Consider the following 57,671-nt stretch of genomic DNA (forward strand, 5'->3'; position numbering starts at 1 on the left):
AAAATTATAATTATTCAGCGACGAGTAAACAGCATACAAACCATCTACCAATAAAATAAATAGAAAAACTGTGACACCCGCAATCGCAGGAATCCAAGTAATTGAAAACCACACGTCTCTCACTTGGGTATGGGTATAATATGATGATTGCAAAATGGGAATATACAATAAGGCATTGCCCACCGTTCCTTGTATATAAACAACAATACTATATTCTCACACAAAAGATCCTTCAACGAAAAGCCAATAATATTCAATTGTCGTGTACCTGATGATCTTCCCTCTTGCCACATACAATAAGACACTTAGCCGTATAAAAATCTAACAATTTTTTTGACATGTATCGTTATAACGGCATAAAAAAATAGCCTGTTCTCTACTAATGTGGAGAACAGGCTATAATTACAAAACATTCTTATTAAAAATATAAATCTCTCCAAGATGACTCTCGGTTCTTTTACCCGTATCAACAAATCCTGCTTTGGAATACAGGGCTTGTGCAGCAAGATTATCATGATTTACTGCCAGAATTATTCTTTCAATACTATAATAATTATCTCTGACAAAATCATTAAGTTCTAATAATGCCACTAAAGCATAACCACGCCTACGAAAATTAACATCAATTGAAAATGCACGGACTAATATATCTGTTTCATAATTACCACCATAAGATAATGGTCCATCTTTAACATGCAGACAAAAGCATCCCACTAATTGATCATCATTTAGAATCATAATGGGTTGCATATTCGAATTGTAATTAGATCTATCAATGATTGAATCTGGACCACCGACATTATCATTCACACTCAAATCATAACCATCCATCATACTTTGTGTGATTATTTTTTTATTGTACTTTTGTAATTTGATACTCATGATCAATCATCTGTTTTTAAATAATTTTTTATTAATTATCGAAAATAATATCTTAAACGGTTTACGTATCCATTCTTTTATTGAATCAGCAAGACCTAGTAAAGCTAATATTATTATGGATATTTTTTCCATTTTAATCTCCCATTATTACATCTTGATAATCTATCAATTTACTCCATTCAAACACATAATCCAAATTTTATGACCTAATATATGGACACATAAATACCAAAAAACACGCTTATTTTGTAGAGAACTGCATATCAAGTTTAAATATCCCATATTTCTTTTGTAAATCTTCTTGAATATTATCTCTTAACTTTGTCGTTTCCTCTACGGTCATTTTATGATTGACCTGAACCACAACTGACAAATAAATATCATTTTCATATTCACGTCCTTGAATTTGTTGAATCTTTTTTATTTTTTTAAATTTACTAATTTCCAGTTTAAAAGTATTTAGTTTTCCCTTATCAAATCCATCTATCAATCTAAATGCACTGCTATCAAAAATCTTATATGCGGTTCGCATCATAAATACACCAATAATTATTGCATTAAGTTTGTCCAGCCATGCAAATCCCAAACTTGAAATAACAATCACTATTCCGGTTGTCACACTGGTAATTGCATCCAGCCTTTGATCATGCGATGATGCAAGTAATGGCTTACTATTGATTCTTGTGGCAATATGTCGATTAATTAGAAACACAATAAAAGTCAATAATCCTATTCCTATACCAACAAACGCTGCTAAAAAATCCGGTCTAGAATCATTTCTGTTTACTAAGGCACAAATCCCCTTATAAATAACCCACATTCCAGTTTCAGAAATCAGTACTGATGTCATTAATGTAGCAAGTGTCTCAGCTTTGGCATACCCAAATTTATGAAACTGATCTACAGGACGTTTAGCAAACATCAATCCTAAAAAGATTATCAAATATGATAACGTATCAGTTGCACCATTGTATCCATCAGCCTTCAAAGCTGTTGAATTAACAAAGTGACCTACAATCAATTTTGTGGCTGAGATTATCAGATAGAAGCAGACATTCGAGATAGCAATTATTTGTGAACTCTTAATTTCATGAAGGGTGTTTTTTTCAAACTCCTCATACTCCAATAGATCACCTTCTTATGAATTAAATATACATTCATAATTTTTGACAGTACTTTATAATCAAATATAAAGATAAACAAGTAAAACGTGTTATTCTAAATACGAATATTAAGCAAGAGGTGATTAGATTGGCAACAGATAATCGATTAGTCAAGATATTTGAGAGTGCATGTATGTTATTTATTAATTCCGGATACCCTGAAACCAAAATGAAAGATATTGCCCAATCAGCTGGAATCTCAGTTGGTTCCCTGTATGATCTTTTTGATAGCAAGAAATCCTTACTTGACTTTATTTTTATCTCAACATTAGACAAAGATAACTTAACCATATCACATGATTTTCCGATACATGAAGTTTCCTCATCGAGTCTAGCAAGTAAAACTAAATCTACATATGAAATTTATACAAAATCATTTGATTCTAAATTATTATCAAATGACAAATCATATTCTTTAAAATCATTAATTTTAGATTTATTTGATATATTTGAAATTTATGGTCGCTACTTCTTAATACTAGAAAAAAATCCAACCATAGATATCACCCTAATAAAACTATATGAAAAATACAGAAAAACTTTGTACAAAAATATTAGTATCTACTTGGACAATAATAATAGTTTACGTAAAACAAGTGATTCTCACTATGACTCAATGATGATAGTCGATCTTGTTTTTTGGTGGTCAACTCATAAGAAATATGATTCCTTCGAAAATTCAAAGAATAAATACAATATGGATACCATGTCTAAAACCATAATTGATGCACTTACTAATGGCTATGCCAAATAATAAGTGCTTTTTATTTGTACAATTAATTGAATGGATATATTCTTAGCCTGATTTTAAATGAACGAACGGTTCATTCATAATAAAAAATCAACCGAGGCGTTTAATATGTTCACATCAGAACTAAGATATATCTTCAAACACGATCACTCATTGATTAGAATTCTACTAGGAATATTATTGATTCCTGCATTCTATGCGGTTATATTCCTATCATCGTTATGGAATCCATATCAAGAAACCAAAAACTTACCTGTTGCAGTAGTAAACACAGATAAGACTATAAACCAAGGAGGAAAAAAATATGACTTCGGTACTCAAATAACTAACTCATTAAAAAGGGATAAATCACTACATTTTGAATTCATCTCATCCACTAAAGCTCACAAATATTTAAATGATGGAAAAATTTACATGATAATTAAAATACCAGAAAATTTCTCAAAACAAGCATCTAATTTAGCTACTCCAAATGCAAAAAGAATCAACTTGAATTATTACACAAGTGCTGGGCACAGCTTTGTGGCAATGAAGATGAGCACAACCGCTATTGAAAAAATTCAAACATCACTAAACAACAAAATATCCAGATTATATTTGAATGATTTCATTGAAAGAACAAATAACTCTGGTCAAATTTTGAAAGGTGCACTGGCATCTGCAACAAGTCCAGAACAGTTAAAATTAATTGCTGGAAAAATTCAGCCTTTAAATTCAGGATTTAAGATTATTGATCCCATCAGATTAGTACACCATGATAATACACACGTAAGAAATAATGGAACTGGAATGGCACCCTACTTAATGTCAGTAGCATTATTTGTTGGATGTATAACATTAAATATTATTTATGATACCTATACACCTCATAAAGAACCAAAAAATGGATTCCATTGGTGGATAGCAAAAATGCCATTTCTTTACGGATTCATTATTGTAGCAGCAACCATTATGTACGCATTGCTTGTCTTCTTCTGTGGACTTGAACCAATTCAAGTTATTAAAACTTATGGATTTGTTTTGTTAACTGGCATAACATTCCTAAGCATAGTAACATTCTTTAATTTATTATTTGGAATGACCGGAGCTTGGTTAATGTTACTGTTCATGATTATTCAATTGGGTGGATCTGCCGGAACATACCCAATCGAATTATCAAATAACTTCTTCAAAGCAATACACCCTTATTTACCAATGACAATATCAGTTAATGCATTCAGGAATACTGTTTCAATTGGAAGTAGTATTTTGTCTGAAACCACCATCTTTTCAATATTGTTTGTTTTATTCAACTTAGCAATTATCTTGTTCTTTCATATTAAGAATAAAAAAACTTTATCCGTCGCAAAATAAGTTTTAAAAAGCTTTAAACAGACAAATAACACCTCTAGAAAATAAATTTCTCTAGCGGTGCTATTTGCTTTTTATCATAAAACCTATACTACAAAAGTGCTATCCAATACTTCAATAAAAATACCATTACGATCCCCAAAGCAATGGTGACTTTAGTGAAGACGTTGGTAAATGACTCTTGCTTACCAATGGCAATCATTTTCCAACCTGTATAAGTAATTAATATCATCAGAAATATCAATAATAAATCAATAAACATATTCACTATTTTCCACTAAAACATTTCTAAAAGTTCAATGCAAAACTTGGTTCTTTAATTGCAATACTTGGAACAGAATCAGAATCACCATATGACATACTTACACCCTGTTCGGCATTTTCACCACTTATCTTAACCCACTCATTACTAGATACTCGACCCCAGTATATATTCTTGCTGTTACCAAATACTTTGCTAACTTTCCAAGATGAACCATTTGGCAATGATCTAGTCATAGAGTTAGTAGATGTGTCATAAACTTTTTGATTCCCTATCAATGTAATAGTAACGGAATTATCAGCTGGCACGTAAGTACGCTTGACCCATTGATTATTGGCAACTCGATAATATCTAAAGCCACCAATAACTTTGATTTGATCAACCTTCCATGATGTTCCAACTGATAGATGATTACCGGTCGCAACACCACTATCGTTCACAATTGCAGTCTCATTAGCTCCAATGGTTACGGTTGTATCAACCTTTGCAACTTCCACATTAGAATTATTGTTTGAATTATCACTTGTTGTTTTGAATGCAACAGCTAAGACATATTCATTAGTAGCAACTTTATAGTAATTATTACCTTGAATACTTACTAACTTACCTAATTGCCATGATGAACCTGCTGGTAATGTAACACCTGTATCATTGCCATTGATATCGACAACTTTAGAATTATATCCAAGTGTCTCTACAGTTTTGTTTTGAGTAGATACGGAAGAATTACTATTATTTGAAGTTGAAGCATCAATTAATGATGAACCTGTTGAAACAATATATTCACTACCACTCACTTGATAGTAAGATTTACCACCAATCACAACATTGGGATTCAACACTTTCCAGGCAGATCCAACAGACAATGTTCTACCAGTAGCGTTACCGTTGATATCATAAACGGTTCCCCCGCCCTGTTGAATAGTAGCAACCGGATTGTCCAATGTTAGTCTGCTATCAGTAGCGACATTATTTTGGACTTTATTATCAGGACCAACAATATCCATACCATCAGCTGCAGCATATTCATTGTTACCAACTTGATAATAAATTACGCCATCTTTGTTAAAAGATGAGCCCAACTTCCAAGAAGTAAAGTTTGACAATGAACTATCAAGAATAGGGTTTCCATTACCATCATAAAGTGTATTCCCGCCACGTCGAATTGTCCCCGTCAATCCGCTCTCAGCCGCATGAACAGATACTGTTGAAGTTGGTATCGAACCAAGTACTGCGGGAGCCATTAAAATGGCAAGTGATGAAGCTAATGCAACTCTTTTTCTATTCATTATATTTTCTCCTCTATCTCAAGACATGAATAACAATTTCAAACACGACCTGTTTATACCTTCAGTATACTATCTGGCATCAAACACTCACAAAGCTTATCTTAATATTTAATAATTTCTTTACGCTGGACTTATCAAGTCTTTTTCCAGAATAAGAATAAATGAATTCATATTAACCAGACCTTCAGTCAGCTCTAAAAGACCTGAAATATATTTGTCGAAAATAATGAGCACCTAACAATTATTCATTCTTTATTGTTTGGTTTGTCTTATCGGTTAAGTTGAGTAGGAAAACAATGATAAAAAGAATAATCGCACAAATAAACACATTGTGGAAAGCTACCAATAAAATTTTGTTTATTGTTGCTGACTGGCTTGTTGAAATTAATTTATGAGTTGAAGCATCAATATATTGGTTGATCTTGGAAATTGAAATACCAGCATTCTTTTGGATCCCAGCATTTAGACTAGTGTTAAATATTAGTCCAAAAATACCAGTCATTAATGTTTGTCCTAGTGTTCTTCCCAGTGTGAGCATGGAAGATGCCACTCCCACGTTTTCTTCAGGCACTTCAACTTGGGCAATGACAGTATTCATAGTAATAATAGTCCCTAATCCGGCACCCGTGATAGCTGCAATAATATAAAACAAAATCATCGGTAGGCTCTTAGTCGCAAAAATTAAAGGAATATAAAAAATTGTCTGTATCACAATAATCGGTAAAGCAATATGTTTGGGTGAAAAGCGTTTAATTAATGGGCCAACGCTAAATGAAAAGATTAACCAAAAAATTGGACTTGGAGTGATTGCAAACCCAGCGACAGATGCCGGCACGCCATAAATGGATTGCAACCATTGAGGAAAATAGATCTGAAAACCTATTTGTACACCGCTAAGAAGAAGAGCCGTGAATATTTGAGTCGAAAATGTTCTATTTCTAAAAAGTTTCAATGGAATTACTGGATTCACACTTCGATTTTCCTGTTTTAAGAAAATAACAAAAGACACAAAACTGACAATTAAGAGAAATATGGCTGATATTTTTGATGATTCTTTATTACCAAGAAACTGAAGAGCCAACAATAATGTAATCAGAAATACGGAAAGGGCAGCTGATCCAATGTAATCAATTGGAAGGGACGCGGATTCTGGCCTTTTTTCCTTGTAGCCAAACAATATCAAGATAAAAACTAAAATGCCAAGAGGAGCATTAATAAAGAAAACCCAATGCCAGTTTAGCTGATCCACAATGAAACCACCTAATAACGGTCCAAATAGAGCAGAAATTCCCCATGCAGTGTTATTCAGTGCCATTATTCCGGCACGTTTATCGACTGGGAATACATCCGCAATAATTGTAAAAATAACGGGCATTACAGCACCTGCACCCATTCCTTGTATTGCTCGTGAAAAAATCAAAAATACGATATTTGGAGCAAATCCACACATTGAAGATCCTAACACGAATAGAAATAGTCCAATCAAGAATACTGGTTTACGCCCAACCTGATCACTAAATTTCCCGTAGATCGGTGTAGAAATTGCAGTAGTAAGTAGATACATAGAAAAAACCCAATTTTGCATAGATATTCCATGTAAGTCACTAGTAATAGTTGGTAGTGCAGTGGTAACAATTGTCGTCTCAACAGAAGTCATAAATGTTGCAATGAAAATAGAACTAAGAATCAACATTAAATGTTTATTTTTCATAAGATTTAGCTCCAATCTTAGAATTAGAATCAACTTTGCTCAAAGTTCTACATTTTAAATTCTTAGAAAGCACTTTGATATTGCAATTGAGCAAACTGAAAAAACTAAGTTGTTTATCATATCAACTGTTAATAATAATTAATTTCACCTACTTAGAATATTTCCGAATCATCGGTGGAACATAACCGTCCATGAATTGATAAATATCATCTAATGAATCAGAGAAAAACAACTTTTCTCTATCAGCTTCCGTCAAGAATCCTTTATCTACCATACTGTCGAACATCAACTTCAACGGATCAAAATATCCATCAACATTGTACAGAACACACGGATTATCATTATCGCCTAATCGTGCCCAAGAAAATGCTTCGATGATTTCCTCCAAAGTACCAGGACCACCTGGTAGCGCGATACAGCCATCAGATAGTTCTAACATTCGTTGCTTACGGATCGACATATTGGATACTACCTTTAAGTCAGTTAATCCTTCGAACGCTGCTCCACGGTCAACTAATTCTTGCGGCATAATTCCATATACCTCGCCATTTTTAGAGAGAACTTCTTGCGCTAGAGTCCCCATCAATCCGACTCCACCACCGCCATATACCAAATCAAGATTGTTTTCTACCAACCAATCAGCTAATTTAACAGCCGCCTTCTTGTAAATATCATCATTCCCAATTGACGCTCCGCAATACACTGCAATCCGTTTCATTATTATCTCCTTATTCGTTTAAAAATAACTTTAACATATTTGTATAGCTTAAAATTACGAGCTTTTTTGTATTAAATATTAATCAAATTATTTTTAAACTGAAGTGAAAAAATAACACCCAAGACAGAAATCATACCCGCTCCAAACATTGCTGCACGAAAGCCGTTCGTAAATAGTTCAGCGTTCGAAACTCCACCAAACTTGTAAAAAATAACAACTGAAATAGTTGCCCCTACTGCACCACCAAGCAATCGAAAAACATTATAAATTCCGGAGGCCTTACCGATAGCTGATTTATCAACCGATCCTAAAACAGCTTTTTGTAACGCTGGACCAGCCATAGATAAACCTATTCCTTCGATGATATGTGCGACTACCAAAATCGTAATATTATTCGACAAAGCACAGAAAATTGAACCTAAAGTAAAAATGAAAATACCCCAATTATAAACTTTCCTTCTTCCAATCCGTTCGCCCAATGAAACTCCAACTAACAGTACAGCCGCAATCGTAATATTGTATGAATTCATTGCCCACTGCAAAGCATTCACTGAAATATTCAGATCTGTTCTGATGGCCGTCGATGCAGTGGTTACAATCATGGAATCCATCATCGACATAAAGAAGCCTAATGATGTTAGAACCAAAATCCAGGTTGAATTAACTTGTTCATCCTTCATTTATAATTTCCTCATTCATTGTTTTTTATTCAAAAATGGTTCAAATGTTTTTGAACTATTTAAAATTAACATTCTAAAAAATATATGACAAGAAAAATGGCAAACAAAAAGAGAGCATAAATATACGCTCTCAAATATTTTTATAATATTTAGTAATAAATTTATCAAACGTGGCCGGATTTAAGCTAACATATTTTTCTCGAGCTTCTTTTCTGGCGTTTATCAAACCAGCCTCTTGTAATAACTTAAAATGGTAAGATCCTGAGGTTTTACTGATGTTAAGAGCTTTCCCCACTTCACCACAAGAAACCTCATGCTCAGTATGCTTCAAATATTTAATTATCTCCAATCGGACCGGATCAGACAATGCTTTAAAAATTGCTATTTGATTTGCATCTTTTGTATTCATCATACTGTGTATTTTACTAAACTTTTGTTGAACACTTCAAGACGAAGCACTCACATAAAATTTTATTTTCTAAAATATTTTTTATAAAGAAAAGACTGACTGTAGATAGTTCAGGTACAATTATAGGTGTAATTATTTACTGGGGGGAACATCAAAATGAACAAATATCGTTGGCAAGCTAGTGCCTTAGTCCTAGCATCGTTTATGCTGGGTTGTAATGAATTTATGGTCGTTGGGGTTATTTCAGATATTGCGAAATCTTTGCGAGTTACAGTTGCGGATGCCGGTTATTTAGTAACCATCTTTGCCGTTGTCTACGCAATCAGTACGCCACTAGTCACTCTTTTTTCCAATAAATTCAATCGTTTCAGGGCGTTAATGGTTCTCATGATTATCTTCTTTATTGGTAATACTGCCAGTGGATTTGCTACTACTTATAGTACCTTTCTAGTTTCACGATTATTAACTGCCGTTGTGGCCGGCACGATTGAATCTTTGATCATCGTCTTTGCCAATAATTTAGCTCCACACGACAAACGTGCCATCTTAATTTCTTGGATAGCAGCCGGTTTTAGTATTGCATCAGTCATTGGATTGCCCATCGGAACAGCTATTAGTACCGCAACTAGTTGGCATGTCGCCTTTCATCTCATATCAGTTTTGAGTTTTTTCACTTGTATTGTTTTGGCATTTATTTTACCACGTCATTTGGCTCAAGCACCGGAAAGCAGCCTAAAAGGGCAATTGGTCTTACTAACTGATCGTAGAATCTACCTCGGCGCAACTCTAATCCTTTTTTCTGCAGCAGCTGAATATGCCTACTACACTTATATCAGGCCGTTGATTACAACTGCTATGGGATTCAGTACAACAGCCCTAAACTGGCTACTGTTTATACTTGGAATTATGAGTATCTTGGGTAATCGCCTTTCGGGCACGGTGGCAGAACGAAGTGGTCTATCAACTTTGCCACGGTTCTACATAGCCAACTTTATTCTTCTAATGATCTTGCCGTCAGCATTGAACAATCAATTCACGGGTGTTGGAGTGCTCATGATTCTAACTCTTATTATCCTTGTATTGAATTCACCGATTCAGATTCACTTTTTGGATGTAGCTGAGGCTGATTATCCACAAGCAACCTTACTTGCATCATCCTTAATGCTATTTTCTTTAACATCGGAATTTCATTGGGATCAGCTACGGCGGCCGGTGTCTTGGCACATGGTGGCTTATTACGTCTAGGTTACGGTGGAGCTGCTTTTTCTATTTTTGCATTAATAACAGCACTGATGTTAAATCACTCTATTGCTGCACATCAACTTAAAAACCAGCAATAATGATACAGGAACTATTTAAATATTTGTCCTGTCTAAAATAATTGCTGAATCATATGGTAGCTGATACAATGTGATTGTAATAAAAAAGCAGACCGAAATGATGGTCTGCTGGCAATTCCGCTAATGCGGTGGCCAATTTATCTAGTGAAGTGAACCGATAACGGTCAAGTTAATGGGGTTCACTTTTTTTAATATCCAAATGATAAGTTTTACCTGCACAATTATCTTGAACGTAACCACCAGTGACGAATGAGTCATTCCTAGAATAGCGATCAGACAAGATAATACATACAGAACATTTATCAAAAAAGTTAACAAGATCTCTCCTTTCGATTCGGATTAACACTATGAAATCATCCATAGCGACACCTCCTTTACTTAATGTCGAGACCACCGCATCAACAAACTGCATAATTATCATTATCCTTGATTATTAACCGTAGTCCAATTAATACAACCGAATATAAAAAATTAGTTAACTACTTATATAGATAACAAATACCACTCATTTTTATAATAAGTGGTATTTTTATTTCAATCAAAAATCGTATCCCATACTTTACTATTATGCAATCAAATGCCAGCTCCAAATCTTCCGGAATATTTCGATTCAACGATAACTTCAATTGTAATGCTTCATCCAGGGTAAAATAGTTTGCTGCATCAGTTTCTGAAGTATCAACATCCCCAATATTATTATCATCAGGAACACATTCAATTATATGTCGATAAATGTAACTAAGATTTTTCTTAGCATAATTGTGCTTCTGAATATCTCTTACCGCGATCAAGCGCTTAGGCGTAACGTGAATACCAGCTTCTTCATGCGTTTCTTTGATAGCAACCTCACCCGCAGAATAACCAATATCTGCCCAGCCACCAGGAATAGACCATGTATCACTCAGTTTCTCATTTACCAACAAGATCTTATCTTCACTGTTAAACGTGACAGCACGAACATCAACTTTTGGCGTTACATAGCATTATCTGAATCAAAGAAGATATTTAATTGTTGCTCATCAGCTCCAGTGTACTTAGCGGCAATCTTTTTAGCGACATCTTCCAATTGTTCATATCGTTCCATATCAAAAACATCCTTGGTATAATACTTACCAGATTGTGCAATTGCCTGTAATTGCTGTAGCAATATCTATAAATTGTCCATGCGTCTCTCCCATAATTAAGTAATTAATATTTGTATGAAAATAAGATTATCATAATGGAAACGCACTTTGTTACGAGCTTTTTTATAAAAAATACTTACAAATTGATTTGAGGATATTAATAAAATAAGCCATTAATGGATTACAACTTCCATTAATGACTTTTTTAGTCTTTATAAAATTCATCTGCACTTTTAACAAATGAAGTATTATTTTGTGCAATACTCCCATGTCCAGCATCAGGATAAACGATTAATTCACTGTTAGATAATCTTTCATGAAGTGAGTATGTATTAGGTTCAGTTGGAACCATAATATCATTATCCCCATTAACTACTAAGACAGGTTGATCCAACACTGACAAATCAGCTGGATCTTCTTTGCCCCACTTATTAATAGCTTTTAATTGACTACGATAAGCGAACCAATTAATTGTCTTGTCACGATTATTCTTACGAATCTTTAATCTTGCAACGAAATCTTTTGCACTGCTTTTACCATTTGGTGTTGTTGTAAAAAACATATATTCCTTGATATCTTTAAATGTCAATAACGCTTTAACAAGTGAGTAATCAGATATCTTCGTCACATTTTCAATCCCTTCACCACCACGTGGTCCAGTTCCTGCTAAAATCACACGGTTGATAGCATCAGGTTCTTGTAACATCAATTCCTGTGCAACCATGCCGCCCATGGAGAATCCCAATATATTGACTTTGGTCAATTTCATAGCTCGAATAAAGTTAAACGCGTCCTTTGCCATTTCTTGAATACTATCTTGAACTGTACCATTTGAGCCACCTACTCCTTGATAATCAAAAGTGATCACCCAATGATTCTTAGCTAGCCCATCAATGATCACGGGGTCCCAATTATCTAGATTAGCTGATAAGTGATTGAATCCAATAATAGGTGTTCCCTCTTTTTTACCTAGCTCACGGTAGACATATGACACACCATTGCTGGCTGTAATTATTTTGTTTTCTGCCTCAATATAGTGAAATTCTTCCATTATAATATCCTCATCAATACTCAATTTTTAAAAGCGAATTACTACTTTGCCCTTAGGATGTCCATTAGCCACAAGCTCTAGTGCCTCATTAATTTCTGTCAGTTTGAATTCAGTTGGATCAACTGCAGGTTCAATCTTATTTTCTTCGACAATCTTGGTAATCTTCTTTAGCTGTTCTCCATTACTCTTAACAAAAATGAAGTGATATTCAACATTAGCCTGTTTAGCTTTTTTATCGATTTTACTACCAGCTATCGAGAACAATGTGGTTTTCAAAAATGATAAATTGCGGTCCTTGGCAAACCGGCGATTAGGTCCCATGATCAGTGACAGCAACTTACCACCCGATTTCAAAATCTGTAATTCATGGTTTAACTCTTTGTTACCAATAGTATCGATCACATAATCAACTGACTTCAAATGTTCCCAATAGTTTTGCTTACGATAATCAAAATATTGTTCAACTCCCATATCAATTGCCGATTGTTCTGAACGAGCATTTCCACTAACCATAACTTTCATGCCCATTTCCTTAGCAATTGGAATTGCCATTTGTCCAAATGAACCTGACCCACCGGGGATCATCACACTCTGTCCAGGTTGTACTTCTAGTTCTTCAGTCAGCCCTTGATAGGCGGTTAATCCAGTCAATGGAACTGCAGCACTATGAACAAAATCTAAATTGGTTGGCTTAATTGCGATAGCATGATAGTCAACAGCAACATATTCGGCAAAGGCGCCGATTCTGTCTAATGGCAATCGTGAATATACTTTATCACCAGCCTTAAAACCTTTGACGTTCTTACCGACTGATTCAACGATTCCAGACAATTCATTTCCCATTGTCACGGGCATTGAATAATCTTGAACCAATTTTACGCTACCTGTTCCAATTAACATTTCCAAAGGATTGACGGCAGCTGCCCTCACCTTGACTAACACTTCGTCATCGCCAGTTTCTGGAACTGGTATATCTTTAATAACCAATTTAAAGTTTTTGTCATATTTCAATAATTGAGCTGCTTGCATATTGTTGATTCTCCTCTATATGTTAATAGGTAACTTTTTCTGTATTTTGTAACTGAAACCATAATATGTTTCTTGGTTACAAAAGTCAAATAAAGTTACTTAGTAAAAAAATATGTTAAAATAAATTTAATTGTAAAAGGAGTTAAACTAATAAAAATGGCTGAAAAAACTAGGGACAAAATATTGGCTACGGCTGAAAAACTAATCTTGGAAACTGGAGATTCTGAAGTAACCTTGAATCAAATTGCCTCTGAACTTGGGCTTTCACACGCTGCACTATACAAGCATTTTCGTAACAAACAGGCGCTCTGGGAAGCTGTTGCATCTGCTTGGTTCAATCGGGAAATCATAAATAAAATCAATATTTCTCCATCCCTTCCGCAAAAAGAGCAACTGCATGATTGGTTATGGTCATTCGTCAACGCAAAAAAAACAGCATTCAATACAAACCCTAAGATGTTTGCACTGAATACTGAATATATTGATAATAATACGCAAGCTCTACGGAATGTTCTAACTAGTGCGTATCAAGTGATTGATTCAATAATGGATTACCATGATCCAAAATTTGAAAAGTCTGAACTAATATTGGCTGCATTCTCAATTTTTACATTGCCAAATTTTAAAGATACCTGGAATGATCCTGATTATGATCAAAGATTTGAAATGTTGTGGAACTTAATAAAGGATGGCATCTAGACAAACTGATTGATATTTTTTGTTATTTCAGAAATGTCAGCTGTGCACTCGATTTGATTATCAACTAATGGACTAGTTTTGCTTGTGATCCAAACTCCACTCTGGGCATGCTGTAACATTTCAACATCATTTTTGTCATTCCCAAAAGCAATGTACTCTGTGATACCAAGTTTACTCAAAGTCGAATATTTGTTTACATCATTAGCGGTAATATTCAAGTTACCCTCACCAATATGACTCACAACCGCTAAATCCGTATTAGTACGTAACGATTCTGAAATTTTGTTGAGCAGCTTATTATTCAAATCCAACAGGATTATCTTGACCGGAGTCTCGATCATCGACAACGGGATTTGTCTCGCAAAATTACCGATATCTATTTGACCGTACATGCAATTGTTCTCTGTTATTTGTGAGGCATAATTCCAATCACTATCAACTACATAAGATAATTGATATTTAGTGATCAATTCAAATACAAACTTGGCATCTTCTGAATTGATTGTATTGATAATCTTAATTTTGGAATTATCTGAAACCATTGCACCATTGGCACCTATTAAGAGATTGTCATTAAACTCATCTGGAAGAACTGGCAGTAAATCTCGAATTGGTCTAGCTGATGCAAAAATAACTCGATGGCCATTTACCATCAGTTCTTTTATTGAAGCAATTATTTCATCCGGAATGTTTTGACCATTAAAACTTATCGTTCCGTCAATATCAAATACAAAGTTTTTCATTGATAACTTCTCCATAATTGTTGATACATAATTTTACCATGTCTGGATTGGTTAATTTTACTAGCTTTTTAATAGAAAATATTAGAATATTTTTTACTTAATATTTATCACCACGCTTTGTTTGTCCGATAAACTTAAGGTTATCAGCATAATTAATATAATTAACACTGCAATATAAAATTATTAAACGAACCAAGTAGAATATAATTGATATAGGAATACCTACCTGATACAATGTACTTGCAATAAAAAAGCAGACCGAAATGATGGCCTGCTAGCAGTTCCGCTAATGCGGTGGCCAATTTATCTAGTAAAGTGAACCGATAACTGGGCAGTTAATACGGGTTCACTTTTTTAATATCCAAATGATAAGTTTTACCTGCACAATTATTTTGAATGTAACTATCAGTGACGAATGAGTCACTCAGATGTAAGCCTAATAATAACCACTAATATAAAAACTTAGTTAGAACAATAATTATTAAAGTTTTAAAATATACGCAAAAGACATTCCAACCAAATTAATGGCTGAGAATGCCTTTTTATTTTGCACTAAATTTTTTCCTTAAATAAAACAAAATCACTAAGATCAAACCAATTCGAATAATTTGAATCACCAAAAATGAGCTAAAGAAAAATATAATTAGTTGTTCCATTTTAATAATATCCTTCCTTGTGAGTGCGAATCTTTAGATAAAGTTTGTGCCTCAACAACATCCCTAAAATTAAACACTTCTTGGATATAGGCATGCAACTCTCCGACAGATAACATATTCAACAGCTTCATATAATCTTTGGGTAAGATATTCGGTTGAATAAAACTAAACTTATTTGAATTAAAATAATTCATTGCAATAGAAATAATTGGTAGATCAGGGAAGACAGAGGAAATTTCATCTAGTATTCTCACATTACCAGCGGTATCAATCACTTGAGTAATATCAAGGCTAACCAAAAGTTGTTCATTGACGTCGCCCGTATAGTCTATTACTACATCTGCTCCAATCATCTTCAAAAATTCAACATTAGAACTGTGACCAACCGCAATCACTTTCACACCTCGTAACTTCAATAATTGTATTAAATAAGTTCCAATACCTCCAGATGCGCCAGTTATTAAAACGACATCCTCAGAATTAATATTTGCTTTTTTGATAATTCCTAATGCTGTATCAGCACCACCAATTATCGTTGCTGCATCAGACAATTCTACATTATCTGGAACTGGAAATAATATTGGTGGAATTCGTGAATCTACTATTGTACTTGCTGATCCAGATAGTGAAGCCCCAATTACTTTTTTACCAATCAAACTTTTATTTCTTAAACTACCAACATTATCCACTATTCCCGCAAATCCATAGCCAATTACAATTGGCAATTTAACTGGCCGAATATTCTTTAATTCACCACTTTCGGTTCGCCAATCGTATGGTAATACCGGAGTGTACTTTGTTTTTATTATTGCTGACAGCGGACCGGATTTTGGGTCAGATACCACTTTTATTTTCAAATCTGAAATTCCATTAAATGTGTCTTGTATGATTGCTTGCATGTTATACGCTCCTTATCGATTTAAGGAAAATATAGCAAGAATCATCCAATGTAGATAATAAGAGTTCTTATATATCAAAAAAGCCGAGAACCTCTTCTCAACTACACATGCTCTAAACACGTTTACAAAAAAACAACAATCCCCGCTTTTTGACACGCTCTAATTATCTTGTGCAGTGGCAGCAATATCAACTTCACGAATATTTACTTCTTGTGGCATTTCATACATGAACTTAACTGTCTCTGCAACATGTTTAGGGTCCAAAGTAATTCCACCCATTGATTGTTTCCATTCTTCGTATTCACTCAATGCTTTGTCATCTGTAACGTGGGTCAACAATTCTGTCTCTGCAGCACCTGGAGCAACTAACATTACACGAACATTCTCACCTGAAACTTCTTGACGAACTGTCTCGCTCAAGCCATGAACACCAAACTTGCTAGCAACATAAGCAGCGTGATTTTGGAATGCCTTGAATCCAGCAATTGAAGAAATATTGATGATAGTACCGTGATGATTTTCTTTCATTTCTGGAAGAACAATTTGCATACCATTTAGTACTCCCATGACATTTGTATCAAGCATAGTTTGCCATTCCTTTGATGATTGCTTCCACACGTTGCCAAGTAACATAACTCCAGCATTATTGATAAGCAAATCAGTAGCACCGTACTTTGCTTCGGCTTCATGAATTGCCTTAGATAATTCATCTTGATCCGTCACATCAGCGTGTCTGATCATAATCTCACCTGACAAATTCAAAGCTTCAATTTTTTCAGTACGACGTCCAAGTAATAATAGTGGATAATCATTTTCATTGAACAAACGTGCCATAGCAGCACCAAAACCTGAACTTGCACCTGTAATAACAATTAATTTTTTCATTTATATTTATACTTCCTTCTAATAATTGATTTCAACGATTTCTTATTATAGACTGAGATGCAAATTGAAAAGTACGCACTTTTTGGTTACTAGGACAGAGAGCGAAAAAAGCCGGGAAATTTTGAGCACTACCTAGAATTAACGTTGTGGCACAAAGTGACACATCGGTTATTCGTAGTAGGCGCAGAAATTTGGCTTTTGTAGCTCGTTTCAACAGAGAGTGGAAAAAATCGGGAAATGCTGAGCATAGCCTAGATTAATAATTGATACGGTTTGTGTATCCTTTGTTAATCGTAGCTAAGCGGAGGCATTTGATTTTTGTAGCTCATTTCAAAGTGCAGAAAAAATCGAGGAATATATAAATGTACGCAAATGAATTCGATGCAACAATGCAATTAATCCGTGGAAAATGGAAGATTAGAATTTTATACCAACTAAACGGTAATGAACACTCAAGATTTAATACTTTAGAGCGTAATATGAAACCAATCACTCACAAAATATTGGCTGAACAAATTCAACAAATGATCGACGCGGGACTAGTTGAACGACACGATTTCCACGAACAACCACTACATGTCGAATATAATCTCACAAAAAAGGGCCAATCCTTAATTCCAGTCGTTGACGTTATCTGTGACTGGGGATTGGCTAATATTGATCCTTCTGAACTCAAAGAAACATTGTGTGATTAATCAAAAACCGTTTCCCAAACTGTACTATTATGCATTCGAATGCCATTTTTAAATCTTCAGGAAGATTTCTGCTTAATGACAGATTCAACTTCAAAGCTTCATCCAATGTGAAATATTCAGCAGCATCAGTTTCTGAATTATCCACATCGGTTAACTTATTATTATCGGGTACGCATTCAATAATATTCTTATAAATGTAACTAAGATTCTTTTGGGCATAATCATGCTTATGCATATCTCTAACGGCTATCAAACGTTTTGGTGTAACGTGAATTCCAGCCTCTTCATGCGTTTCTTTGACCGCAATCTCACCTATTGAATAACCAATATCCGCCCAACCACCGGGAATTGACCAAGTATTGCCACGTTTTTCGTTAACTAACAATATCTTTCCTTCACTGTTAAATGTTACTGCACGAACATCGACTTTTGGCGTTACGTAGCCGTTATCAGAATCGAAGAACACATTTAACTGTTCTGGATTGGCTCCAGTAAGTTTACCAGTCAATTTTTTGGCAACTTCTTCTAGTTGGTTGTAACGTTCTATATCGAAGACATCCTTACCATAGTGTTTACCAGATTGTGCAATCGCCTGTAATTGTTGAATTAATAGTTCTAAATTGTCCATATTGTTCTCCTTATGTGAAAGAAGTTATATGGTTATTCTATCATTTTGAGAACTAACTAAAAAACCACTGTGATGTTTCCAACAGTGGCTTTATTTTTTAATATTTGCTTGGATTAAATTGCTCATCACCAGGTTGGTCGTTGTACGTTTGCTTTGCGGCCTGTGAATAAGGTGTGACGTCACCATCAGAAGCCACATTGCCATCATAGGCAATAAAGGCACTAATGGATGGATCAGTATTGCTATAAACATTGAATCCACCATCAACTGGTGTAGCCATGATATCATTACGACCGCCCAATGCCATTGAGTGCTTGTACAATGCTACAGCTTGATATGAATTAGTAATAATACGTTGAGAACTAGTTGATGATTGTGATGCTGTACTTGCCTTAGCAGGTGTGGCACTTGAAGCACTACTCTTTTGCAATGTGCTTGGAGCAACGCTCACGGTTGCAGTAGATGATGCAGTCCCAGCAGGTGTCGCCGCTTGTTCTGAACTACCTTCCTGAGCATCTAGTCCCGAAGTATCTTTTAAGTAAGCCAAACGATAATTTTTACTTAGATAATAGTAAGAACCTGATCTCTCGAAATCAGACTTAGAAAGATTCTCGAATAATTTATCAACTTTTATCTCATCTTCAGATTTAAGTGTAATTTCTTTCTTGAGACTTGAGTTGATTTGGAAATCTGGGTCCTTGGGATCCATCATCATGAAACGGGATAGATTGAATTTCACATTCTTGTCAGTATCATTTTTGACTATCATATCGACGGCATAACCATACGAATCATTTGTAGTCTTGAATTTGAATTCAACATCCTTTTTTTCATCCTTAGTTAAAGTTTGATAGTTAACTGTCTGAATACTTTCTTCAGGCTTGGCTGTCTTTGCAGTTGCCTTTTTCTCAGCGCCACAGCCAGCTATGAATAAGAAAGCTAGCATTGCTACTAGTAAACCCCATAATTTCTTTTTCATAATCTTACCTTCTATAGTGAACAAATATAGTAATTCACGCCCTTATTTAACCACCATAGAAATATATAACAATTAAAGCATCCTCACTGTACGATTCGTAATATAAAAAGCCACTGTTGATTACATACGGGACACCAAAATCATCCATTTCACTGAAAAAAATTATCCAATATGAATTCAACAATCTCACTAGGATAATCTGTGAGCTTAGAAAATTCTTGCCTATTAATAATAATCTTGCAATATTTTTTTATTCATTGGAATTCTCCTGTAGTGACCTTTACCTTAATAGTAGGTGATAATAGTTGAAGAAATTTACCTAATTTAAGAAAAAGTCAGTAGCAATGTTCAAAGCTTCTGCCCGAGAGTTTCCGATTCCAAAGCCATGGTCAGCATCATCCAACAAATGCAAAGTATCATTGGTATAAACGTCATCGTAACGTGTTGAGGCAATCTTATCAACAACCGTATCCTTCAATCCGTGAATTAAACAAACAGGACCATGATATTCTTTAGCAATTTCATAAATTGGCAAAGTCTGCGCTGTTCTGAGATAAAATCCACCTAAGGTTAAGTCTTTCTTGATTGGCAATGCGTCCGGAATATTGTGTGGATCGTAGGTGAACCCCTGTGTATCACCCTTCAATGCATCATCTTTCAACGTTGCAGCCGGAGCCAATAAAGCCAGCTTAGCAATTTTTTCGGGATAATAACCGGCAATCATGCTGGCCACAACTCCACCTTGTGAGTGACCTAATAGATAAATTTTTTTGACACCTTCGATTTGTCTTGCATAATCCAAGATAGCTTTAGCATCACCAATTTCATTTAAAACAGTCATGTCGACAAACTTTCCATCCGATTGACCATGACCATTAAAATCAAACCGTAACGTTGCCAAACCTTTTTCCTCAAAGCGTTTTGCTAATTGATACAACAACTGATCTGGATCAACTCCGCGATTTGAAGTGAAGCCATGCATCAGAATCACCAGATTGAATTTGGTAGCAGCAGGTTTATTGAAAGTTCCTCGCAAAGTTAAGCCATCACGTTTTATTTCGACATCCATTTTTTATCATCCTTTTTCTAATAAATTATGATTATTTTAGTCTTGTTTGTTGGAAAGTTCTAAACTTTTTTAAATCCAATTCTGATATTAAAAAAAACCAGAGCTTCTCAATATAACATCGAGAAATTCTAGTCTTTGTCTGGTTCAATAGAATTCTTAAAATTTTTATAGGTTCGAATCCGCTCAAATGAAATTATATCGGCCTGTAAACTTTGGATAATACTTTTTGAAACCTCTACTGATAGAACTTTATCATCAGCCAACATCAATACGAGAGCCTGCAATACGACTGTAATGTCACCATATCGATCATTATCTTGGTCCTCTTTTAACCAGTCGACAAAAGTTTCCCAAGTCCAAATCCCCCATTGTTCAGGTGCCACCAAATCATTAACTACTAACTGGTCCAATGGTACTCTCTACCGTAAGATAATCAGGTAATTTATATTTCGATCTCTTCAGCCATAACTTTATACCATAATATACTCCGAGCTTATGTAATCTATCAGCCTCACTCCAGATATTTTCCCCTCTAGTATCCAAATGTTCACAAGTTAAATAATAGTTTGTCATATCCGGACTAGGGTCATATTGCTCAACTGCCTTCTTCATTTGGCCATTGCTAAGACTTCTAACATTATCAAGATTGATTCCCTCAGAATGATTGAGTTTTAGATTTCCCACTCCCTGACTTAGATTTACTTGCTCCATATAATTTTGAATGGCTTCATCATCATTAAGATCAATACCCTGTTTCCGCATATTTATCATAGCTGTTTTTGCCAGTCCAAAATTTTCGGGATTCTCAGCCAATTCAAACATTTCCGCCTCACTAGCTACCAAATATCGATTGTAGTTTTCGACACGTTTAGCATTTATCAAACATTTAGTAGCCAAAAAATTTAATAATCCAGTTAAGGCTGGAACAACATACTTATACTGTTTGACCGTAAAATCAACATTACTAACAAAAAAGTTTGTTAAAATTCCATGAATTGCCTTCTTGGTCCATGACTTCGGTGTTTTTCGATAAATGTCATAAGCCTTTTCAGACAAAACTTGCATGGAAACACTGACAATGATTTTCGTAACGCCTTTAGTTCTCTTTTTCCATGCTGGACTATTCATGTACAATCTGACCCAAGCCTTAGTATATCCGGAAATTTCGTTAGCCGTATATTCCCTCCACTCTGGCAATAACGACTGATCAACTTGCTCATCAAAAGAATCTGCAACTTCAGTTTCAGATTCTCCACCATTAAGCAGTGGAACTTGTCTTTCGAATTCAATAAGTAGATAGTCCAATTCTTTATATGTAATTGGAATTAAATTTTTCTTGGCTGCAAAACCTAAGAAAGCACCAATCATGTTATAAGATTTCACAAATATGTCAGCTGCCTTATTGGTACCATCCTTTTCAGTTTCAGTCGCTACATAACCCAAAACGTCAAAAATCTCCTGACTACCCCACGCACCAATACTTTCATAGCCGACCTTTTCCATAATTTTAAAAAAACTGTTAATAATAAGTTTGATTTCTGTTCTTGAATAATCATCTAGAATTTCAATATCATCACTATGGTAAAACTCAGGCCAAATTATTTCTAACTCCGATTGTCTTTTCATAAGCACTTTCCTAAGATGAATTTTTTATTTATATTCTTTTCATAAACTGAGCAAATCGAATTATTGTTTAATCCCTTATTTTAATAATAGCTGAGATTGAAAACAATTTCTATTTTATACAGTACTTATTTAAATTCGTTTATAATAAAGATATTAATGAAACTGGAGCATATAAATTATGACAGATAAAATTTTAGTAATTGGTGGTACGGGTAATATCGGTTATCCGCTAATTAAATATTTAAATCAGCAAGACGTTCAAATCGTAGCTGGAACACACAATATACAAAAAACTCAGGCAAAATTTGAAGGCTTGAGTAATGTAAAAATCAAACATTTTGATTTCCTAGATCCATCAACTTTTGAAGCTGCTTTTGACGGTGTAAATAAAGTATTCTTCGTTCGCCCTCCACAACTGGCAAAACCAAAACAAGATATGTTGCCATTTCTAAGCTTTGCCAAACAAAAACAAGTTCAACAAATTGTCTTCGTCTCTTTGATTGGCGTTGAAAAGAATCCCATGACTCCACACCATAAAATTGAACAGATGATTCTCGATTTGAAGATTCCATACACTTTCATACGTCCAAGTTTCTTCATGCAAAATCTCAATACGACACACCGTGAGGATATTCAAAAGAATCATGATTTATTCATCCCTGCTGGAAACGCCAGAACAAGTTTCATCGACACACGTGATATTGGTGAAGTCGCCAGCATTGCTCTAATGAACGACAAATATCTCAACCAAAAACTAAATATCACTGGTCCGGCAGCTTTATCTTATCAAGAAATTGCCAAAATTATGACCAAAGTTCTAGGAACAGAAATAACTTACAGCAAACCTAGCCTTTTGAAGTTTAGAAAAGTAATGTTAAAACGTGGTATCAAAAAGGATTTCGTCAATGTAATGGTCATGCTTTACTTGATAACACAACTTGGCAATGCCAAAGAAGTTACTGATACAGCAGCCAAAGTACTAGGCCACGCACCAAGAACAATTCAAAATTACATTTATGATTATCAAGACTACTTTAAATAACGCAAAAAGGAGAAAACTAAAATGTTTTCTCCTTTTTTCCTACTATATAATACTACCTTAGTCAGAGGGTTACAGCCCTATTTTATAGCTTTCCACCAAATACAGGATAAACGCTAGCCGTACCATAATTCATTTGATCAATTTTCATCAAAGTATTCATATCTTCGGCTGAAATTTCAAAATCAATTTCAGCATTAGATTTCATATGCTCAGGATTAGCTGATTTAGGTAAAACGATAACGTTCAATTGCCAGTCATAACGGATACACAATTGTGGCACACTGACATGATACTTTTCAGCCATCTTTTTAATCCGTTCATCATTCATCGCAGCCCCGTGAGCAACTGGTGAGAATGCCTCAACAGCAATATCATTGGCTTGAGAATACTTGATAATATCCATTGGTGTATCGCCGATATGGATCTGGACTTGGTTAACAGCCGGCTTAGTAGCACTGTTTTTAATCAAGTTGTCCAAATCTTCTTTATCAAAACTTGAAACACCGATAGTCTTCAATTTACCAGCTTTGACAGCATCTTCCATCGCACGCCATGTTTCCAAATTTCCCTCAAAGTGACGGTCATTGCCTTGGTTAACTTCGATCCATGGTTGAGGATTATGAATAATCATCATATCCAAATAATCCAAGCCCATCTTGTTCAGAGTTTCATCAATTGATTGTTTAGCTTCATCATAATTCTTAATTTCAGCAGCAACTTTTGAGTTTACAAAAATTTGGTCACGACTGACACTACTATTTGAAACCCCTTCGCCGACACCACGTTCATTGTTATAAGCTTGAGCTGTATCGATGTGACGATAACCAATATCAAGTGCGCTTTTAACTGCATCAGCAACTTGATCATCAGGAATTTCCCAGACACCTAAAGCTAACTTAGGAATCTTTACTCCATTATTTAAAGTGATTGTTTCATCAAAAATTGACATATAATTTCTCCTAATTTTTTATTTTTAAACTTCTTGTCCAGTTGGGCGAATTACCATCTCGTTGACGGCCATATTTGCTGGTGTATCAATGGCAAAGGCAACTGCTTGAGCGATTTCCTCTGGCTGTAAAGCCATCATTTTAGAACCGGGCTGTTTCATGGCCGATTCAAGTCCCTCACGAACTTCTTTATTATTGATTGAATTGAATAATTCGGTCCTAACTGATCCAGGGGCAATGATGGTCGTCTTGATATTGCTTGTACGCTCTTCTTGACGCAAACCTTCCATAATTGCACGAACTGCATATTTAGTTCCTGAGTAAGCAGCATAGCCAGGTAGAACTTCATACCCTAAAACTGATGAAGTGGTAATAATATGACCACTCTTTTGCTTCTTCATAACTGGCAAAGTTGCAGCGATACCATTCAAAACACCTTTAACATTAATATCTAACATATTTTGCCATTCGTCGTGAGCTAATTGGTCTAAATTATTGACTGGCATAATTCCGGCATTGTTAAATAACACATCAACTCGACCATACTCTGCAACCGTGTCGGCAATTACTTTTTCGACTTCCTCAGCCTTGGTTACATCAGCTTTAAAAGTTTTTATTTTAGCATCAGGATTCTGATTCTTTATCTCTTCCAAACGATCCAATCTACGGGCTGCAATACTTAGCTTAGCACCTTTACTAGCTAATAAATTGGCAGTAGCAGCACCGATACCACTTGATGCTCCCATAATTACAACTACTTTATCTTTTAAACTCATAAAATCACTCCTTAATTGTTTTAATGATGCGGGCCGGTACACCACCCACCACAGTATTGGCAGGGACATTTTTTGTCACAACTGCACCCGCAGCGACGATGGCATTTTCACCGATAATCGTTCCTGGTGTGACAGTAGCATTCGCACCCAACCAAGCATTGTCGTGAATATAGACTGATTCAAAATCCAAATGACGTCTATTATCAGGATTAGTACGATGATTAACAGATGTAATTGTGACATTAGGTCCAATCAAAACATTGTCGCCAATATAAATCCCGCCGAGATCAACGAACATCGAACAACTGCTGATATAAACATTTTTACCTATATGCAGATTTTGCCCAAAGTCAGTATAAAATGGCAATCTAATTTCAGTTGTCTCATCAATTTTTTCATTAGTAATTTGACTGACAAATTCACGAATCTCCGGTCGCGTATGTGGCGAATCATTTAACTGTTGCACTAACATTTGGTTGCGGCGATTGACCTTTTCGATTTGTTCGTAGGCTTCTGTCCCTACATCCATTTCCGATTTCATCTTTTAGTACCTCTCTCTAATTGAATTCAGTATACAAAGGGATTATCATAATGTTAAATACTTATCATTAATCAATAACCATACCTTTTTCTTATAATAGGAGTATATCAATGGATGTTAGAGTTTTACGCTACTTCATCGCCATCGCACAAGAGCAAAATATTTCCCGAGCTGCCCGTTTATTGCATATCTCGCAACCGGCTTTATCACGCCAAATCGCTGATTTGGAAACTAATCTTGGAACCCAATTATTTATTCGCGGCAAGCGACAGATTCAACTGACCCAAGACGGTTATTACCTTTTAGAACGCGCACACGAGATTGTCGATTTAGTCGACAAAACCACCTACAATTTGCAAAAGCAAGACGTCGTCAGTGGAACTTTGGATATCGGAGCTGGCGAAAGCATTGCTATTCAGGGTGTTATGGATACCGTCCACGATATCATTCGCAAATATCCAGAAGTTCACGTCAACTTTAATAGTGGTGATTACACCGTGATTGAATCTGCACTCGACAGCGGTATTTTAGAATTCGGCATCATCATGGGACAACATGAATTTAATAACTACAATACTTTGGACCTACCGATGAAAAACCATTGGGGTATTTTGATGCGCAAGGACGAACAATTGACGACAAAAAAATACATCCAACCAAGTGATTTGATTGGACGTCCACTATTAGTTTCCCATCAAATTAAACAGCACCGTGATTTCAAAAATTGGTGCCAAGGATTATTTGACCAATTCAACTTTGTGGGAACTTATAATTTAATTTTCAATGCTAGTTTGTTGGTCAAAACTGGTGCCTGCATGGCCCTGACATATGACGATCTAGTAGACGTTTCCGCCGACAGTGATTTAACCTTTCGCCCACTATCCCCTGAATTAACCGATCCAAATACTTTGATTTGGAGTAAGAAACGAACTTTGCCCGATGTGGATAAACTGTTTTTAAAGACTCTCAAAGAAAAGATTGGAGAACAGTAAAATTGAATGGTCTAGTTAACAATTCTGGTAATGATTCTTCCATTTTAAATGCGATTTCCGATGAATTTATAAAAGCATTACCAAATAACTTTGCGAAGTTAATTGGTAATGCTTAAAAATAGAAAATAGCTAATATTTTATGCCCCATCTCTTTAATACCAATGGATGGGGTATATTTTGGGACTTTCAACCTTTGGCTAATTATTCAAATGTTAATAAATTGCAAAATTTGCACCTTTGGCAAGGTAATTTATTTTTTCTTCGTAATCTTTTCCTTCGTCCATTTGGCGCAATGTACGAGTAACTTGTGTATCGTCCTTTAATCGGCCGAATAGATAATTGTATGAATAGTTCTTGTCAAGTAGATTATAAGTCCTCAATACTAAGTTCTTAGTATAATCATCTTTATCAAGATCTTTTTCGTTATTAATGTCCGTGTATAATTCTGATAAAGTTTTCTTTGCTTCTGTATCATCTGTCATTTTCATAAATATACACCTGCTTTTTATTTTTTACTGTCCGTAAATATATTGTTAACTGAAAATGAGTTAGTGTACTTCTTATCTATATCTTCAATTTGTTCATAGAAGTTCTTTCCCTCATCAGTCAATCTGAAATCCTCGAACAATGATAGTCGACCCAAGTATGCCTCCAATGATATTAACGTTCCATCGTTTACATCATTGAACTCATCTAATTCTCTATAGACATCCAAGATGGCCTTGCCAGCAAGTTTATTACTTTCAAGGGCCATGTCAAGAGTTTCGTACAATTTTGAAAGGATCAATTTCAATCCCTCCAAATCTTCTCGCTTCAATGGGCTTCACTCTCCGTCCTTCTAAGATTTATAGGCAATCATACAACATAGATAAAACTATGTCTATTTATATGATACCGCTTCCACAAAAATACTTAAATAGGGCTTAATACTTTCCTTAAAATAATTTATATGGCATTATTTTAATCAAATAACATGGAGAAAAAGTGGGCAAAATGAATAATCTAGGTGAAATACTCAAGGAAAAAAGAATAGCGTTAAAAATGTCACAAAAAGAACTAGCTGAAGATATCTGCACTCAGCCATTGATCTCTTCAATTGAAAAAGGCAAGTATATTCCTAACTCACAAATTTTGATTTTGTTATGTCAGAGGCTTCAAATTGACATTGATAATATCAGTCTGGACAACAATTACCAGATAAGCTCTAAAGCAGAATTTAACAACATGATCACTACACTTTGTAATAATCATGAATATAAAAAACTAAAAGAGTTCTTACTTCAAGATTCCACCATCAATTCCATCTCCAATGATGAACAAACCAAAGCATATTATTATTACCTTGGTGTCGCATATTTACAAGCAGATCACGATTTAGATGCAGCTCAAACTAATTTTAAGTTGGTTTTATCAAATTATAATACCAAAAACAAACTTACAACTTTGAATAGATTGACGTCAGCTTCCTTAGCCGTAATCTTCGCTAAAAAAGGACTGATGAATTCATCTAATGAATACCTGAACAATGCTTTTCGTAACTTTGATACTGCAAGATTTGAAACCAATCAAATTGCTTTGTTTTATTTAGCTGCCTACTCCCGCTCACTTCTGAATAAAAATATCGATGCTATCACTTGGGTCGATCAGGGAATAGAGTTTGCATCCCAACATGATTCACATTATATGCTCGGTAATATGTACTATCTATTAGCGCAATTATTATCAAAATCGAATCAGTCGGATGCGTCGAACCAGTCTCGTGACAGATCCGACATGTTTGCGGAATTATTTGGTGAAAAAATATTTAAAACTAATTAAATAACACGTCAATATTTGTATTTGTTGACGGTCTAACTACCTTGCTACAATGTGATTGTATTAAAAAAGACGATATTGAGTTTTTAATTCAACGTCGTCTTTTTTTGCCGTTTCGCCATGCAGGTACAATATCCGTGGGGAACGACCATGGCCAAAGTACGGTCTATGGTCTCGACTTGAAGCCGAAAATCTCGTCTTCAAGGTCGTCCATGCAGTAAGCCAGCATAATTCGCTGACTAACTGCATCTTCACGGACACAGTACCTGCCTGACTACACTAAATTTCGTAATAACTATTCTATTACATGAATTAACTTAATATAGCTGGAGATTGTCAGTGATGTAACCAGCTGTAAAAGTTTTGTTAGATTGGTGATTTATCCGGCCTTACAAAACGGACGAACTTTAAGATTTGCAAAGCAAAGTTTAAAGTCGAAGTCCCAGACCGAACTAAGGCTGGGGCTGGTCCCACAGCAGGTGGAATCACTGACAATCGGAAGCGACATCCAACATCAAAATAGTTTTTCAACCAACCAATCAGCAACCAATTTAATAACCTCCGGTTGATACCACTCAACAGTCGCGTGATTAGCACCCTCAATAGTTACTCGATCAACTGAAACATCGTTCTCTTTCAAACGTGCTTCCATCTCTTCAGCTTGATATGGAGAAACAATCGTATCAGCGTCCCCATGCATCAATAAAAATGGTGCCAACCCTTTCTTAACATGATTGATTGGACTGGCGAACTTAGCACTCTTCTCAACATCAGTAATAGCATGCGCAGTATCCTCACCATAAGAAACACCATTAACCAATAATGCCTCAGTAGAAGTAGGTGAAGCATGAAAATCAGTATCGATTCCCTTACCAATTGTTAATAGATCAGAGATCCCATACAATGAAACAACTGCAGAGACCGTCGTATCAGCGACCTCACCAGTATCTGGCATGTACTCACTCTTTTCGGCTGTTGTACCAACAAATTGAGAAAGATATCCCCCAGCAGAATCTCCCATTACAGCAATTCTAGTCGAGTCGATTCCGTATTTTTTGGAATTACGACGTAAATATCCCAAAGCATTCTTGCCATCATTTAAGATAGCTGGAAAAGCATCAGGTACTGCACGATATTCTGCCGCAGCAACAACTATGCCTCGCTGGGCAATGGCAGTACGCATTTGAATATACTTATGATAATTAGCAGATGTGAACCCGCCACCTGGGAAATAAATAACGGCTGGCTTCGCAACATCTGTATCAGGTACTAACAATGACATGCGCATCTCGCGAATCGTATCATGTTCTTTAACTTGCGAGAAAGTAACATCGTGATATTCATTAACCTTCGGAACTGTAACATTTACTTTCATATTAAATTATCCTTCCTGAACATCCTCAGTTTTAAAATTATGTTTCAAACTAGGCCAAATCAACTTATCTGACTCTGCGATTAAAATTCCATTCAGCAATATTGAGAACAGTGTTCCAATATTTACCGCATAAATACTATGTGTCGCAACAAATGCTACAACTACGATCAATATTGGTGGTATGAAATCAATAATCTGGGCTGCGGTTGAATTACCCTTCAAATACAAGAATCGTAAAATATTTGTCGTGTCATCATTAGGATGCATAACAATATTGGCACGCTGATACAAAGAAATTGCGATACAGAAACACGCTACTCCAGAAAATGAAATCAAAGTTCTAACTAACATTGGCAAGTGTTGAACACCGGCCATAGTCAATAAATTCGTAAATATATCTACAAAATAGCTGAAGAATAGAATATATAAAACTTCAGCTACGAATCTTTTAATATCTATTTTTTTAATCAGTATCAAATTGGTCAAGGCATTAGCAACACCGAAGACAAACAGCATCGTACCAACGTTAACACCTAACCACATATTAAGATTGACCGCTGCGGCGGTCCACACTCCACTTCCCATATTGGAAGTTATACACAATCCATTCCCGAAAGCATTCAGAACTAAGCCGATTATTAAGGCAATGGTTCTAGTCTGTAATGAATTTTTGATATACATCACTCCTTTTTTAAAACGATACTGATTATCTTATCACTTTGGGACACACAAAAAGCAACCATAATAATAATGGTTGCTTCGAACTAAACAAACACTTCTATAGTTGCTAAAGTATTAGCCCAACTAACGGGATCACATTTTTCTATAAATTCAATACTTCTCTTGGTGTAATCCACTGACCTAATTTGATGAGTTACTATATCTCCACAAATTATTTTCGGTTCAGAAATTTCAACATACGTTCCAAATTTTCTATGTGTACTAGTTATCGGACACACTATACAAAAGCCTGTTGATTCATTAAATCCATTGTTACTAACGATTAAAGCTGGTCTTCTCTTTTTTATTTCGTGTCCAAGTGACGGATCAAAAGAAATGTATACAATGTCACGTTGTTCAGGAATATACATAATTAATCCTCCATTTGATCCCACTCATCATCCTCCTGAGTAATACTCTGACGAAAATCTTTCCAGTCTTCTGGATTTTTAAATAAATCTTCCTTATTAGGCACCATCACTATCGCTTCCCCTACTTTATAAATTTCGTAAGATTTGTTAGTTTGAACTTTTATTTCACTAGGAATGATAACTCCAACTGAATTTCCTATTTTTCGTGTAGTTGTTTTCATAGGTATTCCTCCATATGTGACATCAGTATAATTTAATTTAACATTGTATTCAAATAATCGGTTTTAAAAAAAGAGCAATTCTTCATTTGCGAAAAACTGCCCTCTAACCTAACTTTCAGTACTATTTTTATAACCAAACTTATTAATAATAATTGCCAAAAGAATAACAACTAGGCCCAATAAATAAATCCAATGTAATCCACCATACAGAACTTGTCTTAACGATGGCAATACACGTGCGGGCAATTTAACAGCCGTCTTCGGATTGATCAATGTATTGACTAAAGAAAGATTAGCCCCCTGATGACTTGAAATACCGTTCTGGATACCAACATTCAATACAATTCCAAAGATAGAAACCATTAATGTCTGTCCCAAAGTTCTAGCAAGTGTATTAAATGAAGTTGCCACACCCACATCTCGTTTTGAAACTAAATGCTGCGATTCGACTGTCGTTGAGACAATCGTTATTCCAAACCCGAAACCACTAATAGCGGTTATAACTAAGAACCAGCCAAAATGTGTCATCATGGGAATAAATGCCAGCAAAATACCGGCAAACAACACGATTGATAAACTAAAGCGCAAAATACGATACGGCGTCCACTTTATAATCAGATAGCTGGTAACAAAAGAACCAATAATCCAGAAAATCGAATGTGGTGTCACCACGAATCCTGCGATAGATACTGGCACTCCAATAACACCTTGAACCCAAATAGGAATGTACACTGTAATCGCCATTAAATATCCGTTGATCAGTGCCGCGACAGCATTTTGTACCATAAACGGTTTGTTTTTGAACAACATCAACGGAACAACCGGTTCAGCAGCAGATTTTTCGTGACGAATAAAACGCCAGAGAGTAAACACACTAATGATCCAAAAAACAAAAATACTGATCCAATTGATATTTTTATAACTTAAGAATTGAAAACTCAGCATTAAAAACAACACACTTATCATCAACCAAAAGCTTCCGCCGTAATCGATATTCGTTCGATTATATTGTTTTGGTTCATGTAAGAACAATTGAAACAGCAACATCACTAATAATCGAAAGGGTATATTGATAAAGAATACCCAATGCCAATTAAGTGTATTGACAATTATTCCACCGATCAATGGTGCAGTGAGTGTAGCAATCCCCCACACCAAGTTATTAATCCCCAAGATCTGCGGCCGTTTCTCATATGGATATAGGTCCGCAATAATCGTCACAGTTGCCGTAGGTAAAGCACCGGCGCCTAATCCTTGTATCGCTCTCCAGAAGACAAGTGCATACATGGAATTAGATAATCCACTCATTAATGAACCGAATGTAAAAATAGCTAGACCGATTTGGACAACTGGTTTTCGCCCAATCAGGTCCGTCAACTTGCCATATATTGGCGTAACCATTGCAGTCACTAACAAATAAATTGAAAATACCCAACTCATAAGTGAGACACCATGTAAATCACCAACAATGGTCGGCAATGCCGTTGAAAGGATGGTACCTTCAACAGAACTAACAAAAGTTGCAAGATAAATAGCTATCGTCACAACAATTAAATTAGTTTTTGATTGCGTCATTATTCAAATCCCCCTTTTGAACTGGCAATAAAAAGAATATGTTCTAATGCTATCACGTAATAGGCGAATTCGACACTATTTATCGAAAAAAAGAGCGTGACATGAGTATAACCTAAAAGAACAGTGAATTTACATAGTAAATTCACTGTTCTTTGTAGTTAAGTCACAGAAATTTCTTTAAAACAATTTGTTATTCTTTAATGTTTGATTATACTAATTCCCACTAAACCAATTACCGAAACCAACGAAAAACTGGCTAAGGTTATATAGTAATCAGTATTTGAATCAGGTACTTCGCCTTGATCTGCTCCAGACTGACCGATAGTTTTGCTTGTGTCAGTATCTGACTTATCAGAACTGTTATTGCCTGAAGTAACCGGCTTAGATAACAAACCTGATTGTTGCAACTGGTTGCTTGAACTGGCTGAGGTACTATTGTTCTTCAATAAGTTCGTTGAATCATCATCAGAATTACTACTATCAGTACTTTTATCCTCTGAAGAATTAGTTTGAGCAGATGGCTGTGTAATGACTTGCTTGCCACTGTTATCGGTATTGGCATCGGCACTATCAGTAACTGTATCTGTCTGAGTACCACTATCAGATGACGTTACATCAGACGTATTAGCTGAATCGGTCACTGTTCCAGTATCATTCGCCTTATACACATAAATAACCGTTCCACCTGTTCCGGTCAACGTACCATTGGCTGGCAAACTACTCTCGTCCATTTTGACAAAAGTATAGCCATTAATATTCAGCTGCTTAGTCGTGTAATTCAAATAATTAGCATTAGCTGAATCGGTTGAATGGTTAGCTTCAGTACTAGCTGAGATTTCATTGCCGTCGGTGTCGACATACTTTACCATCACATTACCGACCGTAACTTTACCTTGCAATGTGATTTTTCCGTTACTGTCCAATTCATTTGAAAATGTATAGCCTGTATTCTCCGCTGGATCAACCGTAATTATGACATTTTTCGTACCAACCTCTGATTGACCCTCACTGAAATGGCTAACAACTGGATGAGTCAAATCATCCCCGGTAACAATAGGCAACTTAACTGATCCATCATACCAATAAACCTCATTACCACTAGATAATGTAGTTTTTACCAGTTTGCTTGTTGTAGTCTGCTCATCTGCGTGAGCAATTGCAGGTTGTGATTCATAAACTCCGAATCCCAAAACCCACAATCCCATAGACAGTATCGCGTATTTCTTGAAATTCATAACTAAAACTCCCTCTCCATAAAATCAGTAAAACTTACATTACAAATTTAATTGTAATAATGATATTTGAATTATTTATGAAGTTTCCGGTTACATTTTTGTTACCATTACGTTTCAAGACAAAAAATACAGGACAAATATTAAAATTTGTCCTGTATAAATTATGGTAAAACTACGACTGCTTTCATAGTTTGCCCTTACTTTTTATTCAAAATTCCATGCTTAACTAGATATTCACGAGCAACTGCAGCCGCCTTCTCATGCTTAACCGATACACGATAATTCATCTTCTGCATATCTGTTTCACTGATCTTACCTGCTAATTTGTTCAAGGTCTTACGAATCTCAGGATACTTAGTTAATAGCTTCTCAGATACCAACGGGGCACCTTGATATGGTGGGAAGAAGCTCTTATCATCTTTCAACGCTACCAAGTTATATTCCTGAATCTGTGGATCAGTCGTATAACCGTCGACTAAGTTTACTTTGTCGTTGGCAATAGCCTTGTAGCGAATCGATGACTCCATCGTCTGCGTATTACCAAACTTCAAATTATAAGCCTTGCTGATGCCCGGATATCCATCACTTAATTGATAGAAGTCAGGATCAAATCCAGCATTTATTTTACTTTCAACGGCAATCAAATCAGAGACCGTCTTCAAATTATATTTCTTAGCGAAACTCTTCTTAACCACCAAGCATAACCATTCTCATACTTCATTGGCTTGAGATATTCCAAGTCCTCTTGTGACTTCAACAATTTCTTCGCCAACTCGTATGTAGCCTCAGGATCATGGGTCGCACCCTTTTTAGTCTTAACCAATGATTCCAAGACCGTACCAGTGAATTCAGGATAAATATCAATTGAACCAGACTTCAGAGCTTTATATAGGAAAGAAGTCCCTCCAAAATTGGCCTTAGTTGTGACTTTGATATTTGGATTGTCTTGCTCAATCAGATCCTTATACATATTGATCAATATTTCAGGTTCACTACCCATCTTACCGGCAATGGTGATTGTCGTCTTAGGTTGCGCAATAACTCGATAACCTGCTACACCACCGACTAAGACAACTAATGTCGCAAGAATGATTCCAATCTTTCGAAGTGAAAGTTTGGAAATACCACGAATCAAGGCACTAAAGATCAAAGCTAAAATTGCCGAAAGAACCGCCCCAACGATCAAGAGAGAATTATTGTTGGTCTCAATACCTAAGAGGATATATGTACCTAGACCACCGGCACCGATCAAAGCTGCCAATGTAGCTGTACCAATAATCATAACCATCGCAATACGTAATCCAGAAATAATCATTGGCATAGCAAGTGGTATTTCAATCTTCAATAATTTTTTAGAGCGAGACAGCCCAAAGGCTTCGGCCGCTTCTTCCAAATTGGGATCTATCGTCGTCAGTCCAGAATAAGTATTCTGAAAAATCGGCATGACCGCATAGACGACTAACGCAATAACTGATGGCACTGTACCAATTCCGACTAACGGAATTAGAATACCTAATAATGCCAAACTAGGAATCGTTTGAAGAACACTTGTGACATTCAAGATGAACTCGGCTGCCCGCTTATGTCTCATCAACAAAATTGCCAACGGTATGGCAATCACTGCCGCAATCAACAGTGAGACCAATGAGATAGAAATATGTTGTCCAATTGAGTTGAGAATATCATTTCCTTGAGTTTTGAAAATATGAATTATCCCTGACATTCTACTCACCATCCCTTGCTAAATAATTTAAGAGACTCTGAGTAGTCAGCTTCCAGACCCGTTCATCTGAACTCTTAACCAATACAAAATCTTGTATCTTCAGCAAACCAGCTAAATCCGAGACATTATCTTCTTCACTCAGATCTGCTTGCTGCCGGTCGACTTGCTGACAATCTTGACTATCAATAATCAACTTTAACTTCTTATCATCATTTTGTTGATTCTTAAAGAATCCATTCACAAAGTTATTCTTCGGATTATGGACGATCTCGTCGCGGGTACCGATCTGTTCCAAATGACCCAAGCGCATAATGGCAATCGTATTGCCTAGGCGAACCGCCTCGTTCATATCATGGGTAACAAAAACAAACGTCATGTTCATTTCAGCATGCAATTTCAAAACTAATTCCTGTAGTTGATTACGAGAAATAGGATCAAGCGCACTGAATGGCTCATCCATCAAAACAATCTTTGGATTAGATGCTAGGGCGCGGACAATACCGACACGTTGCTGCTCACCACCAGATAACTCATTTGGCAATCGCTTGGCGTATTTATCAGGATCGAGACCAACTTTTTCCAGCAAGTCCCAGGCTACTTGATGACGTTTTTCTTTGGACCACTTAAGTGATTCCGGTTGAATCGTGATATTATCTTCAATCGTCATGTTAGGAAACAAGGCAATATTCTGTAAAACATAACCCATCTGCAGACGCATCTCTTGTAAATTGAAATCATCAATATTTTTACCATCAATCGTAATTTCACCAGAAGTCTGCTTGATCAATCGATTGATCATTTTGAGAGTTGTCGTCTTACCACTACCACTAGGTCCGACTAACACAAAGAAGTCTCCATCTTTTATCTGAAGATTCAAATCATTAATAGCTGTATTATTATTATTCTCGTATTTTTTATACACATTCTTAAACTCAATCATATAGGCACCCTTTGTAGCACAATTTCTGTAACTCGATAAGTTACAATTACAATATAATTATCAGTCTTATTTGTCAATTAATACGCATGATAAATCAATAGTGCGTAGTAAAAAGTTGACTAAGCATAAAGATAATCATATTATTAACTGTAATTAATAAAGTTACAGTTAATGGAGGTGAGTTGATGCGTGTATCAACTCGTTTCAGTGATTCCATTCATATCTTGGCATTCATTGAAATATATAAAAATATTAGACTCTCTAGTGAAGTCATCGCCAGCAGTGTTGAAACTTCACCTGTTGTAGTCAGACGATTAATGAGTGTTCTTCGTGAACACGGATTGATCGACACTAAACAAGGATCAGTTGAACCAAAATTAGCGCGAAAACCCAAAGACATCACCTTATTGGATATTTACTTCGCAACTGAAGGAAATAAGCCTCTCTTTGAATTGGACAAAAAAACAAACCCTGAATGTATCGTTGGCGGTAATATCCAAGAAGTTCTTGGCGATTACTACGAGCAAGCTAAAATAGCTGCTCAACGAAAACTCAACGATACAACACTACAGGATTTGATCGAAACAATTTTGGTCAAAGAGAAGGCTAAACAATCTACTAAATAATTCTAGTCATTATCAATAATGACTTGTCCCATATCACGACTCTTCATAACATAATCATGAGCTTCTCTAATCTGATCAAGTTTGAATACGCGTGGAATTGGGATTTGTAAGTTATTTTTAGAAATCATTTCAAACATTTCATCGACCCATTCTTGATGTACATCAGTGGAATCGAAGCAAGTTAAGTATTTTCCAGCTAGAGTAAATGGATTGAAATTATCTACCGTCCATTCACCTGCCAGTAAACCGATCAGTGATACTGTACCACCTTGATTAAGATGGGCAATTGAATTAGATAAACTGACTGTTCCGACCATATCGATGATACCGTCGTAGTTTTTATCAGTCTTCAACTTATTATCAACATCAAGAATTGCATCATCAGCACCATTATCAAGTAGTGGTTGAAGCATGTTCTCACGTCTAGTTGTAGCAGTGACCTGCAATCCCATGACCTTTGCCAATTGAATTGCTGACAATCCAACTGCACTTGTACCACCACGCAACAAGAGTGTTTGTCCAGGCTTCAAATTAAGTGATTTGATAGCACCAAAGGCCGTATAGAAGTTCTCTGGATATTGGGCCAGTGTCACCCAGTCCCCTTCGTAACTAACTGGATATAAGTTAGCATCGTCAACAAGTGCATATTCTTGATAACTTCCGTCAACTTCGCGACCAAATCCCCCCATCATCGTGATGACCTTTTGGCCAACCTTCAACTTACTGTCTTCAGACACTTGGGCAATCTCGCCGACCGCTTCAACACCGATTACACGTGGGAACTTAACGGATGGTGAACCACCTTCTCTAGTTAAAACTTCATATCTATGAACACCAAAAGCATGAATCTTCATAACTGATTGATGCTTAGTTGCATCAGGAATTGGTCTTTCAACTATGTTCATCACACTAGCGTCCCCTGGTTTATCAATAACAACTGCTCTCATATTTATATTCTCCAATCTTTTTCGTTTGCTCATTCAATGTTTTTAGTATAGGGTGTAACGTAACGTTACAGTCAAGTAATCGATGGGAGAAATTTTATGTTAACAATTCAAAAGTTTGCTGATCTAGCTGGTACAACTAGGCGAACACTGATTTTTTATGATCAAAAAGAATTATTCAAACCAAAGAAAGTCATGGATAATGGTTACAGGTATTATGATTACGACCAACTATACGAAGCAACTTTTATCCTGGAACTGCGTCGTCTTGGCCTGTCTATTTCTGAGATCAAGTCATTAAATGAAGACTCAAGAGACGACTCCTTGAACGATAATTTGAAGAGCGTCTTACAACAGATCAATACTCAAATGGATAATCTGACCATTCTCAAAGAAACGTTAAATACCCGTTTCAATCAAGTTACTAACAATGAAGATATCGTCAAGAACCGCCCATTCATTGATTCAGTTATACCTGGATTATTCTGTCGTTCAAGACAATCAGTTGCTTGTACTGAAGAAGAAATTGCCGAGATCTACACTGACTTTTATGAACAACTTGGTAAGCTCAAATTAATGAATAAACAAGATTCCGGATTTCTAACACAGCTGCCTGGCAGTGATGCTAATCTGTATTCCACAGCTTCTTTTTGTATTTTGAAAAAAGTATCAGCGCGGACAGACACTGGCGACTTACCATTGATAAAGAAACCAGCCGGCGATTATGTCTCGATAGATACTACAAACGATACTAAAAATATCTGTATTTCATTACAGATATTAGATGAATATATCAAAAAGAATCATATCAAAATAACTGACAAACTTTGGCAAATAAACTTAGACGAAAATTTCACCAGCAAGGGTGCCTCAAACTTGGTTCGTTTACAATATCAGATAAATTAAAAAGGGGCTGTGACATAAGTCACTAAACTTGCCGCGTAAACGCGCGGCAAAACACAACTTCCTCCGTTTAACTACAAAAAGCATCGCATTTACTACGTAAATACGATGCTTTTTTAGGTTATACTCAGAAGTTAAACGTGTTTCGTCACGCTCTTTTTTTGATCTAGTTTAATTTTAATGTTAAAAATTCTTTCAAATCAGTTGCTGGATGTCCCATGATTTGTTGATAATCATCCGTAACAACATTCAACAAACCCTTACCACCAGCATCATACATTGAACTCAACATGTGGCCCTCTCCACCTTGATTGTACAAGTCGGAGAACTGCTGCAAGGTAACTGGTTGATAGCCAATCTTGTGTCCTGATACTTCAGTCAAGACAGCCGCCAACTCAGGCATCGTATAGTTTTTATCTTGAGTAAGTGTATAAATTTTCCCATTTTGACGTAACTCAACAGATGTCGCAACCTTAGCGAATGCCTTAGCACTATCTTCCAAACTAATGAATGACCAAGCTTCTTTACCAACTGGGTAAATAACATTCTGACGTTCAATCAATTCTGGCAGATATGGTACCAACGGATCGGCATACAATGCATTCTTAATGATCGTATATTTCAAGTCTGACTCAGCCAAGCGACGTGGTAAATATCCATAAAAGGCCGACAGATCAAATGGATTATTCTCCTGATCAGCAATGAATCCCATCGCTAAAATATGTCCAACTTTGGCTTTTTCAGCGGCAGCAATAACATTCTCTAATTCTGTTACACGGCTAAAACTGTCATGACTCTTACTTGGAACATAAACAAAGACATCTTTATCAGTCAGCGCATTAATCATCATGTCCTCATTTTGATAATCAATCGGTAATACCTCTATCCCTGCGTCAGTAAGACTCTTTGCCTTACTAACAGTGTGAACACCGACACTTATATCTGAGTTAGGTACAAGTTTCATAACTTCCTTTAAAATCTGAGAACCCAAATGGCCTGTAGCACCAGTAATAATATATTTCATAAATAATTACCTCTTCGTATTAATTATTAACATGTTACTACATTAGTTACACGTATTCAAACTATTAGTTTTCACTAGAAATAACTTCAACCTTAGATTCAATATCAGGCATAATTGACCGCAGATCATTACATACTCTGGTCAAAGCGGCCATTCGATATTGTACTGTCGTAGCTTCATTCCCTTGTACAACAAACAAAACATCTGTGGTATTCTCATCTATTTTATACAACTCAGAATCTCGACAATCTAAGTATGCCAGGATTCCTTTTTGATCACGATAAACATAATCATATTCAGCAACTTTTTTATCTGGTGCCATAATTGGTGAAAAAATATCCGGCTTATTAGAGACAGTGAATTCAATTGGAAAGTCGATCTTACTAATATCGTGGGCACCGATCGACAAATAAGAACGCAGCGACTCAATATTATAAATATCCACTACTGAATTGACTCGTGGAAAACTACCGCGATGTTGAATATTTCCAATCAAAGCTTCAGTAGTCGGTGGATTTTTTTTCAAACTACGACCAATTTTTTTAACCATCTCGACATATCCATTAATAATTGGATTATCACGCAAATCATCTAGATCAGTATCTAATGCTCTTTTTTCATTAGTTCCTAACTTATTCAAGATATCATCATTTAACGGCTGAGACAGGTCAATCCCACTTACTTTGGCCACAACTATATCAGTGATACCCAAATCAACTAAGCTCTGATTCAATTTAAAATCCATATCAATTCACCATCCCTACAATTTCTTGTGCTTTAATAATAAAACCGCCAGATATACCAACACCACCGCAGACAAAATCGTTATCCAAACAGCTGGCATAATATGCGAAATTTTCTCTGTTCCCTTCACTAATGACATATTATCTGTGACTAACGAGATTGGGTTGTATCTCTTCACATCCTTGAACAAATTTAATAGAGTCAAGAAGATAAAAGCAACGACTGCCGTCAAAAATCCTAGATAATTACTCTTACCCAACGCTGAACCAAAAATCGTCACGGCTACAAACATCGATCCAAATATCAATAATGGCCACAGACCGGTCAAGACATTAGGACTTTTGTTATCAGAGAAATAATATGCTGTATACACCCAATTGATAAAAAAGGCAGTTACAAGTGCGAGACACCATTGAAAATAAGCCACAATATATTTTGCCAACACAACTGAATAACGTGGTAATCCCTTCGTAACGAGATTGATCAACGTACCACGAGAGACTTCGCCACTAATAGTTCCACTGAAAATAACCGCTAAGACATAGATACCAATTTGGGTCATATTCTTATAATACTGCTGCCAAGAATCAAGACTAGTTGGATCAGTCATCTTGATCGTCATGCCACTGCCGGAAGCCATTTTCAAAATTTCTGGTGTCAGTTTGGCCATTAATGGACCTTCAATTCCAAAGATAACGAAGACAACTGCAATTATTAACAAATGATAGCTACGCCATGACTCCAATAATTCTTTGCGAATGAAAAACCACGTAGCTCTCATGACGTCACCTCCATGAAGATATCTTCCAAACTTGTTTCCAGACTATTTATTGAGACTGGCATCAAATGCCTGTCTAACAATGTTTGCATAACCTTTTCTGCGGCTGGCTGATAATCTCCGAGATAATTCAAAATTACTTGTTTATCGTTTAAGATTGCGTCCAAAACCTTTGCGGCTATTTGGGCCGAAGTACTAGAATTGAACTTCAAAACAATTTGTGGTTTGGCATATTGTTCCTTCAAATTACTCAAAGAATCGTTGGCCTTTAAAAATCCAGCATGTAAAATTCCGACATGATCACTGATACGTTCAACATCATTCAAAATGTGAGTTGAAAAAACAATCGTCGTTTCGTCACGTAAACTTGCCAACAAACTTAAGAATTCACTCCGACCAATCGGGTCCAGTGCAGACGTTGGCTCATCACAGATCAATAGACGTGGTCGATTTAACAATGCTTGAGCAATTCCCAAGCGTTGTTTCATCCTCGGGAGAATCCATGAATACGTCGCTTGTTTATCGGCAGATCAACTGTCTTCAACATTTTAGTAATTCTATCAGACAATTCGCCCTTAGGAATACCCGTCAATCTTCCACACAATTTCAAATACTCCGTCGGATTCATATAACCATAATATTCAGGAACATCAGGCAAATAGCCAATCTCACGATTAATCGCTGAATTGCCATAATGAACCCTTTGACCATCGACCAAAATTTCTCCTGAATCAATCGTTTCTAATCCCAAGATCATCTTCATTGTTGTGGTTTTACCAGCATCATTCTCACCCACAAATCCAAAAATCGAACCTTCTGGAACCTCAAAATTCAATCCATTCAATACTTGTTTATCGCCAAAATATTTCTTAACATCGTGTAATTCCAAAATTGCCATCAATATGTCTCCCTACCGACAACAAAGTACAAAATAGCTCCAATAGGATTAACTAATAGTGTTAATAACACCCACAGGATTCGATTACCTGTTCGATAGTTTTGATGACGAAAAATATGGATCAATGCGGCAACATCTAAGCCAACTTCTAACAAAATCAATGGAATAAAGAGTGGTAAATTATTCATAAAAATATCAGTATTATGCATTTTTAAAACGCTCCTCTATCGTATTTAGACGCTTAAGTATTTCCTTAAATTCTTCATTATCTTGATACTGCTGTAAGAATGGATTTTCAGTAACGATCGTAATGAAGTCAGCTTTCATTTGATTCTCATCACGCGGTAAAGCATGACCAAGATCAGTTTGATCCAACCAACTATCGATACGATCAAAATAATCATTGCCGTGTAACCTAAGCGGAAAAGTAATACTCCTCAAAACATTAATATATTCAGACAGGCATTTCATCACTGAATCAGCCAGATGTTGCTGCGCAAATCTTATGGCTGATGAATTATAAAAATTAATCACAACTGCAGGATTTAATTGTTTCAACGAAAATGATTCAATCAACGATTGACCAATATCATAAGTTTGTTTGAATTTGTCAGGTTGATCCGTAACCAATTGTAAATAATTATTTATCTGACTCATCATGACTGCGGTGTACTGGAAAAGTGAACTCTGTGTGGTCGCTATAGCTTTTCCCTTGTCACATTTTAGTTGATAAGCCCAGGCAATCAAACTCTCCGTTGGATAATATTCCGGAACGTACTCACCCAGCATGTTTAATACTTCATCTGGTTTCTTGAGCATTAATGCACAATACGCTGAATAGTCAGTCGCTTTATCCAACAACACGCGGTCATTCGAAATCTCCAACACATGTGAAAACAACTTTTGTGCTTCCCCAAGATACGTTTGCATTTTTTCTTCTCGAGAATCTCCTGGTAATAGATCACCATGATTCAGCAATAATTGCCCCATCTCTAACACTAATGGCGCACATGAATAATAACGGTGAATCACATCTTCGATCGACTTCCACACCTCTTCTGGTGGGTCTGTTTCGAATTGATGAGTTATTGAAGTATAAATATGTCGGATCTGTTCAGTTGATAGATTATTACTATAATTCATCAGCTGGTCAATCGAAATATTAAAATAACCAGCCAATAACGGAATCAGTGTAATATCTGGATATGATTGCCCTGTTTCCCACTTCGAAACTGAGGCTTTGGACACTCCCATGAACTCAGCCAGCTGTTGTTGAGTAATTTGTTTCTCCTTGCGCTTCTGTGAAATAATCATTCCCATATTCAGTTCCATATTTACCTCCAATTAACTTCTTTATACTCTAATTATATGTGGTTGATAAAGTTAAGTATAGCGATACAAAGTTAACTATTGTCATCAATAATCAACCAACACGAAACCACAAAAAAAGCCGCATCACTGCGACTTAAATTTGAATTAGTGTCTCTTAATATACTTCTTGTGATATGCCAAGACTACTAAGATCATGACTAATAGAATTGCGATAATGAAGGCGATCAATAGATAATCTGGTGTTGTCTTTCTAGGAATCGATGTCTTAGCTAATTTCTTAACTGTTTGAGTAGTGATCGTAAACTTCCTATCAAAGTGCCAAGTAGTATCGCCAGCTTTGGCATCCATAATCAACTCATAGGTACCAGCTTTCAATGTTTGCTTAGGACTGCCGATCAAATAATCGAAGTCGCTATTTGGTGCGACTGACAAATCTTGTTTATCCTGAGTGTAAACCTTCTTACCCTTAGTATCCTTGACCGTCGCATTAACTGATAGTCCCTGGATAATAGAAGGAGTTGGATTAATCAAGTTAGCACCAACATAATTATAGCTGTTAACTTGCTTCTCATTGATATCGCCAAGCTGAAGTTTGGGTTTGATTTTATCTGAGTTTTGTCTTAACTCCAAACCAATGACGTAGGCATATGCATTGTTGATCGTAATGCCTTTTTTCTTAGTTTTTGGTGCCGAAGTTATCTCTTGAATTCTAATTCCACCAAGAAGCAATCCTGAGAATGCACCTTTGGGTGAATCCAAATGGATAGTCACTAACTTGGTTGAATTGGCCTCTACCACAACGTCTTGAGGACTTGTAACGAGTGATTCGATATTATATTCTAGTCCGTCACTCTTCTCTGAACCATGAGTACCGTAGTCTATCACACCATTATTATTCGTTAGACCACGGTTAACTGACACTTCATAATGATGACTCTGATTGTCATTATTTTTGATTTTGACAGTTAAATCTTGGCTCTGTCCAGGAGTCACTTTCAAATCAAAATAAGAACCTGTCTTTTCAATTTGATTATCTGGCAAATCAGCTCCAACCGTATAATTCAACGTATCCGCTTTGGCAGGAACCGTATTAAACGTTAAAAACAGGAACAGTGACGCCACTGCAAAAACTATCGGTAAAAATATTTTTTGATCATTATCATCCATCCTTCCTGATTAAGAACGAGATGTTGAGGTTACACGCCTCAAATTTCGATAAAAGAAAGACAATACATTAGTATTGTCTTTCAAAAATATTAAAATATTATGATGGTGCATCGGTTAAAGTCCATGTGACAGTTGAGCTATATGAACCTTGTAAGTTACCAGCAGGTACGTATAATGATGCATCAGTTGGAGCATAGGTTGTTGTATAAGCACCAACACCAGCGCCAGCAGCGGCGTCTTCAACCTTCGTTGCGCCTGCAGATAAATCATCAGGTGATGAAATATAACTAGGTAAAGTTGAAACATTAGTACTATCATCTGCTGTGATAGGTGCTGTCGATGTGTTATCCAATGTAAGTGTTGCACCTGTTAATCCCGCTCCTGTACCAGATGTATTAGTGAATGGTGATGCTGCCGCAGTGACCGTCCACCCGGTTGAGAATCCAGGGTTAGTAAGAGCTAACTTAGAGATCGAAGTTGAAGCATATGTGTTTTTAGCTACTGAATACAATTGGTTACCGAACTAATCGTTGGTGCCGCATCTAGTGACAACGTTTGTGTTGTCGATAATGTTGCATCCGTTGTTGTTGTTTGTGGAGCTGGGTTAGTTGGTGTAGCTAATGTAGTCGAGGTCGTATAAGTAGGAGTCGTGGTTGCAGCTGCAACCGTGACAAGCGTTGATGCAACTCCAACAGCTATAGCTCCCAATACAGCCGTTCCCTTAATTAATTTTTTCATGATTTAATCCTCGAATAAAAAACTTTCTCGTAAAAATACTATTGTATTTGGATGCCATTAATCTGTCTAAACATCCACCATCTTTATAGTTCTTTTACTATGCGATTTCAAAATTATTGCCCAAAAAAAATAAACTAAAAACATCATTAAAATGTTTTTAGTTTATATAAATTATTTACTACCATTTATCGTGATTCCACAAGCGTCCGTCAAGTTCATGTTGAATTTGATCGGTTCTAGTTGCCTGTTCATTCACGATTTTTTTTAACGCAGTCAAGAAGGCCCGCCTTTCATATTCAGGTTGAGAATTCTTTAATTGATCAATTTGGTCCATCAACCATTTTGATTGTTCATCCATTATTCGTCCTCACCCTCCTTGATCATTTTTAACGTGTCATTAACCTGTTCGAGATTCTCTTTGTTTTGAATAAAAGTATCCAAAATAAGATTTCCGCTAAACTGATCTTCATCAGACAATTCTTTGACAAATTGTTGCAACCGATCTTCGAACCATTCTTCTCGGTTGGCTAATGAATCAGGAAACTTCTGACTCAAATATCGCTGATAATCAATCAGTAACTGCATCTGTTCGTCCTCAGACATATACCAAAACTGTGGAACTGAGAACAACGGCATGATCTTCATTTTACCTAAATTAGCGATTGCTCGGTAAGGGGCCATTGCCTCGTCCAAAGTTATATTTTCAGTTGCACCCTTTTGGAAGTCCTTCAATGGCATCCCTGTTGTCACAACGATTCCGAATTCCTTATCTTCTAGTGGATAAGTCTTGTCTCCATAAATAAAATTACGGGTTAAAACTTCATCTTCCCACTTCTTCAATCCATATGGTGCTGCATACCAATACAATGGGAATTGAAAAACAATTCGGTCAGCTTGACGTAACAATTTCTGTTCTTTGCCGACATCTATCTCATCTAATGATTCAACATGATGCCAAATAACCTGCGCATCTTCTGCACCCTTTTTCAAGAATTGTTGTGTCTGAGAATTATCGATTTCTGGATGTGAAACGATGACTAAAGTTTTGATAATCCACACCTCCATAGTGTTCTTAGAATAACATATTTTGGCCATAGCGGCTTCTCACAAGATTGATATGAAGTGATATAATTAGCACATATATTAGAATTACTCGGAGGATGAAATGCAAAAAATTATCGTTGATCCAGAATTCTGGGAAATCTTTCCCGATGTAGAAATTGCCTGCATGACTGCACGTGACATCGACAATCATGATGACAGCAATGTTCCTGATAACTTGATTCAACATGCGAATGAGGTCGCAAAAAAGTGGGTACCAGATGATCCTATCAGTGCTAATCCCGTTGTTCACGCTTGGCGCGAAGCTTATCGTAAGTTCAAAACTAAGAAAGGCGCCCGTAATGCCGTTGAGAATCTTCTCAAACGTGCCAAGAACGACAAAGGTGTTGGTAACATCAATCCCGTTGTTGATGTATACAATTCTGTATCACTAGAATACGCCTTCCCTATCGCGGCTGAGGACCTCGATAATATCGTCGGCGATGTTCACTTAACAGTAGCTAAAGGTGGCGAACCATTCGTACCGATCGGTGAAGATGAGCCCGAAGAAGCTTTGCCTGGTGAAGTAATCTACCGTGATGAACAAGGTGTTCTATCACGTTGCTGGGCATGGCGTGATAGTTCTCGTGTAGAAGCAACTGATAACACTAAGAACTTATTATTCTATATGGAAAATATCCAACCGGATCGTAAGGACGATCACACAGAAGCCGGCGAACAATTGATCAAACGCTTCAAAGACTATCTTGATATTGATATCAATGATCTAACAATTATCAGTAAAGACAATCCCGAATTTGTATTTAATAATTAAGTAAACAAATAGCTAGTGAACTTCATTTGGAGTTCACTAGCTATTTTTATGTATTAGGAAGTCCGTCATTTAAGACCCAATCGATTTTGCCTGAATACTTTCCAGCTGAACTGTCACTAGTAAGTTTCAAGAACATCCCCAGTTTATCAGTCCATGACTCCGTTATGTCAATTTGTTGACTGGCGTCAGAATCTTTTGTATTGGTATAAATATTAGTTAAATCTGCCAATGGCATTAACTTACCCATAACATTTTTGTAAACAATATTACCATTAAGTACCTGACCGCTTTGGTTAATCAGATCATGCGCCCTCGCTTGTAATGTCCAACTATTGCCACTTGCACGGCCATCAATAACCTGAACATGCCATCCGTCTTGTCGAGGAACCATTTCACCTGTATAACCACTATTCACCGGTTGGAACGATACATTATCACTTACTTCACCAAACCGTAATCCACCATCAACATTTATGCTGATGTTTACTTCTCTAGAAGTTAGAACTACTGGTGCAGACACACTATTAAGCGCAACTGATGATACTGCATAAATTTTTAAATTATTCGTTCCAATATGTAATTGAGATTTAGGAATATTCAATAGGAATGATGCTGTTAAGTAATCCTTATTCTTTGTTAACTTCATTGATTCTGAAGGACTATCGTTTAATTTACTATAAACAGTAATGTTAGATGGCTTTATAGGTACTCCGTTACCGTACCAAATCGATCCATCAATCAAAATATTATCAGGTATAGTATCCTTATTTGGAAAATTTATTGTTCCTGATGGATCGGTGCTTATCATCAATGAATCTGTTCTAATTCTGAAACTAGGAGTATTGTCATCAATAATAAAATTATCACTCTTAAATGAGGCATGCTTGGCCGATACGGTTGTACTTCTCTTAGCTTTATCCGCCGTTGTATGTAACACAATAAGTGCATTTGCATGCGTGCTGTTTAGACTTTTCTTCAACATATGTTGAATATTATTATGACTAATTTCTTTTAGATCAATTGTTTCTGATGGTGTTCCATCATCATATTCAATCGTTCCAGAATCAAATGAGACTTCACTAGGAAAATCAATATTAGCTAATATTTTTTCCCAGTCTTTTGTTCCACTGACATAATTCAATTTATAAATAAAATCTAGCTTATCGCCAAAATCAACCGTATCATTCTCTTTTACTGGCTTTCCAGACGTAATATTTTCAATAGATACATGAGATTCAGCATTAATAAAAGAAGGAATGGATTCAAACACAATGAAGTTGTTTTCAGTAAATCGGCCTGTAGTTCCTGTAAATCCCCAGTGTAAACGATGATCGGCGGTTTTGAAATGAAACTTATCAATATCAAGATTGATCGTATATTTGTATCCTAAGACATTAGACCATGAGCCGTCTAAATTTTTATCGTTTAAGGAATAGGTAAGATTATGAGTTGTGGGATCCCACTTTATAGTAATATGATGCCAGTTTTGATCAGTCAAATTCATATACTGATTACCCTGTCTATGATCTAATGTAAAATAACGTTTCTTTTTATTACTGTCATTTATCCTTTTAACATATAGTGGATTATATGTAGCAGCTTCACCTGGATAATTATTTCCCATATGCTGACCTTGTTCATTCAGATCAAACGAAACCCCCTTACCATTTATTTGATCGTACATACTTAATCGATTAACAAATGTATCAAACTCCATGGCCCAACTGTTTTGAATGGCCGTCTTTGCTACATCTTCAGAAGTAGCAAAGTTCCCACTATAATAATCCGGGAGATTGTTAAAATCTGCACCCCACACGCCTAATGTTTCTCCAACAGCAGGTGTATTTTTATAAGTCGATATTGCACCGTATTCCCGTGGGTCATTTTGAAGTACAAATGCCATTCCATCACCAACCTGCAAGGCATTATCAGAATCCTTTGATGGATAAGGCCTACCAAAATACATCCACATGGATAAGGTTTGCGGTTTATCCATGTCAAAATAGTTATTAGCAGCAAAATTGCTCCAAATGGCACTGATTTGGTCTACATTATTAGTAACTTGTAGGACTCCGGAATAATCAGTTGGATCATCATTACGGCGTAATACTTCACCATTATTTCCATCGAAAGTCCCCAGTTTGAATGCAGGATCATCAATATTTAATCCGCGCGGTGCAGTATCCATAGCATTTTTAAAATCTACTTGATCTTTTGATTCGGACAAATCTGATGCACCTACATTGATTGGACTGGTCATAACTGTTATAGCAATCAAAAGTACATTAAATACAACCAATAAAATTGATAATTTATAATTTTTATTATTAAACTGCATTAATACACCTTTCCTGTCATAATATATTATCAAATCACTATACATAGTGTATCAAACTATTGACTCGTATTATCAATAAATAAAATTTTATTTTCTGAAAAGTAAACTTATTTTTACACAAAAGGAGCTGTTAAAAACAGCTCCTTTTATTTGTTTGGAAGTCCATCAGTCAAAACCCAGTCGATTTTACCAACATAATTACCGCTTGAATTTTTATTATTGAGTTTCAGGAAAATTCCTTTTTTACTATTCCAATAATTTTCTACATTAACCGTTTGCTCTGCTTCAGATTGCTTCGTATTGGAATAAATATCGGTTGGACTAATAAGCGATAATATTTTGCCAGCGTCATTTTTGTACACCATCTCACCGTCAAGTTTTTGAGCAGTTACTACGTTTATTAAATCATGTGCCTGAGCCTGTAAAGTCCAGCTGCTACCAATATCTCGCCCATCAATTATTTGAATATGCCAATCATTTTGTCGTGGTACTATTTGTCCAGCATAGCCGACATTGACGGATTGAAAAGATACATTATCACTTACTTTATACTGCAATCCTCCACCAATAGAAATAATGACAGTACCGACAGAAGAAGTGTTTCCAGAGGTATCAGTTGCTTTAATAGTTACCGTATTTGATCCCACATGTAACTTAGATTTTGGAACATTAAAAATATAATGTGCAGATTGAGATGTGCTACCCGACAAATTAAAAGTATCCTGGGTAACTCCATTAACACCCGGATGCATGGTTATAGTTGAAGGATCAATATACGAACCATTTGAATACTTAACATCCCCACTAATTTGCGTATTATCTGGGACTGACTCCATACCTTGATAATCAATCTTATCCGATATTGTTAACAACATTGATGGGATAGTAATATTAAACTCCGGAGTATCATCATCAACAATGAAGTTATCACTGACAAAACAAGCATGTTGTGGACTGACGGTTACCGGACTCGTTCGATTGTTCACAGTCGTATGTAGAACAACCTTTGCATGATTGTTGGAATTAGACAAATTCTTCCGCATCAAATGTTCTACTTTTCCATTATTGAACTCGCTAGCTTTAATCTCTTCTGGATGATCCGGATCATTATCGTAAACTATTTGTCCATCAGTAAAAGTAACCTCAGATGGCAGTGTCATAGAAGCAAGAATCTGACTCCATTCCTTCGAACCATTTTTATAATTTAAATCATAGATAAAATCAAGACCATCACCAATATTTACCTTATCATCACCACTATCCGGAATTATCGTTCCCTTGGTTGTATCTTCCAAACTAACTTTTGAATCAGCATTAACAAACGATGGAATGGATTCAAATACAATGAGATTATTCTCAGTGAATCGACCGGTAGTACCAGTAAATCCCCACATCAATTTTTTATTGTCACCTAATTTAAAGTGGCTCATATCTAATTGTTGAGATCCAACAATACTAGTACTGTTGGCAGTACCATCAATATTTTTATCATTAAACGCATAAGATAAGGTGCTTGTCGCATGATTAAACTTAACCGTCATATGATGCCAATTAGCATCGGTCAAAGACAGGTTATCATGCAGATTCTTATGATTCATTTTAAAAAACGTTTTAAATCCATTCGGGCCATTAGTAATATCTCTCATATATGTAGCATTAGAGTCATATTTATCGATAGTGTAGTTAGCATAACCATCAGGATAATCCATACTGATGTGCTGACCCGTTATATTTTGATAATAATCCCATCCATCAGGTTTATTGGGATTTCTTCCTTTCACAATATCAGCGTCAAATGACACACCTTTACCATCTATATCATCAGCTCTAGTAAGTCGATTAAGGAATGTATCAAATTCAATTGCAAAACTATTTGGAATTGCCGTTTGAGATATCGGAGCATTTTGAGCAGTGGCACCAACATTATTAAAATCAGCCCCCCATACACCTAATGTTTGTCCTGGTGCAGGATTGCCGTCATATCTAGATATTGCCTCAATTCCACCAAAAGAATTCAAAGGAGAAGAATCAGGCTGGGCATTTTGAAGGACAAATGCCATCCCATCTCCAATCTCCTTTTCATGTTCTTCTTTTCTTTCCTCTACCAGCTTTTTTTTGAATTCAAGTTGCTTCTCAGGCGACATACCAACCATATTTTGTTTATCTTTATCAGTTAATACTATATTATCAACGGTTAATTCAGTTGGCTTACCAAAATATAACCACATCGACATGGATGAATCTTGAGAAACATCCAAAAAATTCGATTGGCTAGTATTGCTCCAAATGGCTCCTATTTGATTTATATTATGGGTAACTCGTAAAATTCCGGTTTTATCGTTCGGATTATTTTCACTTTTTCTAATAACCTTTGAAGCATTCATATCCTCGGTAGAATCCTTTTTATGAAATTGACCACGTAAAAAGGTTGGATCAGATATATCTAATCCCTTCGGAGCTGTGGCTATGGCATTATCCAAGTCCTTCTGATCAGCAGCAGGTTCATCTACTGGAGCAACGTAGGGTGATGCTGTATTTTCTGCACTTACATTGATAAGACCAGCTTTAAATAAGCACATAATAATTAATATATTAAATACAAAAAATATGAGTGATAATTTATAATATTTATTATTAAACAGCATAATAAGCCTTTCTGGTCGTAGTATATTATCAAATCTATATACATAGTGTATCAGATAATTGGACTAAATTATCAATAAATATATTTTTATTTTCTGAAAAATGATTTTATTTTTACATACTATCTACTAGACACCAGTGGATTCTACCCCTATATGATCCTGCTTGATTACAACTATTCAACTTCAACATAATTCCACAATCATTATTCCAAGTACTAGCCACATCCACAGTTTGAACATTGTCATCTGATTTAACATTGGTGAATATGGTTGTTGCTTGATGTAATTCGACGACTCCTCCATCTGGATTCTTATAAACAACATCTCCATCAAGAACATCCTTCGTTTCATTTTGAATCATTTTTTCAGCTTTTGCTTGTAGCTGCCAGGAATTACCACTGGGACGACTGTCGACAACTTCCACTTGCCATCCCTCTTGTCGACCCACCATTTCATTGGTCGTGCCTGCCATTACTGGAACAAATGAAACCTCTTCTTTTACGTTGCCAAATTGTAGTCCACCGCCAATATTAATAATAATTTCATACTCTTTAGTTTTCATATTATATTTATTTTTAGCACTAATTTTCAAATTATTTTGGCCAATGTGTAAGTTCTTTTTATCAATGTATAGAACAAAACTAGCTTTTTTAGATATGGCTCCAGATAGTTTCATAGCTCCAGTGTTACCATTCAAACTATTCATTACAGTAACTATAGTTGGGTCAATTCTTCCACCATTTGCAAACCAAACTTCACCATGAATCTCTAAACTATCAGGAACTTGGCTCATTGACCCAAAGTTTAATGTACCCGCTGGATTCGTGGACATCATCAGTGCCGGCACGTCGATATTGAATTCTGGCGTATCATTATCAACAATCAAATTGTCGCTTTCAAAACGGACATGTGCCGGTGCAACTCTCGTTGAATATTTTACTTTATCAACATTGGCATGTACTTCAATCGTTGCCTGTGAAATGTTTTTGGAAAGACTGTGTGACAATTCAAATTGGATTTTTTTATCATTTAATGACGATAAAGAAATTGATTCTGGATTACCTTCATCCCCTTTATATGTGATAGTTGCAGAATTAAAAATCACATTATCTGGAAGATCAATAGTAGCCAAGACCTTTTCCCAGTCCTTCGAACCATCCACATAATTTAGATTATAAATAAATGTTAAGTCATCACCGACTTCAACATGGTTATGACCGCTGGTCAATATCTTATTACCAGTATTATCACGAATCGAAACATCTGAGTCAGCATTTACATATGAAGGAATCGATTCAAAAATAATTAAATTATTCTCCATTTGCCAACCAGTCGAACCAGTGAATCCCCATCGCAACTTATTAGTATCTTTCAAATCGAAGTGATTGATATCTAACGATTGCTCCCACTTATACGGCGTATCTTTGGCAGATCCGTCAAGACCTTTATCATCATATTTCATATAAAGTGTGTGATTCTTGGTATTCCATTTCATCGTTACATGATGCCATTGTGAATCTGTAATAGGCATACTGTTTTTGCTATTTTGATGATTCAAAAGAAAATAATATCTTCTATCTCGTTCAGCTGCAGTACGTTTGGGTATATAAGTGGTCGGCAAATCAGGATAATTCATAGCTATATGCTTAGCATACTTACCAATATCAAAAGATACTCCCTCACCATTGATAACGTTAGGAGTGTCTTTCATATTTAAATAAGTATCGAATTCAATAGCAAAACTTTTCTGAATAGCAGTTTTAGCAATTGAACTTGTAGGAACTTCAACTTTGTTGTTAAAATCAGCGCCCCATACACCCAAGGTTTCCCCATAAGCAGGGTTGCCATTATAAGTGGAAATTGCATTAACACCACGATCATCATTTTGTAGCACGAACGCCATTCCATCACCCACAGAATTAGCATTATTGGGGTCTTTAGGATGACCGAAGTACATCCACATCGACATGGTTTGATCCTTAGTCACGTCAAAATAATTATTACCATCAATGTTGCTCCAAATAGAACCCAATTGATTATTACCATGAGTAACTCGCAAGATACCTGTACGATCATTTGCATCGGACTCATTACGATGAATAACCTTTGAAGCATTCAAATTATATTTTTTACTGACATCATTTGATTTATAAAACTGTCCTTGAATAAAACTCTCTTCCAGAATGTCCATTCCGCGAGGTGCAGTATCTAACGCGTGTTGCAAATCGGTCGCATCTGCTGGTGCTGAATCTACTGGCAACTCAACATTCACATCATTATTATTGTTGTTACTAGAAGGTGGCCTGGCTGCCAGAACTTCACGATTAGTTGCGACCAATACGGAGAATGCCAGAAACAATATATAGGCTACTTTATTAGTGAACTTGTAACTTTTCATTAATTTACCTTTCGTGGTAGCTACCACTCTACAATTTTAGAAACTAATTGTATCAGAAATTTTTCACCAAATGTTATCGAAGTTTTCATATAAAAGTTCAATTAATTAATTTCAAAAAATAAATAGGCAACCCGCTGGGGTTGCCTATTTATATCTTATTCTTGGAACAATTTAACCAAGTCTTCTGCATGAAGATTATGTTTTTCTTCACCTTTAACATCCAATTTGATCTGTCCATCTTGAACCATGATCAAGCGATTACCATACTTCAAGGCATCAGACATTTTGTGTGTGATCATCATTGTAGTTAATCCTTCACGTGTCACGATTTCTTGAGTTATATTCATAACATCACTACTTGTTTTGGGGTCTAGTGCAGCAGTATGTTCGTCCAACAATAATAACTTGGGCTTACTCAATGTCGCCATTAACAATGACAATGCTTGACGTTGTCCACCAGATAGATATTTGACTTGTGTTTCTAATCTATCTTCTAATCCCATATTCAATGTTTTTAACAACTTACGATATCTATTCCACTGATCAACTTTCTTATATCTTCGCAAACTTATCGTCTGCGTGTGACTTTGTGCCAAGACCAGGTTTTCCGCAACACTCAAGTCACCAGCCGTTCCCATCTTTGGATCTTGGAATACACGTGACATCCAACGAGCACGATAGGAAACCGGCTTTTTAACAACATTATGATGTTCCAAGTTGATTTCACCAGCGTCTGCTGATAATGTTCCCGCGATCGTGTTCAATAATGTCGATTTACCAGCACCGTTATTACCAATAACGGAGATGAAGTCACCATCATAAACTTTTAAGCTAACATTTTTTAAGATATGCTTCTCATTCTCTGTTCCCGGAAAGAATACCTTTTGTAAGTTTTTGACTACCAATGTCTCTGATTTCGTCTCGTTGTTCATAATTTTCACCTTCCGATATTTGTGCTAAGTATTGTTTGAGTTGCCTCTTAGTCTGGATACGATTCTGAATAATTGGTACACAGATGACAATTACCAAGATAATGGCTGAAAGAATCTTCAGGTCATCTGGTGGGAATCCTAATCCCATGGCGACCGTTAATAATAGACGATAGATAATTGCACCGAAGACCATTGCTAATAATCTGACCATAATTTTGCGTCCGCGTAGGAAAATTTCACCGACCAGTACTGAGGCAAGTCCGATAACGATCGTTCCGATTCCCATTCCGATATCTGCATAACCGTTACTTTGAGCAATCAGCGAACCAGATAGAGCAATCAATCCGTTGGAGATCATATAACCAAAGATGATCATGCCATCGGTCTTGATACCATTAGCCGAACTCATTTCCTTATTATTTCCAGTTGCCATTAGTGATAGACCTAGTCTGGTTTTGAAGAGGCTATATAACAATGCCACTACGATCGAAACAATGATCAAACCGACAATAATTGTTTGAATATCCGGGGCAAGGCTCTCAGGCAAGTAACTTGTCAAAACCTTTTGATCGAGTAATGGGATGTTTGACTTACCCATGATATGCATGTTAACCGAATATAATCCGGTCATTGTCAAGATTCCGGCAAGTAGTGATGGAATCTTCAGTTTAGTGTCAAGTACTCCGGTCACGATACCAGCCAGACATCCCGCCAAGAATCCAGCAATCGTAGCAATAAAGGTAGATTGACCGTGTAGCATTAGACTAATTGTGACGGCAGCACCGAAAGGAAAACTTCCTTCGGTAGTCAAATCGGGAATATCTAAAATTCTAAATGTAATGAACACCCCGATAACTAACGGTGCCCACAATAATCCTTGTCCCAAACTAGATATAAGCATAAGCGATGATCTCCTTTTCTAAGGTTTCGTAATTGAACTAGGATCGATACCAATTGCCTTGGCGTTGTCCTTGTTGACGTACAATCTCAAAGTCTTTGATGTTTCAATTGCCATAGTTTCTGGTTTTTTCTTATTTACTAAGATTTGATAAGCCATTTCTCCAGCTTGTCTACCAAGATCTTTGTAGTTGATACCGTAGGTTGTTGTACCACCATCTTGCGCCATCTCAATGGAACCTGTAACAACTGGTAACTTAGCTTCTTTGGCTTTTTTACCGATTGTTTTCATAGAACTTGCCATCAGGTTATCTGTTGGTAGATAGATTCCTGAAACAGTATCTTTCATCCCTGATACGGCACTGGCAACATCGTTAGTACTTGTGACACTGACTGTCTTAATAGCAATGTTATTAGCTTTGGCATATTTCTTAGCACGCTTAACTTGTAAAACTGAATTTTCTTCTGATGAATCATACATGATTCCAATTGGCTTGTTACTTGTAGCAATTGATTTCAA

Annotated in this window: 56 protein-coding genes and 5 pseudogenes (1 of these 61 running past the window's edge); 11 read left to right on the forward strand and 50 right to left on the reverse strand. The window is 36.1% G+C overall.

All coding sequences use genetic code 11. The features are described 5' to 3' along the window. Positions 1 to 402 precede the first annotated feature (402 nt). Positions 403 to 810: a GNAT family N-acetyltransferase gene (locus JCM14932_RS04665; protein WP_235700526.1), complete on the reverse strand. Its 408-nt coding sequence runs from the start codon at positions 808 to 810 to the stop codon at positions 403 to 405. A 313-nt stretch (positions 811 to 1,123) separates the two neighbouring features. After that, on the reverse strand, positions 1,124 to 2,008 hold the full coding sequence (locus tag JCM14932_RS04675) for a cation diffusion facilitator family transporter (protein ID WP_025023866.1): 885 nt from the start codon (positions 2,006 to 2,008) through the stop codon (positions 1,124 to 1,126). 125 nt (positions 2,009 to 2,133) lie between these two features. Here JCM14932_RS04675 and JCM14932_RS04680 point away from each other — a divergent pair, with 125 nt between their 5' ends. Both JCM14932_RS04680 and JCM14932_RS04685 read left to right on the forward strand, forming a co-directional pair. Next, entirely contained in the window at positions 2,134 to 2,799 is a 666-nt protein-coding gene (locus JCM14932_RS04680) for a helix-turn-helix domain-containing protein (RefSeq protein WP_025023867.1), read from the forward strand. Positions 2,800 to 2,904: 105 nt separating this feature from the next. Then, positions 2,905 to 4,149, forward strand: a complete 1,245-nt coding sequence (locus tag JCM14932_RS04685) for a YhgE/Pip domain-containing protein (protein ID WP_025023868.1) — start codon at positions 2,905 to 2,907, stop codon at positions 4,147 to 4,149. 88 nt (positions 4,150 to 4,237) lie between these two features. On the opposite strand, the gene JCM14932_RS16480 is transcribed toward JCM14932_RS04685, so the two are convergent. The 6 genes from JCM14932_RS16480 to JCM14932_RS04715 form a co-directional block, all read right to left on the reverse strand. Then, positions 4,238 to 4,408, reverse strand: coding sequence for a hypothetical protein (locus JCM14932_RS16480; RefSeq protein WP_155832073.1), 171 nt, complete (start codon positions 4,406 to 4,408; stop codon positions 4,238 to 4,240). 26 nt (positions 4,409 to 4,434) lie between these two features. After that, on the reverse strand, positions 4,435 to 5,697 hold the full coding sequence (locus JCM14932_RS04695) for an SLAP domain-containing protein (protein ID WP_025023869.1): 1,263 nt from the start codon (positions 5,695 to 5,697) through the stop codon (positions 4,435 to 4,437). 241 nt (positions 5,698 to 5,938) lie between these two features. After that, entirely contained in the window at positions 5,939 to 7,408 is a 1,470-nt protein-coding gene (locus tag JCM14932_RS04700) for an MFS transporter (protein WP_025023870.1), read from the reverse strand. Between the two features lie 148 nt (positions 7,409 to 7,556). Beyond that, the gene (locus tag JCM14932_RS04705) at positions 7,557 to 8,126 is read right to left on the reverse strand and encodes an LOG family protein (protein ID WP_025023871.1); all 570 of its coding nucleotides are present in this window, start codon (positions 8,124 to 8,126) and stop codon (positions 7,557 to 7,559) included. Positions 8,127 to 8,197: 71 nt separating this feature from the next. Then, positions 8,198 to 8,806, reverse strand: a complete 609-nt coding sequence (locus JCM14932_RS04710) for an MFS transporter (protein WP_025023872.1) — start codon at positions 8,804 to 8,806, stop codon at positions 8,198 to 8,200. Between the two features lie 130 nt (positions 8,807 to 8,936). Further along, positions 8,937 to 9,218, reverse strand: coding sequence for an ArsR/SmtB family transcription factor (locus JCM14932_RS04715; RefSeq protein ID WP_034542604.1), 282 nt, complete (start codon positions 9,216 to 9,218; stop codon positions 8,937 to 8,939). 153 nt (positions 9,219 to 9,371) lie between these two features. On the opposite strand from JCM14932_RS04715, the pseudogene JCM14932_RS14510 reads away from it, so the two are divergent. Further along, positions 9,372 to 10,555: pseudogene (locus JCM14932_RS14510) on the forward strand (MFS transporter). Positions 10,556 to 11,089: 534 nt separating this feature from the next. Here JCM14932_RS14510 and JCM14932_RS14515 read toward each other — a convergent pair. The 3 genes and pseudogenes from JCM14932_RS14515 to JCM14932_RS04740 form a co-directional block, all read right to left on the reverse strand. Then, positions 11,090 to 11,705: pseudogene (locus JCM14932_RS14515) on the reverse strand (NUDIX hydrolase). A gap of 179 nt (positions 11,706 to 11,884) precedes the next feature. Continuing rightward, positions 11,885 to 12,730 (reverse strand): alpha/beta fold hydrolase, encoded by an 846-nt coding sequence (locus JCM14932_RS04735; RefSeq protein ID WP_034542605.1) that lies wholly within the window; start codon positions 12,728 to 12,730, stop codon positions 11,885 to 11,887. A gap of 27 nt (positions 12,731 to 12,757) precedes the next feature. Next, on the reverse strand, positions 12,758 to 13,759 hold the full coding sequence (locus JCM14932_RS04740) for an NADP-dependent oxidoreductase (RefSeq protein ID WP_025023876.1): 1,002 nt from the start codon (positions 13,757 to 13,759) through the stop codon (positions 12,758 to 12,760). A 156-nt stretch (positions 13,760 to 13,915) separates the two neighbouring features. Between JCM14932_RS04740 and JCM14932_RS04745 the strand changes: the two genes are divergently transcribed. Further along, positions 13,916 to 14,458, forward strand: coding sequence for a TetR/AcrR family transcriptional regulator (locus tag JCM14932_RS04745; protein WP_025023877.1), 543 nt, complete (start codon positions 13,916 to 13,918; stop codon positions 14,456 to 14,458). Here the strand turns inward: JCM14932_RS04745 and JCM14932_RS04750 are convergent. From JCM14932_RS04750 to JCM14932_RS04760, 3 genes are all read right to left on the reverse strand, one after another. After that, positions 14,455 to 15,201 (reverse strand): HAD-IIB family hydrolase, encoded by a 747-nt coding sequence (locus JCM14932_RS04750; RefSeq protein WP_025023878.1) that lies wholly within the window; start codon positions 15,199 to 15,201, stop codon positions 14,455 to 14,457. The two genes, JCM14932_RS04745 and JCM14932_RS04750, sit on opposite strands and share 4 nt — an antisense overlap. A 643-nt stretch (positions 15,202 to 15,844) precedes the next feature. After that, entirely contained in the window at positions 15,845 to 16,756 is a 912-nt protein-coding gene (locus JCM14932_RS04755) for a zinc-binding dehydrogenase (RefSeq protein ID WP_025023879.1), read from the reverse strand. 159 nt (positions 16,757 to 16,915) lie between these two features. Beyond that, a complete protein-coding gene (locus JCM14932_RS04760) occupies positions 16,916 to 17,641 on the reverse strand; it encodes an SDR family oxidoreductase (RefSeq protein WP_025023880.1) in 726 nt (241 codons plus the stop codon). A 362-nt stretch (positions 17,642 to 18,003) separates the two neighbouring features. On the opposite strand from JCM14932_RS04760, the gene JCM14932_RS14520 reads away from it, so the two are divergent. Next, on the forward strand, positions 18,004 to 18,336 hold the full coding sequence (locus tag JCM14932_RS14520; protein WP_034542607.1) for a winged helix-turn-helix transcriptional regulator: 333 nt from the start codon (positions 18,004 to 18,006) through the stop codon (positions 18,334 to 18,336). Here the strand turns inward: JCM14932_RS14520 and JCM14932_RS14525 are convergent. The 5 genes and pseudogenes from JCM14932_RS14525 to JCM14932_RS04790 form a co-directional block, all read right to left on the reverse strand. Then, positions 18,333 to 18,964 (reverse strand): annotated as a pseudogene (locus JCM14932_RS14525) (NUDIX hydrolase). The gene JCM14932_RS14520 and the pseudogene JCM14932_RS14525 overlap by 4 nt on opposite strands. Positions 18,965 to 19,061: 97 nt before the next feature. Beyond that, a complete protein-coding gene (locus JCM14932_RS04775; RefSeq protein ID WP_025023881.1) occupies positions 19,062 to 19,943 on the reverse strand; it encodes a hypothetical protein in 882 nt (293 codons plus the stop codon). Positions 19,944 to 20,262: 319 nt separating this feature from the next. Continuing rightward, on the reverse strand, positions 20,263 to 21,012 hold the full coding sequence (locus JCM14932_RS04780) for an alpha/beta hydrolase (RefSeq protein WP_025023882.1): 750 nt from the start codon (positions 21,010 to 21,012) through the stop codon (positions 20,263 to 20,265). Between the two features lie 128 nt (positions 21,013 to 21,140). Next, complete coding sequence (locus JCM14932_RS04785) at positions 21,141 to 21,422, reverse strand: hypothetical protein (RefSeq protein WP_025023883.1); 282 nt, start codon at positions 21,420 to 21,422, stop codon at positions 21,141 to 21,143. After that, positions 21,403 to 22,638, reverse strand: coding sequence for a hypothetical protein (locus JCM14932_RS04790; RefSeq protein ID WP_025023884.1), 1,236 nt, complete (start codon positions 22,636 to 22,638; stop codon positions 21,403 to 21,405). The genes JCM14932_RS04785 and JCM14932_RS04790 overlap by 20 nt, the downstream gene beginning before the upstream one ends. A gap of 178 nt (positions 22,639 to 22,816) precedes the next feature. Here JCM14932_RS04790 and JCM14932_RS04795 point away from each other — a divergent pair, with 178 nt between their 5' ends. Next, on the forward strand, positions 22,817 to 23,680 hold the full coding sequence (locus tag JCM14932_RS04795) for an SDR family oxidoreductase (RefSeq protein WP_025023885.1): 864 nt from the start codon (positions 22,817 to 22,819) through the stop codon (positions 23,678 to 23,680). Positions 23,681 to 23,762: 82 nt separating this feature from the next. Here JCM14932_RS04795 and JCM14932_RS04800 read toward each other — a convergent pair whose 3' ends face one another. The 3 genes from JCM14932_RS04800 to JCM14932_RS04810 are packed head-to-tail and all read right to left on the reverse strand — an operon-like array spanning position 23,763 to position 25,944. After that, positions 23,763 to 24,629, reverse strand: coding sequence for an aldo/keto reductase (locus tag JCM14932_RS04800; protein ID WP_025023886.1), 867 nt, complete (start codon positions 24,627 to 24,629; stop codon positions 23,763 to 23,765). 24 nt (positions 24,630 to 24,653) lie between these two features. After that, complete coding sequence (locus JCM14932_RS04805) at positions 24,654 to 25,403, reverse strand: SDR family oxidoreductase (RefSeq protein WP_025023887.1); 750 nt, start codon at positions 25,401 to 25,403, stop codon at positions 24,654 to 24,656. 4 nt (positions 25,404 to 25,407) lie between these two features. Next, a complete protein-coding gene (locus tag JCM14932_RS04810; RefSeq protein WP_025023888.1) occupies positions 25,408 to 25,944 on the reverse strand; it encodes a DapH/DapD/GlmU-related protein in 537 nt (178 codons plus the stop codon). A 110-nt stretch (positions 25,945 to 26,054) separates the two neighbouring features. On the opposite strand from JCM14932_RS04810, the gene JCM14932_RS04815 reads away from it, so the two are divergent. Continuing rightward, positions 26,055 to 26,936 (forward strand): LysR family transcriptional regulator, encoded by an 882-nt coding sequence (locus tag JCM14932_RS04815; RefSeq protein WP_025023889.1) that lies wholly within the window; start codon positions 26,055 to 26,057, stop codon positions 26,934 to 26,936. 212 nt (positions 26,937 to 27,148) lie between these two features. On the opposite strand, the gene JCM14932_RS04825 is transcribed toward JCM14932_RS04815, so the two are convergent. Next, positions 27,149 to 27,424 (reverse strand): hypothetical protein, encoded by a 276-nt coding sequence (locus tag JCM14932_RS04825; protein ID WP_025023890.1) that lies wholly within the window; start codon positions 27,422 to 27,424, stop codon positions 27,149 to 27,151. 17 nt (positions 27,425 to 27,441) lie between these two features. Continuing rightward, entirely contained in the window at positions 27,442 to 27,723 is a 282-nt protein-coding gene (locus tag JCM14932_RS04830) for a hypothetical protein (protein WP_061778448.1), read from the reverse strand. A 206-nt stretch (positions 27,724 to 27,929) separates the two neighbouring features. On the opposite strand from JCM14932_RS04830, the gene JCM14932_RS04835 reads away from it, so the two are divergent. Continuing rightward, a complete protein-coding gene (locus tag JCM14932_RS04835) occupies positions 27,930 to 28,754 on the forward strand; it encodes a helix-turn-helix domain-containing protein (protein WP_025023892.1) in 825 nt (274 codons plus the stop codon). Between the two features lie 511 nt (positions 28,755 to 29,265). Here JCM14932_RS04835 and JCM14932_RS14530 read toward each other — a convergent pair. From JCM14932_RS14530 to JCM14932_RS04875, 8 genes and pseudogenes are all read right to left on the reverse strand, one after another. Continuing rightward, positions 29,266 to 30,126 carry an alpha/beta hydrolase gene (locus JCM14932_RS14530; RefSeq protein ID WP_051528064.1) on the reverse strand — a complete coding sequence of 287 codons (861 nt, stop codon included), beginning with the start codon at positions 30,124 to 30,126 and terminating at the stop codon, positions 29,266 to 29,268. 6 nt (positions 30,127 to 30,132) lie between these two features. Beyond that, positions 30,133 to 30,807 (reverse strand): DUF6198 family protein, encoded by a 675-nt coding sequence (locus JCM14932_RS14535; protein ID WP_051528065.1) that lies wholly within the window; start codon positions 30,805 to 30,807, stop codon positions 30,133 to 30,135. Positions 30,808 to 30,890: 83 nt separating this feature from the next. Continuing rightward, on the reverse strand, positions 30,891 to 31,217 hold the full coding sequence (locus JCM14932_RS04850) for a type II toxin-antitoxin system PemK/MazF family toxin (RefSeq protein WP_025023893.1): 327 nt from the start codon (positions 31,215 to 31,217) through the stop codon (positions 30,891 to 30,893). Positions 31,218 to 31,219: 2 nt separating this feature from the next. After that, on the reverse strand, positions 31,220 to 31,438 hold the full coding sequence (locus tag JCM14932_RS04855) for an AbrB/MazE/SpoVT family DNA-binding domain-containing protein (protein ID WP_025023894.1): 219 nt from the start codon (positions 31,436 to 31,438) through the stop codon (positions 31,220 to 31,222). Positions 31,439 to 31,546: 108 nt separating this feature from the next. Continuing rightward, positions 31,547 to 33,013 carry an MFS transporter gene (locus JCM14932_RS04860; RefSeq protein WP_025023895.1) on the reverse strand — a complete coding sequence of 489 codons (1,467 nt, stop codon included), beginning with the start codon at positions 33,011 to 33,013 and terminating at the stop codon, positions 31,547 to 31,549. 197 nt (positions 33,014 to 33,210) lie between these two features. Continuing rightward, complete coding sequence (locus tag JCM14932_RS04865; protein ID WP_025023896.1) at positions 33,211 to 34,248, reverse strand: MucBP domain-containing protein; 1,038 nt, start codon at positions 34,246 to 34,248, stop codon at positions 33,211 to 33,213. Positions 34,249 to 34,445: 197 nt separating this feature from the next. Beyond that, positions 34,446 to 35,971: pseudogene (locus tag JCM14932_RS14540) on the reverse strand (ABC transporter permease/substrate-binding protein). A 1-nt stretch (position 35,972) separates the two neighbouring features. Next, positions 35,973 to 36,911 carry an ABC transporter ATP-binding protein gene (locus JCM14932_RS04875; RefSeq protein ID WP_025023897.1) on the reverse strand — a complete coding sequence of 313 codons (939 nt, stop codon included), beginning with the start codon at positions 36,909 to 36,911 and terminating at the stop codon, positions 35,973 to 35,975. A 185-nt stretch (positions 36,912 to 37,096) separates the two neighbouring features. On the opposite strand from JCM14932_RS04875, the gene JCM14932_RS04880 reads away from it, so the two are divergent. Continuing rightward, positions 37,097 to 37,537: an Rrf2 family transcriptional regulator gene (locus tag JCM14932_RS04880; RefSeq protein WP_025023898.1), complete on the forward strand. Its 441-nt coding sequence runs from the start codon at positions 37,097 to 37,099 to the stop codon at positions 37,535 to 37,537. Positions 37,538 to 37,539: 2 nt separating this feature from the next. Here the strand turns inward: JCM14932_RS04880 and JCM14932_RS04885 are convergent, their stop codons facing one another. Next, entirely contained in the window at positions 37,540 to 38,484 is a 945-nt protein-coding gene (locus JCM14932_RS04885) for a zinc-binding dehydrogenase (protein ID WP_025023899.1), read from the reverse strand. A 96-nt stretch (positions 38,485 to 38,580) separates the two neighbouring features. On the opposite strand from JCM14932_RS04885, the gene JCM14932_RS04890 reads away from it, so the two are divergent. Continuing rightward, a complete protein-coding gene (locus JCM14932_RS04890) occupies positions 38,581 to 39,387 on the forward strand; it encodes a MerR family transcriptional regulator (RefSeq protein WP_025023900.1) in 807 nt (268 codons plus the stop codon). A 163-nt stretch (positions 39,388 to 39,550) separates the two neighbouring features. On the opposite strand, the gene JCM14932_RS04895 is transcribed toward JCM14932_RS04890, so the two are convergent. From JCM14932_RS04895 to JCM14932_RS04945, 11 genes and pseudogenes are all read right to left on the reverse strand, one after another. Continuing rightward, entirely contained in the window at positions 39,551 to 40,408 is an 858-nt protein-coding gene (locus tag JCM14932_RS04895) for an SDR family oxidoreductase (protein ID WP_025023901.1), read from the reverse strand. Between the two features lie 64 nt (positions 40,409 to 40,472). Next, the gene (locus JCM14932_RS04900; RefSeq protein ID WP_025023902.1) at positions 40,473 to 41,153 is read right to left on the reverse strand and encodes a B3/B4 domain-containing protein; all 681 of its coding nucleotides are present in this window, start codon (positions 41,151 to 41,153) and stop codon (positions 40,473 to 40,475) included. 15 nt (positions 41,154 to 41,168) lie between these two features. Beyond that, positions 41,169 to 41,933 carry an ABC transporter permease gene (locus JCM14932_RS04905; RefSeq protein ID WP_025023903.1) on the reverse strand — a complete coding sequence of 255 codons (765 nt, stop codon included), beginning with the start codon at positions 41,931 to 41,933 and terminating at the stop codon, positions 41,169 to 41,171. Then, positions 41,930 to 42,828 (reverse strand): annotated as a pseudogene (locus tag JCM14932_RS14545) (ABC transporter ATP-binding protein). The gene JCM14932_RS04905 and the pseudogene JCM14932_RS14545 overlap by 4 nt, the downstream one beginning before the upstream one ends. Then, complete coding sequence (locus JCM14932_RS04915; protein WP_025023904.1) at positions 42,828 to 43,037, reverse strand: PLD nuclease N-terminal domain-containing protein; 210 nt, start codon at positions 43,035 to 43,037, stop codon at positions 42,828 to 42,830. Before JCM14932_RS04915 ends, JCM14932_RS14545 begins: the two are co-directional and overlap by 1 nt. After that, complete coding sequence (locus tag JCM14932_RS04920; RefSeq protein WP_025023905.1) at positions 43,030 to 44,160, reverse strand: helix-turn-helix domain-containing protein; 1,131 nt, start codon at positions 44,158 to 44,160, stop codon at positions 43,030 to 43,032. Before JCM14932_RS04920 ends, JCM14932_RS04915 begins: the two co-directional genes overlap by 8 nt. Before the next feature lie 144 nt (positions 44,161 to 44,304). Continuing rightward, positions 44,305 to 45,327 carry a WxLIP family cell surface protein gene (locus JCM14932_RS04925; protein WP_025023906.1) on the reverse strand — a complete coding sequence of 341 codons (1,023 nt, stop codon included), beginning with the start codon at positions 45,325 to 45,327 and terminating at the stop codon, positions 44,305 to 44,307. Positions 45,328 to 45,424: 97 nt separating this feature from the next. Further along, the gene (locus JCM14932_RS04930) at positions 45,425 to 45,838 is read right to left on the reverse strand and encodes a WxL domain-containing protein (protein WP_025023907.1); all 414 of its coding nucleotides are present in this window, start codon (positions 45,836 to 45,838) and stop codon (positions 45,425 to 45,427) included. Beyond that, positions 45,826 to 46,065: a hypothetical protein gene (locus JCM14932_RS04935; protein WP_025023908.1), complete on the reverse strand. Its 240-nt coding sequence runs from the start codon at positions 46,063 to 46,065 to the stop codon at positions 45,826 to 45,828. Before JCM14932_RS04935 ends, JCM14932_RS04930 begins: the two co-directional genes overlap by 13 nt. 178 nt (positions 46,066 to 46,243) lie before the next feature. Beyond that, positions 46,244 to 46,423, reverse strand: coding sequence for a hypothetical protein (locus JCM14932_RS04940; protein ID WP_025023909.1), 180 nt, complete (start codon positions 46,421 to 46,423; stop codon positions 46,244 to 46,246). Next, entirely contained in the window at positions 46,423 to 47,160 is a 738-nt protein-coding gene (locus tag JCM14932_RS04945; protein WP_235700519.1) for an NAD(P)H-dependent oxidoreductase, read from the reverse strand. Before JCM14932_RS04945 ends, JCM14932_RS04940 begins: the two co-directional genes overlap by 1 nt. Positions 47,161 to 47,230: 70 nt before the next feature. On the opposite strand from JCM14932_RS04945, the gene JCM14932_RS04950 reads away from it, so the two are divergent. Then, positions 47,231 to 47,941, forward strand: coding sequence for a B3/B4 domain-containing protein (locus tag JCM14932_RS04950; RefSeq protein WP_025023911.1), 711 nt, complete (start codon positions 47,231 to 47,233; stop codon positions 47,939 to 47,941). Positions 47,942 to 47,987: 46 nt separating this feature from the next. Here JCM14932_RS04950 and JCM14932_RS04955 read toward each other — a convergent pair whose 3' ends face one another. The 6 genes from JCM14932_RS04955 to JCM14932_RS04980 form a co-directional block, all read right to left on the reverse strand. Then, a complete protein-coding gene (locus tag JCM14932_RS04955) occupies positions 47,988 to 50,279 on the reverse strand; it encodes an L-type lectin family protein (RefSeq protein ID WP_025023912.1) in 2,292 nt (763 codons plus the stop codon). A 146-nt stretch (positions 50,280 to 50,425) separates the two neighbouring features. After that, positions 50,426 to 52,858 carry an L-type lectin family protein gene (locus JCM14932_RS04960; RefSeq protein ID WP_155832074.1) on the reverse strand — a complete coding sequence of 811 codons (2,433 nt, stop codon included), beginning with the start codon at positions 52,856 to 52,858 and terminating at the stop codon, positions 50,426 to 50,428. 178 nt (positions 52,859 to 53,036) lie between these two features. Next, the gene (locus JCM14932_RS04965; RefSeq protein ID WP_025023914.1) at positions 53,037 to 55,322 is read right to left on the reverse strand and encodes a lectin-like domain-containing protein; all 2,286 of its coding nucleotides are present in this window, start codon (positions 55,320 to 55,322) and stop codon (positions 53,037 to 53,039) included. Between the two features lie 155 nt (positions 55,323 to 55,477). Next, on the reverse strand, positions 55,478 to 56,254 hold the full coding sequence (locus JCM14932_RS14550) for an ABC transporter ATP-binding protein (protein ID WP_034542612.1): 777 nt from the start codon (positions 56,252 to 56,254) through the stop codon (positions 55,478 to 55,480). Further along, complete coding sequence (locus JCM14932_RS04975; protein WP_025023915.1) at positions 56,178 to 57,155, reverse strand: ABC transporter permease; 978 nt, start codon at positions 57,153 to 57,155, stop codon at positions 56,178 to 56,180. The genes JCM14932_RS14550 and JCM14932_RS04975 overlap by 77 nt, the downstream gene beginning before the upstream one ends. Positions 57,156 to 57,173: 18 nt before the next feature. Then, a protein-coding gene (locus JCM14932_RS04980; RefSeq protein WP_025023916.1) for an ABC transporter substrate-binding protein crosses the window boundary here: on the reverse strand, positions 57,174 to 57,671 show its 3' portion. The gene runs 471 nt beyond the window's last position; only the last 498 of its 969 coding nucleotides appear in the window; its start codon lies off the right edge, out of view; its stop codon occupies positions 57,174 to 57,176.

The sequence above is a fragment of the Companilactobacillus nodensis DSM 19682 = JCM 14932 = NBRC 107160 genome (genome assembly GCF_000615905.1).
In the GTDB taxonomy this organism is placed as follows: Bacteria; Bacillota; Bacilli; order Lactobacillales; family Lactobacillaceae; genus Companilactobacillus; species Companilactobacillus nodensis.

Bases quoted from the DNA above. Each gene is read 5' to 3' on its own strand.
- JCM14932_RS04685 (WP_025023868.1), top strand. From the start codon at position 2,905: ATGTTCACATCAGAACTAAGATATATCTTCAAACACGATCACTCATTG.
- JCM14932_RS16480 (WP_155832073.1), bottom strand. From the start codon at position 4,408: ATGTTTATTGATTTATTATTGATATTTCTGATGATATTAATTACTTAT.
- JCM14932_RS04695 (WP_025023869.1), bottom strand. From the start codon at position 5,697: ATGAATAGAAAAAGAGTTGCATTAGCTTCATCACTTGCCATTTTAATG.
- JCM14932_RS04700 (WP_025023870.1), bottom strand. From the start codon at position 7,408: ATGAAAAATAAACATTTAATGTTGATTCTTAGTTCTATTTTCATTGCA.
- JCM14932_RS04705 (WP_025023871.1), bottom strand. From the start codon at position 8,126: ATGAAACGGATTGCAGTGTATTGCGGAGCGTCAATTGGGAATGATGAT.
- JCM14932_RS04710 (WP_025023872.1), bottom strand. From the start codon at position 8,806: ATGAAGGATGAACAAGTTAATTCAACCTGGATTTTGGTTCTAACATCA.
- JCM14932_RS04715 (WP_034542604.1), bottom strand. From the start codon at position 9,218: ATGATGAATACAAAAGATGCAAATCAAATAGCAATTTTTAAAGCATTG.
- JCM14932_RS04735 (WP_034542605.1), bottom strand. From the start codon at position 12,730: ATGGAAGAATTTCACTATATTGAGGCAGAAAACAAAATAATTACAGCC.
- JCM14932_RS04740 (WP_025023876.1), bottom strand. From the start codon at position 13,759: ATGCAAGCAGCTCAATTATTGAAATATGACAAAAACTTTAAATTGGTT.
- JCM14932_RS04745 (WP_025023877.1), top strand. From the start codon at position 13,916: ATGGCTGAAAAAACTAGGGACAAAATATTGGCTACGGCTGAAAAACTA.
- JCM14932_RS04750 (WP_025023878.1), bottom strand. From the start codon at position 15,201: ATGAAAAACTTTGTATTTGATATTGACGGAACGATAAGTTTTAATGGT.
- JCM14932_RS04755 (WP_025023879.1), bottom strand. From the start codon at position 16,756: ATGCAAGCAATCATACAAGACACATTTAATGGAATTTCAGATTTGAAA.
- JCM14932_RS04760 (WP_025023880.1), bottom strand. From the start codon at position 17,641: ATGAAAAAATTAATTGTTATTACAGGTGCAAGTTCAGGTTTTGGTGCT.
- JCM14932_RS14520 (WP_034542607.1), top strand. From the start codon at position 18,004: ATGTACGCAAATGAATTCGATGCAACAATGCAATTAATCCGTGGAAAA.
- JCM14932_RS04775 (WP_025023881.1), bottom strand. From the start codon at position 19,943: ATGAAAAAGAAATTATGGGGTTTACTAGTAGCAATGCTAGCTTTCTTA.
- JCM14932_RS04780 (WP_025023882.1), bottom strand. From the start codon at position 21,012: ATGGATGTCGAAATAAAACGTGATGGCTTAACTTTGCGAGGAACTTTC.
- JCM14932_RS04790 (WP_025023884.1), bottom strand. From the start codon at position 22,638: ATGAAAAGACAATCGGAGTTAGAAATAATTTGGCCTGAGTTTTACCAT.
- JCM14932_RS04795 (WP_025023885.1), top strand. From the start codon at position 22,817: ATGACAGATAAAATTTTAGTAATTGGTGGTACGGGTAATATCGGTTAT.
- JCM14932_RS04800 (WP_025023886.1), bottom strand. From the start codon at position 24,629: ATGTCAATTTTTGATGAAACAATCACTTTAAATAATGGAGTAAAGATT.
- JCM14932_RS04805 (WP_025023887.1), bottom strand. From the start codon at position 25,403: ATGAGTTTAAAAGATAAAGTAGTTGTAATTATGGGAGCATCAAGTGGT.
- JCM14932_RS04810 (WP_025023888.1), bottom strand. From the start codon at position 25,944: ATGAAATCGGAAATGGATGTAGGGACAGAAGCCTACGAACAAATCGAA.
- JCM14932_RS04815 (WP_025023889.1), top strand. From the start codon at position 26,055: ATGGATGTTAGAGTTTTACGCTACTTCATCGCCATCGCACAAGAGCAA.
- JCM14932_RS04825 (WP_025023890.1), bottom strand. From the start codon at position 27,424: ATGAAAATGACAGATGATACAGAAGCAAAGAAAACTTTATCAGAATTA.
- JCM14932_RS04835 (WP_025023892.1), top strand. From the start codon at position 27,930: ATGAATAATCTAGGTGAAATACTCAAGGAAAAAAGAATAGCGTTAAAA.
- JCM14932_RS14530 (WP_051528064.1), bottom strand. From the start codon at position 30,126: ATGAAAGTAAATGTTACAGTTCCGAAGGTTAATGAATATCACGATGTT.
- JCM14932_RS14535 (WP_051528065.1), bottom strand. From the start codon at position 30,807: ATGTATATCAAAAATTCATTACAGACTAGAACCATTGCCTTAATAATC.
- JCM14932_RS04850 (WP_025023893.1), bottom strand. From the start codon at position 31,217: ATGTATATTCCTGAACAACGTGACATTGTATACATTTCTTTTGATCCG.
- JCM14932_RS04855 (WP_025023894.1), bottom strand. From the start codon at position 31,438: ATGAAAACAACTACACGAAAAATAGGAAATTCAGTTGGAGTTATCATT.
- JCM14932_RS04860 (WP_025023895.1), bottom strand. From the start codon at position 33,013: ATGACGCAATCAAAAACTAATTTAATTGTTGTGACGATAGCTATTTAT.
- JCM14932_RS04865 (WP_025023896.1), bottom strand. From the start codon at position 34,248: ATGAATTTCAAGAAATACGCGATACTGTCTATGGGATTGTGGGTTTTG.
- JCM14932_RS04875 (WP_025023897.1), bottom strand. From the start codon at position 36,911: ATGATTGAGTTTAAGAATGTGTATAAAAAATACGAGAATAATAATAAT.
- JCM14932_RS04880 (WP_025023898.1), top strand. From the start codon at position 37,097: ATGCGTGTATCAACTCGTTTCAGTGATTCCATTCATATCTTGGCATTC.
- JCM14932_RS04885 (WP_025023899.1), bottom strand. From the start codon at position 38,484: ATGAGAGCAGTTGTTATTGATAAACCAGGGGACGCTAGTGTGATGAAC.
- JCM14932_RS04890 (WP_025023900.1), top strand. From the start codon at position 38,581: ATGTTAACAATTCAAAAGTTTGCTGATCTAGCTGGTACAACTAGGCGA.
- JCM14932_RS04895 (WP_025023901.1), bottom strand. From the start codon at position 40,408: ATGAAATATATTATTACTGGTGCTACAGGCCATTTGGGTTCTCAGATT.
- JCM14932_RS04900 (WP_025023902.1), bottom strand. From the start codon at position 41,153: ATGGATTTTAAATTGAATCAGAGCTTAGTTGATTTGGGTATCACTGAT.
- JCM14932_RS04905 (WP_025023903.1), bottom strand. From the start codon at position 41,933: ATGAGAGCTACGTGGTTTTTCATTCGCAAAGAATTATTGGAGTCATGG.
- JCM14932_RS04915 (WP_025023904.1), bottom strand. From the start codon at position 43,037: ATGCATAATACTGATATTTTTATGAATAATTTACCACTCTTTATTCCA.
- JCM14932_RS04920 (WP_025023905.1), bottom strand. From the start codon at position 44,160: ATGGAACTGAATATGGGAATGATTATTTCACAGAAGCGCAAGGAGAAA.
- JCM14932_RS04925 (WP_025023906.1), bottom strand. From the start codon at position 45,327: ATGGATGATAATGATCAAAAAATATTTTTACCGATAGTTTTTGCAGTG.
- JCM14932_RS04935 (WP_025023908.1), bottom strand. From the start codon at position 46,065: ATGAAAAAATTAATTAAGGGAACGGCTGTATTGGGAGCTATAGCTGTT.
- JCM14932_RS04940 (WP_025023909.1), bottom strand. From the start codon at position 46,423: ATGGATGAACAATCAAAATGGTTGATGGACCAAATTGATCAATTAAAG.
- JCM14932_RS04945 (WP_235700519.1), bottom strand. From the start codon at position 47,160: ATGGCCAAAATATGTTATTCTAAGAACACTATGGAGGTGTGGATTATC.
- JCM14932_RS04950 (WP_025023911.1), top strand. From the start codon at position 47,231: ATGCAAAAAATTATCGTTGATCCAGAATTCTGGGAAATCTTTCCCGAT.
- JCM14932_RS04955 (WP_025023912.1), bottom strand. From the start codon at position 50,279: ATGCAGTTTAATAATAAAAATTATAAATTATCAATTTTATTGGTTGTA.
- JCM14932_RS04960 (WP_155832074.1), bottom strand. From the start codon at position 52,858: ATGTGCTTATTTAAAGCTGGTCTTATCAATGTAAGTGCAGAAAATACA.
- JCM14932_RS04965 (WP_025023914.1), bottom strand. From the start codon at position 55,322: ATGAAAAGTTACAAGTTCACTAATAAAGTAGCCTATATATTGTTTCTG.
- JCM14932_RS14550 (WP_034542612.1), bottom strand. From the start codon at position 56,254: ATGAACAACGAGACGAAATCAGAGACATTGGTAGTCAAAAACTTACAA.
- JCM14932_RS04975 (WP_025023915.1), bottom strand. From the start codon at position 57,155: ATGCTTATATCTAGTTTGGGACAAGGATTATTGTGGGCACCGTTAGTT.